The 57,671-nt window shown below is 36.3% G+C and carries 51 protein-coding genes and 1 other annotated feature (2 of these 52 cut by a window edge); of the genes, 18 read left to right on the forward strand and 33 right to left on the reverse strand.

Going from position 1 to position 57,671, the window contains the following annotated elements; genetic code table 11:
• From AWM71_RS02990 to AWM71_RS03000, 3 genes are all read right to left on the reverse strand, one after another.
• Window positions 1-471, reverse strand: the start of a protein-coding gene (locus tag AWM71_RS02990) for a flavocytochrome c (protein ID WP_060776595.1). The gene continues 879 nt to the left of window position 1, outside the view; only the first 471 of its 1,350 coding nucleotides appear in the window; its start codon is at window positions 469-471; its stop codon lies beyond the left edge, outside the window.
• Between the two features lie 31 nt (window positions 472-502).
• Complete coding sequence (locus tag AWM71_RS02995; RefSeq protein ID WP_060776596.1) at window positions 503-1,933, reverse strand: anion permease; 1,431 nt, start codon at window positions 1,931-1,933, stop codon at window positions 503-505.
• 68 nt (window positions 1,934-2,001) lie between these two features.
• Window positions 2,002-3,378 carry a class II fumarate hydratase gene (locus tag AWM71_RS03000; RefSeq protein WP_060776597.1) on the reverse strand — a complete coding sequence of 459 codons (1,377 nt, stop codon included), beginning with the start codon at window positions 3,376-3,378 and terminating at the stop codon, window positions 2,002-2,004.
• A gap of 295 nt (window positions 3,379-3,673) precedes the next feature.
• Between AWM71_RS03000 and AWM71_RS03005 the strand changes: the two genes are divergently transcribed.
• The 3 genes from AWM71_RS03005 (at window position 3,674) to nhaC (ending at window position 7,463) form a co-directional block, all read left to right on the forward strand.
• Window positions 3,674-4,186 (forward strand): TetR/AcrR family transcriptional regulator, encoded by a 513-nt coding sequence (locus AWM71_RS03005; RefSeq protein WP_060776598.1) that lies wholly within the window; start codon window positions 3,674-3,676, stop codon window positions 4,184-4,186.
• A 201-nt stretch (window positions 4,187-4,387) separates the two neighbouring features.
• Window positions 4,388-5,770: an alanine/glycine:cation symporter family protein gene (locus AWM71_RS03010; protein ID WP_060776599.1), complete on the forward strand. Its 1,383-nt coding sequence runs from the start codon at window positions 4,388-4,390 to the stop codon at window positions 5,768-5,770.
• Window positions 5,771-6,050: 280 nt separating this feature from the next.
• A complete protein-coding gene (gene nhaC / locus AWM71_RS03015; protein WP_060776600.1) occupies window positions 6,051-7,463 on the forward strand; it encodes a Na+/H+ antiporter NhaC in 1,413 nt (470 codons plus the stop codon).
• 161 nt (window positions 7,464-7,624) lie between these two features.
• Here the strand turns inward: nhaC and fsa are convergent, their stop codons facing one another.
• The 8 genes from fsa to AWM71_RS03055 form a co-directional block, all read right to left on the reverse strand.
• A complete protein-coding gene (fsa, locus tag AWM71_RS03020) occupies window positions 7,625-8,272 on the reverse strand; it encodes a fructose-6-phosphate aldolase (RefSeq protein WP_060776601.1) in 648 nt (215 codons plus the stop codon).
• Window positions 8,273-8,320: 48 nt separating this feature from the next.
• On the reverse strand, window positions 8,321-10,321 hold the full coding sequence (gene tkt, locus AWM71_RS03025) for a transketolase (RefSeq protein WP_060776602.1): 2,001 nt from the start codon (window positions 10,319-10,321) through the stop codon (window positions 8,321-8,323).
• Between the two features lie 245 nt (window positions 10,322-10,566).
• Window positions 10,567-11,481, reverse strand: coding sequence for a LysR family transcriptional regulator (locus tag AWM71_RS03030; protein WP_060776603.1), 915 nt, complete (start codon window positions 11,479-11,481; stop codon window positions 10,567-10,569).
• A 154-nt stretch (window positions 11,482-11,635) separates the two neighbouring features.
• The gene (gene serS, locus AWM71_RS03035) at window positions 11,636-12,931 is read right to left on the reverse strand and encodes a serine--tRNA ligase (RefSeq protein WP_060776604.1); all 1,296 of its coding nucleotides are present in this window, start codon (window positions 12,929-12,931) and stop codon (window positions 11,636-11,638) included.
• Window positions 12,932-12,990: 59 nt separating this feature from the next.
• Window positions 12,991-13,217: a binding site (T-box leader), on the reverse strand.
• A gap of 115 nt (window positions 13,218-13,332) precedes the next feature.
• Entirely contained in the window at window positions 13,333-13,773 is a 441-nt protein-coding gene (locus tag AWM71_RS03040; protein WP_060776605.1) for an OsmC family protein, read from the reverse strand.
• 131 nt (window positions 13,774-13,904) lie between these two features.
• Window positions 13,905-15,281, reverse strand: a complete 1,377-nt coding sequence (locus AWM71_RS03045) for a D-alanyl-D-alanine carboxypeptidase family protein (protein WP_060776606.1) — start codon at window positions 15,279-15,281, stop codon at window positions 13,905-13,907.
• Window positions 15,262-16,443, reverse strand: coding sequence for a sensor histidine kinase (locus tag AWM71_RS03050; RefSeq protein ID WP_060776607.1), 1,182 nt, complete (start codon window positions 16,441-16,443; stop codon window positions 15,262-15,264). Before AWM71_RS03050 ends, AWM71_RS03045 begins: the two co-directional genes overlap by 20 nt.
• A gap of 29 nt (window positions 16,444-16,472) precedes the next feature.
• Window positions 16,473-17,171, reverse strand: coding sequence for a response regulator transcription factor (locus AWM71_RS03055; protein WP_060776608.1), 699 nt, complete (start codon window positions 17,169-17,171; stop codon window positions 16,473-16,475).
• A 244-nt stretch (window positions 17,172-17,415) separates the two neighbouring features.
• Between AWM71_RS03055 and AWM71_RS03060 the strand changes: the two genes are divergently transcribed.
• Window positions 17,416-18,672 (forward strand): lipid II:glycine glycyltransferase FemX, encoded by a 1,257-nt coding sequence (locus tag AWM71_RS03060; RefSeq protein ID WP_060776609.1) that lies wholly within the window; start codon window positions 17,416-17,418, stop codon window positions 18,670-18,672.
• A 48-nt stretch (window positions 18,673-18,720) separates the two neighbouring features.
• Here AWM71_RS03060 and AWM71_RS03065 read toward each other — a convergent pair whose 3' ends face one another.
• The 6 genes from AWM71_RS03065 to rsmG all read right to left on the reverse strand — a co-directional run bounded on the left by AWM71_RS03065 (window position 18,721) and on the right by rsmG (window position 23,464).
• Window positions 18,721-19,422, reverse strand: coding sequence for a DUF1129 domain-containing protein (locus AWM71_RS03065; RefSeq protein WP_060776610.1), 702 nt, complete (start codon window positions 19,420-19,422; stop codon window positions 18,721-18,723).
• Between the two features lie 12 nt (window positions 19,423-19,434).
• Window positions 19,435-20,532, reverse strand: a complete 1,098-nt coding sequence (gene ychF / locus AWM71_RS03070) for a redox-regulated ATPase YchF (RefSeq protein ID WP_060776611.1) — start codon at window positions 20,530-20,532, stop codon at window positions 19,435-19,437.
• Window positions 20,533-20,579: 47 nt separating this feature from the next.
• Entirely contained in the window at window positions 20,580-20,795 is a 216-nt protein-coding gene (locus AWM71_RS03075; protein WP_060776612.1) for a DUF951 domain-containing protein, read from the reverse strand.
• A gap of 10 nt (window positions 20,796-20,805) precedes the next feature.
• A complete protein-coding gene (locus AWM71_RS03080; protein ID WP_060776613.1) occupies window positions 20,806-21,792 on the reverse strand; it encodes a ParB/RepB/Spo0J family partition protein in 987 nt (328 codons plus the stop codon).
• Window positions 21,782-22,546 carry a ParA family protein gene (locus AWM71_RS03085; protein WP_060776614.1) on the reverse strand — a complete coding sequence of 255 codons (765 nt, stop codon included), beginning with the start codon at window positions 22,544-22,546 and terminating at the stop codon, window positions 21,782-21,784. Before AWM71_RS03085 ends, AWM71_RS03080 begins: the two co-directional genes overlap by 11 nt.
• 192 nt (window positions 22,547-22,738) lie before the next feature.
• Window positions 22,739-23,464, reverse strand: a complete 726-nt coding sequence (rsmG, locus tag AWM71_RS03090) for a 16S rRNA (guanine(527)-N(7))-methyltransferase RsmG (protein WP_060776615.1) — start codon at window positions 23,462-23,464, stop codon at window positions 22,739-22,741.
• 201 nt (window positions 23,465-23,665) lie between these two features.
• Here rsmG and AWM71_RS03095 point away from each other — a divergent pair, with 201 nt between their 5' ends.
• From AWM71_RS03095 to lrgB, 4 genes are all read left to right on the forward strand, one after another.
• A complete protein-coding gene (locus AWM71_RS03095; RefSeq protein WP_060777446.1) occupies window positions 23,666-25,417 on the forward strand; it encodes a LytS/YhcK type 5TM receptor domain-containing protein in 1,752 nt (583 codons plus the stop codon).
• A complete protein-coding gene (locus AWM71_RS03100) occupies window positions 25,395-26,138 on the forward strand; it encodes a LytR/AlgR family response regulator transcription factor (protein ID WP_060776616.1) in 744 nt (247 codons plus the stop codon). The genes AWM71_RS03095 and AWM71_RS03100 overlap by 23 nt, the downstream gene beginning before the upstream one ends.
• A gap of 193 nt (window positions 26,139-26,331) precedes the next feature.
• Window positions 26,332-26,727, forward strand: coding sequence for an antiholin-like murein hydrolase modulator LrgA (lrgA, locus tag AWM71_RS03105; protein ID WP_060776617.1), 396 nt, complete (start codon window positions 26,332-26,334; stop codon window positions 26,725-26,727).
• 24 nt (window positions 26,728-26,751) lie between these two features.
• Window positions 26,752-27,435 (forward strand): antiholin-like protein LrgB, encoded by a 684-nt coding sequence (gene lrgB, locus AWM71_RS03110; protein WP_060776618.1) that lies wholly within the window; start codon window positions 26,752-26,754, stop codon window positions 27,433-27,435.
• A gap of 76 nt (window positions 27,436-27,511) precedes the next feature.
• Here the strand turns inward: lrgB and AWM71_RS03115 are convergent, their stop codons facing one another.
• From AWM71_RS03115 to AWM71_RS03135, 5 genes are all read right to left on the reverse strand, one after another.
• Window positions 27,512-28,462 carry a transglutaminase domain-containing protein gene (locus AWM71_RS03115; protein ID WP_060776619.1) on the reverse strand — a complete coding sequence of 317 codons (951 nt, stop codon included), beginning with the start codon at window positions 28,460-28,462 and terminating at the stop codon, window positions 27,512-27,514.
• Between the two features lie 135 nt (window positions 28,463-28,597).
• Entirely contained in the window at window positions 28,598-30,499 is a 1,902-nt protein-coding gene (gene mnmG, locus AWM71_RS03120; RefSeq protein ID WP_060776620.1) for a tRNA uridine-5-carboxymethylaminomethyl(34) synthesis enzyme MnmG, read from the reverse strand.
• Window positions 30,500-30,664: 165 nt separating this feature from the next.
• Window positions 30,665-32,107: a C69 family dipeptidase gene (locus tag AWM71_RS03125; RefSeq protein ID WP_060776621.1), complete on the reverse strand. Its 1,443-nt coding sequence runs from the start codon at window positions 32,105-32,107 to the stop codon at window positions 30,665-30,667.
• Between the two features lie 20 nt (window positions 32,108-32,127).
• Window positions 32,128-33,525 carry a tRNA uridine-5-carboxymethylaminomethyl(34) synthesis GTPase MnmE gene (mnmE, locus tag AWM71_RS03130; RefSeq protein WP_060776622.1) on the reverse strand — a complete coding sequence of 466 codons (1,398 nt, stop codon included), beginning with the start codon at window positions 33,523-33,525 and terminating at the stop codon, window positions 32,128-32,130.
• Between the two features lie 231 nt (window positions 33,526-33,756).
• Window positions 33,757-36,315, reverse strand: a complete 2,559-nt coding sequence (locus AWM71_RS03135; protein WP_060776623.1) for a GW dipeptide domain-containing protein — start codon at window positions 36,313-36,315, stop codon at window positions 33,757-33,759.
• Window positions 36,316-36,600: 285 nt separating this feature from the next.
• On the opposite strand from AWM71_RS03135, the gene cysK reads away from it, so the two are divergent.
• The 4 genes from cysK to nrdG all read left to right on the forward strand — a co-directional run bounded on the left by cysK (window position 36,601) and on the right by nrdG (window position 41,476).
• Window positions 36,601-37,515 carry a cysteine synthase A gene (gene cysK / locus AWM71_RS03140; protein ID WP_060776624.1) on the forward strand — a complete coding sequence of 305 codons (915 nt, stop codon included), beginning with the start codon at window positions 36,601-36,603 and terminating at the stop codon, window positions 37,513-37,515.
• On the forward strand, window positions 37,505-38,161 hold the full coding sequence (gene epsC / locus AWM71_RS03145) for a serine O-acetyltransferase EpsC (RefSeq protein ID WP_082632789.1): 657 nt from the start codon (window positions 37,505-37,507) through the stop codon (window positions 38,159-38,161). Before cysK ends, epsC begins: the two co-directional genes overlap by 11 nt.
• A 461-nt stretch (window positions 38,162-38,622) precedes the next feature.
• Window positions 38,623-40,902 carry an anaerobic ribonucleoside-triphosphate reductase gene (gene nrdD, locus AWM71_RS03150; protein ID WP_082632790.1) on the forward strand — a complete coding sequence of 760 codons (2,280 nt, stop codon included), beginning with the start codon at window positions 38,623-38,625 and terminating at the stop codon, window positions 40,900-40,902.
• Entirely contained in the window at window positions 40,883-41,476 is a 594-nt protein-coding gene (gene nrdG, locus AWM71_RS03155; protein WP_060776625.1) for an anaerobic ribonucleoside-triphosphate reductase activating protein, read from the forward strand. The genes nrdD and nrdG overlap by 20 nt, the downstream gene beginning before the upstream one ends.
• Window positions 41,477-41,583: 107 nt before the next feature.
• Here nrdG and sufB read toward each other — a convergent pair whose 3' ends face one another.
• The 11 genes from sufB to AWM71_RS03210 form a co-directional block, all read right to left on the reverse strand.
• A complete protein-coding gene (sufB, locus tag AWM71_RS03160) occupies window positions 41,584-42,984 on the reverse strand; it encodes a Fe-S cluster assembly protein SufB (protein WP_060776626.1) in 1,401 nt (466 codons plus the stop codon).
• A 23-nt stretch (window positions 42,985-43,007) separates the two neighbouring features.
• Window positions 43,008-43,460: a Fe-S cluster assembly sulfur transfer protein SufU gene (gene sufU / locus AWM71_RS03165; RefSeq protein ID WP_060776627.1), complete on the reverse strand. Its 453-nt coding sequence runs from the start codon at window positions 43,458-43,460 to the stop codon at window positions 43,008-43,010.
• Complete coding sequence (locus tag AWM71_RS03170; RefSeq protein ID WP_060776628.1) at window positions 43,457-44,671, reverse strand: aminotransferase class V-fold PLP-dependent enzyme; 1,215 nt, start codon at window positions 44,669-44,671, stop codon at window positions 43,457-43,459. Before AWM71_RS03170 ends, sufU begins: the two co-directional genes overlap by 4 nt.
• A complete protein-coding gene (sufD, locus tag AWM71_RS03175) occupies window positions 44,664-45,980 on the reverse strand; it encodes a Fe-S cluster assembly protein SufD (protein WP_060776629.1) in 1,317 nt (438 codons plus the stop codon). Before sufD ends, AWM71_RS03170 begins: the two co-directional genes overlap by 8 nt.
• A gap of 12 nt (window positions 45,981-45,992) precedes the next feature.
• Window positions 45,993-46,769 carry a Fe-S cluster assembly ATPase SufC gene (gene sufC / locus AWM71_RS03180; RefSeq protein WP_060776630.1) on the reverse strand — a complete coding sequence of 259 codons (777 nt, stop codon included), beginning with the start codon at window positions 46,767-46,769 and terminating at the stop codon, window positions 45,993-45,995.
• A gap of 158 nt (window positions 46,770-46,927) precedes the next feature.
• On the reverse strand, window positions 46,928-47,362 hold the full coding sequence (locus tag AWM71_RS03185) for a metal-sulfur cluster assembly factor (RefSeq protein WP_082632791.1): 435 nt from the start codon (window positions 47,360-47,362) through the stop codon (window positions 46,928-46,930).
• 92 nt (window positions 47,363-47,454) lie between these two features.
• On the reverse strand, window positions 47,455-48,420 hold the full coding sequence (jag, locus tag AWM71_RS03190) for an RNA-binding cell elongation regulator Jag/EloR (RefSeq protein ID WP_060776631.1): 966 nt from the start codon (window positions 48,418-48,420) through the stop codon (window positions 47,455-47,457).
• 15 nt (window positions 48,421-48,435) lie between these two features.
• Complete coding sequence (gene yidC, locus AWM71_RS03195) at window positions 48,436-49,281, reverse strand: membrane protein insertase YidC (protein ID WP_201783960.1); 846 nt, start codon at window positions 49,279-49,281, stop codon at window positions 48,436-48,438.
• Entirely contained in the window at window positions 49,271-49,648 is a 378-nt protein-coding gene (rnpA, locus tag AWM71_RS03200) for a ribonuclease P protein component (protein ID WP_060776632.1), read from the reverse strand. Before rnpA ends, yidC begins: the two co-directional genes overlap by 11 nt.
• Window positions 49,649-49,719: 71 nt before the next feature.
• Window positions 49,720-49,854, reverse strand: coding sequence for a 50S ribosomal protein L34 (gene rpmH, locus AWM71_RS03205; RefSeq protein ID WP_060776633.1), 135 nt, complete (start codon window positions 49,852-49,854; stop codon window positions 49,720-49,722).
• Window positions 49,855-50,033: 179 nt separating this feature from the next.
• Window positions 50,034-51,671: a peptide ABC transporter substrate-binding protein gene (locus tag AWM71_RS03210; RefSeq protein ID WP_060776634.1), complete on the reverse strand. Its 1,638-nt coding sequence runs from the start codon at window positions 51,669-51,671 to the stop codon at window positions 50,034-50,036.
• A 615-nt stretch (window positions 51,672-52,286) separates the two neighbouring features.
• On the opposite strand from AWM71_RS03210, the gene dnaA reads away from it, so the two are divergent.
• The 6 genes from dnaA to AWM71_RS03245 form a co-directional block, all read left to right on the forward strand.
• Window positions 52,287-53,630 carry a chromosomal replication initiator protein DnaA gene (dnaA, locus tag AWM71_RS03220; RefSeq protein WP_060776636.1) on the forward strand — a complete coding sequence of 448 codons (1,344 nt, stop codon included), beginning with the start codon at window positions 52,287-52,289 and terminating at the stop codon, window positions 53,628-53,630.
• Between the two features lie 219 nt (window positions 53,631-53,849).
• On the forward strand, window positions 53,850-55,004 hold the full coding sequence (gene dnaN, locus AWM71_RS03225) for a DNA polymerase III subunit beta (protein WP_060776637.1): 1,155 nt from the start codon (window positions 53,850-53,852) through the stop codon (window positions 55,002-55,004).
• 271 nt (window positions 55,005-55,275) lie between these two features.
• Window positions 55,276-55,815, forward strand: a complete 540-nt coding sequence (locus tag AWM71_RS03230; protein ID WP_256379443.1) for a YSIRK-type signal peptide-containing protein — start codon at window positions 55,276-55,278, stop codon at window positions 55,813-55,815.
• A 38-nt stretch (window positions 55,816-55,853) separates the two neighbouring features.
• Complete coding sequence (locus AWM71_RS03235; protein ID WP_335338718.1) at window positions 55,854-57,044, forward strand: adhesin domain containing protein; 1,191 nt, start codon at window positions 55,854-55,856, stop codon at window positions 57,042-57,044.
• Window positions 57,031-57,588: a hypothetical protein gene (locus AWM71_RS03240; protein ID WP_060776640.1), complete on the forward strand. Its 558-nt coding sequence runs from the start codon at window positions 57,031-57,033 to the stop codon at window positions 57,586-57,588. The genes AWM71_RS03235 and AWM71_RS03240 overlap by 14 nt, the downstream gene beginning before the upstream one ends.
• A gap of 43 nt (window positions 57,589-57,631) precedes the next feature.
• Window positions 57,632-57,671, forward strand: the 5' end (the start) of a protein-coding gene (locus tag AWM71_RS03245; protein WP_060776641.1) for a G5 domain-containing protein. Its footprint extends 287 nt past the window's final position; only the first 40 of its 327 coding nucleotides appear in the window; the start codon lies at window positions 57,632-57,634; the stop codon falls past the right edge of the window.

A 57,671-nucleotide genomic window follows, 5' to 3' on the forward strand; every position in this document is an offset into this window, starting at 1 on the left:
TGCCCCCATAACTATCGGAATTTCTAATGCTTCTAAATTTCGCTTTAACCCTTTCACTAAATATCCTCCTACGGCTGAACCGTCATGAGGCCGATGGGTACGTGGAAGGCTCATCCCTCCCGTAATTGTTAAATTATCTAAAACAATTCCTTTAGTATTCAGCCATTCAATAGCTGCTGCTGAATGATCTATATAATAATGCAAAAGTTCTTGATCATTACTCCCGTGTCCGCCCTTTAAACTCTCTTCAAAGAAGGCTGACTTCTGATCAGAAATCCCTGCTTCTTTTTGAAAAATAGTCTCAGAAGCATTCATTCCGCTCGACGCTTTGTTTGTATTTCCACCCACTTTATCTGTTTTTTCAAGGATAACTGGCTTTAATCCTGCTGCAGCTACTTCAAGAGCTGCACTCATACCGGCTCCTCCTGACCCTATAATAACGACATCATAATTGGTTTGTAAGATTGACATTTCTTTCTTCCTTTCCATACATTATCTCAGACTAAACCATTCCAATAAGATAAAGCCAAGCTCCCCCTACACCAAAGAAGAGGACAAAATAAACTAAAGCAATGATAGCACTGTAACTCCACCATTCTGTTTGATTAACGTATCCCGATCCGTACAAAATAGGAGAAGGTCCGTTAGAATAATGCGTTGATGAAGACATTGTGTTGCTTGCCCATAGTAACATAATCGCTGCGAACATAGGTGGAACGCCTGAAGCAATAGCTACTGTTAAGAAGGCGAGATAAACAGCACTGACATGCGCGGTAGTGGAAGCAAAGAAATAATGAATGTAGTGATTGGCTAAACATAAAATAATAATGGTCAATTGCCACGGCAAGCCCGAAACTGCTTGAGAAATTCCTTGACTTAACCAAGGAATAAAGCCCGTCTCATTTAATTGCGAAGCCATCATTACTAATATACCAAACCAAACCAGTGTATCCCAAGCTCCAGATTCACTTTTAATATCTTTCCATGTTAAAACCCCTGATAAAATTAAAGCACTGACTGCTAAAAAAGCTGTTGTCGTAGCTGCCAATTGAATACTTGATCCCACTACCCATAAAACCAAAGCAGAAATAAAAATTCCGAGCATCCATTTCTCAGATTTAGACATAGATCCAATTTTATCCAATTGTTCTTTTGCCCACTCTGGTGCATTCGGTGTTTCTTTAATCTCTGGTGGATATATCTTAAAAATCAGCCAAGGCGTTACAATAAGTGCCAATACCCCTGGAACAAAGGAAGCTAAGCAATACTGTCCCCAAGAAAGATCCACGCCTGCTGTGTGTGCTAATTCTTGAGCCAAAGGATTAGAGGCCACCGCCGTTAAGAACATAGCCGATGTAATAATATTTCCTTGCCATGTCGTATAAATCAAATAAGAACCCATCTTTCGTCGCGTCTGTTCATCTGGATAGGAGCCAAATGTTTCCGCTAAAGAACGAACAATCGGATACATAATGCCCCCAGCTCTTGCTGTATTGCTTGGGGTTGCGGGCGCCAAAACAAAATCTACTCCTAACAAAGAATACATCAGTCCTAAAGTACTCTTCCCAAACCTTTTCACAAAAAGATAAGCAATGCGGTTTCCCAATCCTGTTTTGATAAAACCACGAGATAGGAAGAAAGCCATGACAATTAACCACACTGTTCCCGACGTAAACCCTGACAAAGCTACCTTAATTTTCAAAGTGTTCGTTAGAAAGATAACCGTTAATCCTAATAAAGAAACTGCCCCAATAGGTAAAGGCTGCATAATACATCCAACAATCGTTCCCACAAAAATGGCAAACAAATGCCAAGCAACCTCTGTTACCGCTTCTGGCTTAAATGGCAAAAACCATATCATTGCTCCTATCAAAATAGGAATAATTACTTTAACATAATTTACCGAGGCTAAATTTGCACTTTCTTTTTCCATTTTATTTACCCTTTCATCAAAATATTAGGTTAAACAAGGAATCTCTCCTTGTTTAACCTAATTCTTTTTTAAATCATATCTTCTAAGCACATAGCCTGGTCAAATTCTTCATCTGATAAATAGCCCAAGTCATGATTGGCTTGACGTAGACTTTGTTTATTTTTATGAGCGTGTTTCGCAATTTCTGCCGCTTTTTCATAACCAATCACAGGAGAAAGTTTAGTAACATTCATTAAAGAAATTTCTAAATAATGATCCATCTTTTCATCATTTACTTTAATTCCTTTAACACACATTTTATCGAAAGAATCAATAGCAGATCCTAACAAGCTAACAGTTTGAGCACAGTTATTAATAATTAAAGGCATGTAAGTATTTAATTCAAAATAACCTTGAGAAGCCGCAATAGCGATTACTTGATCATTACCCATAATTTGTGTAGCAACCATAATTAAAGCTTCAGACTGAGTAGGGTTAACTTTCCCTGGCATAATAGAAGATCCAGGTTCGTTAGCAGGAATTTCAATTTCACCAATCCCACACCGTGGCCCAGAGGCTAACCAACGAACATCATTGGCAATTTTAATCATATCTTCAGCCAAAGTCCGTAAAGCAGAATGGGCAAAAGAAATTTGTCCCTTAGAAGTCATCCCATAAAACTTATTAGCAGCAGCAGTATATTCATGCCCATAAATTTTTGAAAGATATTCGCAAGCTTTGGTATCTTGATCAGGCGAACAGTTTAAACCTGTTCCTGTAGCCGTTCCTCCTAAAGGAAGATCTCTTAAATGATCGCTCGCCTCCAGAATCATACCTTTATCTTTTTCTAACATCATTCGCCATCCTGAAACTTCTTGTCCAAAAGTAACAGGAGTGGCATCCTGCAAATGCGTCCGGCCGACTTTAATCTTGTTTTTATATTTATCTTCTAACTTTTGGAAACTGTCTATTAGCCGATCAATGGCTGGTAAAATTTCAGAATGAATCCCTTCATAGAATCCAATCTGCATAGCTGAAGGGAATACATCATTAGAACTTTGTCCTTTATTAACATCATCATTCGGATGTAATAATTTTTTGCCTGCACTTTCATTCCCCATATTAGCAAGTACTTCATTGGCATTCATATTACTTTGTGTTCCTGACCCTGTTTGCCATACGCGTAAAGGAAATTCGCTATGTAAATCTTCCAAAGCTAAAGCTCGATTAGCTGCTTCAACAATGTATTTGGCTTTTTCTTCAGAAATATTTCCCAAATCACGGTTTGCTAAGGCTTCCGCTTTTTTAATATTAATCACCGGACGTAAAACAAGCTCAGGCATTAACTCTGTTCCAATTAAGAAATTTTCTTTACTTCTTTCTGTTACAGCTCCCCAATAGTGTTCTGCAGGCACTTTTATATCTCCCATTGAATCATGCTCTATTCGAAATTTTTTTTCATTCATTTGTATCCCTCTTTCTATTTATTTATATTATCAATTTATTACAATTTATTATTGGCTTTGTGAGAAAAAGCAATTCGATTCACTATTCATGTGAATAATATATCTTAGGATTAAAAACTTTTTACTACTATCTCATCCCCTTACAACACTATTTAATCACAAATTAGCTAAAATTAAAGAGACAATTCTGCTAAAATGTTTCACCCAATAAATATTTATTCACATATTAAATAGACAATCGTAACCGAATAAATTATAATAAGAATTAATAAAGCAAAATTTACTAGGTGAAAAAATGACAACTATTCAAAATCAAATTATTAACGCATATTATCAGTTAACTATCGAATCTCATGAAGCAAATATTACCGTCTCTGACATCATAAACAGAAGCCAAACAAGCCGTTCTACTTTTTATCGCTATTTTTTAGATAAATTTGATGTTATGAACCACGTTTTTCTCAACGACTTTAATCAAGAAACCTCTCTTTCTATAAAAAATCCTGCAGAATTAATCACCGCTATTCTTCTTACTCTTAGTAAAAGGCCCATCTACTATCAACGTATTCTTACTTTAAAATGTCATAACGATTTTTATAATTTCCTCTATCATTTCATTTCAAGCCAATTGACTCACTTAATAAATGAACCCTCCAACAGTGAAACAATGGATATCCTCACTACATTCGCAAGTTCCGCTATTACGTATACCTCTTGTCAGTGGATTAAAAGCGGTCAAAAAAGATCCATTCAAAAAATGACTACCGTCATCACTGAAGCGCTCCCGCTTCCTTTAAAAACGATTTAACAAACTTTGTAAATACTTCTTGCGCGATAATATTTTTTTCTCGTAGCATTTCTTCTCTTTAAATCAAAACTATCTCTAAAAATTTCTACACTATTTCTCTTTAATTTTTATAGCTATATCCCTTCATTACAGCTATAATATAAAGAAACCGCTTAGGAAACTTCCCAACCGTTTTTAATTCAATAAAAGATAGGATTTATAATGGAACACTTTAATCAACTTATTCTCTCAGTAAATGATATTTTGGCAAATCGACTACTCGTTACCGCTCTACTTGGATGCGGAATTTTTTATACCTTCTATACCAAAGGCATTCAATTTAGAAAACTTCCAGCTGCCTTTCGTCGCACTTTTAAAGATATTTTTTCAAAAAATAACACCGGCGTTTCGTCCTTCCAAGCACTCGCTGTTTCAATTGCGGCTCAAGTAGGGACCGGTAACGTGGCAGGGGTTGCAACTGCTATCTTAGCCGGGGGGCCTGGAGCTATCTTTTGGATGTGGGTAGCCGCTTTACTCGGTATGGGAACCATTTTTGCAGAAGCTTGCTTAGCTCAAAAATATAAGCATACTGAAGACGGTCATTTTATCGGAGGTCCTGCTTATTACTTAACAGATGGCGTAGGGAAAATATCGCCTCGGCTAGGTAAATTTTTAGCCACTTTCTTTGCTATTTCTATTATTTTTGCCTTAGGTTTCATCGGGAATATGGTGCAATCCAATTCCATCGCAACCGCTATGTATAAAGCTTTCCATATTCCACTATTTGTTTCAGGAATTGCTATTGCTTTAGTCGGTGGATTAATTTTTTCAGGGGGAATTAAACGAATCGCACAATTTGCGCAACTCATTGTGCCCGTCATGGCCATTATTTATATCGTTTTAGCTGGAATTATTTTGATTAAATTCCGTCAAAATATTATCCCTTCTATTTCTTTAATTTTTAAAGCCGCCTTCACTCCTCAAGCTGCTCTCGGAGGAACATTAGGTTATACTATCAAACAAGCAATCTCTAAAGGGGTTGCTCGAGGACTCTTTAGTAATGAAGCGGGGATGGGGTCTACTCCCCACGCCCACGCTACAGCTTTTGTGGACCACCCTGTCGACCAAGGGTATATCGCCATGGTAGGTGTCTTTATCGATACCTTAGTGATTTGTTCTGCAACTGCTTTAATCATACTTGTCACAGGAGCTGAACAAAGCCAATTACAAGGTGCTTTAATTACCCAGGAAGCCTTTCAAAGAGCTTTTGGAAATCTCGGATCTGCTTTACTGGCAATTGCTCTTACTTTCTTTGCTTTCTCTACCATTATCGGCTGGTATTATTTTGGAGAAACTAATGTCAAATTTTTATTAGGGAAAAAAGCATTAAAACCTTATCAAGGACTTGTTCTTCTTGGCATTGTTCTAGGGACTTTACAAGAAATTGATACTGTCTGGAATCTCTCTGACTTGTTCAATTCATTAATGGTTATCCCAAATATTATTGGAATTCTCTTATTACATAAAGAAGTCAAAGCCTTACAACAAGATAAAGAAGGTGGCAACACCAAACAAGCCAACCTTAAAAATAAGCAAAGAATTTAAAAAAATACATTGACAATATTTCAAAGACTTGCTATGATGAATGGCAATAAGTTCGACTTTAGTAATGTCTCCGTTAAGCGTTTAGAGAGCTGACAAAAGGTGAAAGTCAGTCAGGCGGAATCACATGAATTACACCGAACTATTTATACCGGCCCAATCAGTGTCGTTATTACCTGATACGAGTACAAGGTTTAGCCTTGTCATTTGGGTGGTACCGCGGTTACTAACATCGTCCCGTTGATGAATAATCAACGGGATTTTTTATTTAGGAGGTTAATAAATGAACTATAAAGTCCCTTTCCAAGAAGCGTTAAGCATCTTAGCGATGCTTCTACTTATTTTAGGCACAGCGGTTATTAAATTCGGAATGTCTCCCGAAGTTCCTGTTTTAGGAACCATTTGTTTGATCATTTTTTGGGCTAAATTACACCACGCTTCTTTTGAAGATATCCAAGACGGTATTAAAGAAGGTATTAGTGTAGCTATTATTCCTATTTTTATCTTTATCCTTATCGGTGCCTTAATCGGTCTATGGATTAAAAGCGGAATTATCCCTTCCATTATGTACCTGGGATTTAAATTAATCAGTGGAAATCTATTTATCCCTTCTGTCTTTCTTGTATGTTCCATTATCGGTCTTTCCATTGGCTCTGGCTTCACAACTATTTCCACAGTCGGAATTGCACTCTTTGGAATTGGTGTAAGTATGGGGGAAAATTCAAGCTTAGTAGCAGGCGCCATTGTTTCCGGTGCGGTTTTTGGAGATAAAATGTCTCCTCTTTCAGATTCTACAAACTTAGCCTCTGCAATCTCAGAAGGAGAACTATTCGCCCATATTAAAAATATGATGTGGTCTACACTCCCTTCTTTTGTAGTTTCTCTTTTTCTCTATACTCTCCTAGGAAATAACGGAACTATTGATACAAGCAAAATAGATCATATTACTCAGTTGTTAAAAGTTAATTTCCCCATTTCTTGGTGGGCTTCTCTTCCACTCTTAATGATGCTATTTTGCGCATGGAAAAAAATCCCAGCGATTCCAACGCTCTTTTTGAACATTGCTGTCACAGTTTTAATGATTTTTGGTCATAATCCCCATGAATCCATCGTTGGACTAACAGCTATTATCAGCAATGGCTTTATCGCACATACAGGAGACGCTGCTTTGGATGCCTTGCTTACTCGTGGAGGAATTTCCCATATGATGGGAACTGTCTCCCTCATTATCTCTACTCTGTCTTTGGGAGGCTTATTAATGAAATTTCATGTTGTTCAAAATGCCATGGAACCCCTTGTTCAAAAATTAAAAGGTCCTGCTTCACTTATTACTACAACTATCTTCTCCTGTATTGGAATTAACCTTTTAGTGGGCGAACAATACCTATCTGTTATTCTCCCTGGTCGTGCTTTAAAACCAGCCTATGATAAACTAGGTCTCTCTCCTTTAGCATTGGGACGGGTGTTAGAAGACGGAGGGAGTGTTATTAATTACCTCATCCCTTGGGGCGTTGCTGGTTCCTTCGCGGCTACCACATTAGGTGTTAGCGTACTAGAATTTTTACCTTTCACTTTCTTCAGCCTCTTATCTCCTCTATTTTCTATCTTATCTGGAATAACCGGTATTGGTTTAAAATGGGAAAAAAGGAACTTCCTCAAAAATAAAAGAGAAGTTGTCAACGACTCTCTCTCGTAAAAATTTCAGAAAAGACTTGTGGTTCTGATTATGGTATAAAAGGTAGCCAAAGAATGCTTAAAATTCTTTGACTACCTTTTTTGTAAGATCAACAAAAAAGATCGCACGACTAATAATAGGACATGCGATCTTATAAATATGTATCTTTATTTTAAAGAATACTAGCGATTTTGGAAAGCTTCCCAATCTTTTTTAAATCTTTCAATTCCTTGATCAGTGAGAACATGAGACCAAAGTTTAGGGAAAAGAGTCCCCGGAATCGTCGCAATATCTGCTCCCGCTAAAGCGGCACCTTCAAAATGGCCAATATGGCGAATAGAAGCAGCTATAATTTCTGTTTCAAAGCCATAAATATCCAAGACTTCCCGTAAATCTTCTACCAGTTGAACACCATTTTCCCCCATATCATCAATGCGCCCAAGGAAAGGAGAAACATAAGTTGCCCCTGCTTTAGCAGCTAATAAACCTTGAGCTACAGAGAAAATAAGGGTAACATTGGTTTTAATGCCTTCTTTGGATAAGGTATGTGTCGCTTTTAAGCCTTCCTCAGTCATCGGAATCTTTACGACAACATTATCTGCCCATTTTGATAATTGACGAGCTTCTTGAACCATTCCTTCATAATCATAAGCTGTTACTTCAGCAGAAACTGGCCCATCGATGGTTGCACAGATTTCTTTGATTACTTCTTCAAAATCCCTTCCTTCTTTGTTGATTAAGGAAGGATTTGTTGTGACACCGTCACATAATCCCAAATCATTGATTCGTTTAATTTCATCAATATTTGCTGTATCTAAGAAAAATTTCATGCTTATCCTCCTCTATAAAATGAAAGCCTACCTTATCAAATTTATCTTTTATTTAAAAATTTCTTTATAGGTGTTTACAATACTTTCTACTGTAAAGCCATATTGATCAATCACAGCATTCCCTTTTCCTGAAGCTCCAAATCGATCGATTCCAAAGGTAAAGCCTTTTCTACCGACATAGCGTTCCCAACCATATGTCGCTCCCATTTCAATAGACATCCGATTTGTTACTGCATCTGGTAATACAGATTCTTTATAAGCAGGATCTTGGCGATCAAAAATTTCCTGACATGGCATAGAAACAACCGCCACATCAATGCCTTCTTTTTCTAAAGCCGCTTGAACTTGTACAGCAAGATTTACTTCTGATCCTGTGGCAATGAGTATACCGTCTGCTACGTCTCCCTTTGCTGGAGAAAGAACATAGGCACCATGTTTCATACCTTGACTCGCTTTTTCATCTGTTCCTTTTAAAACAGGAAGATTTTGCCGAGTAAGAACCAATACAGTTGGCGTTTCTTTAGATTCTACAGCTACTTTCCAAGCAGCAGAAACTTCATTCCCATCTGCTGGGCGAATGGTATTGACATTAGGTAATGCTCTAAATGATACTAATTGTTCAATCGGCTCATGCGTTGGTCCATCTTCTCCCACAGCAATAGAATCATGCGTGAAGACATAAATAGAAGGAATATTGGACAAAGCCGCTACCCGAATAGCTCCACGTAAGTAATCTGAAAAAACAAAGAAAGTCCCTCCATAAGTAATGGAACCTCCATGTAACCGAATCCCGTTCATGGCTGCTCCCATCGCAAATTCACGAACACCGTACCAAATATTACGTCCTTGATAATGTTCAGGTGAAAAATCATCACCTTCTTTGATGTAAGTATTATTAGAAGCTTTCAAGTCAGCAGAGCCTCCCCAGAATTCTGGTAAACGACTTGCGATTGCTTGAATAGTTTTTTCACTTGTTTTACGTGAAGCGAGGGCATCTTCTCCTTCATGATAAACTGGTAAGCAATCTGCCCAATCTTCTGGTAATTCTCCTGCATAAGCCCGTTTAAAGCGTTCAGCAAGATCTGGATAAGCTTTTTGATAGGCATCATATTGTTCTTCCCAAGCAGCTTCTACCTTGGCTCCACGATCAGCGACTTTTTCTTTGAAGAGAGTATAAACAGTCTCTGGAATTTCAAATTTATCATATTTCCACCCATAGACCTTCGCCGCATGTGCACGATCTTCTTCACCAATTGGGCTTCCATGTGTAGCAGAAGTTCCTTCTTTTTCGGAGCCATAACCAATTGTTGTTTTCACTTCAATTAAACTTGGATGTTCCTTATCAGCTCTCGCAGTTTCAAGAGCATGAGCAATTTCTTCAAGATTATTGCCATCTTCTACACGAACATATTGCCAACCATAACTTTCAAATCGAGATTTAACATCATCAGTATATGTTTTGTTGGTTGGCCCGTCTAAACAGATGTCATTGGAATCATAGAGTAAAATTAATTTTCCCAATTTTAAATGTCCAGCCAGAGAAGCGGCTTCATGGGAGATTCCTTCCATTAAATCTCCGTCACCATTCAAGACATAGGTATAATGATCTACTAACTGATAATCTTTTGTATTGTAAACAGCTGCATCATGTGCTTCAGCCATCGCCATCCCCACAGCTGTAGCAATTCCTTGCCCTAAAGGCCCTGTCGTTGCTTCTACGCCATCTGTGTGATGGACTTCTGGATGTCCTGGCGTCTTAGATCCTAATTGACGGAATTGCTTCACGTCATCTAAAGTGACTTCATATCCAGATAAATGTAATAAACTATAAAGTAAAGCTGAGCCATGTCCTGCAGAAAGGACAAAACGGTCTCGATTTATCCAATGACTGTTCGATGGATTTTGATTCATAAATTGACTCCAAAGAACATAAGCCATTGGCGCTGCTCCCATCGGAAGTCCTGGATGTCCTGAATTTGCTTGATTTATCATATCAACACTTAACATCCGAATAGCACTAACGGCTTCTTGATCTGCTTGATTAAACATCAATTGGTCACTCCTTTTCAATACGCGTGAAAACGCTCACTCAATTATATTCATGGTATCTTGTATTAAAAAACTTGTCAATCAGATTCAAAAACAATTTTTTTACATTTGTTTAAAAGTTCATATTTACCTTCTAAGAAATGAACAAATGATCATTTTTCTACAAATTCTCCACTTTCCTTGACAAAAACATCCCTAAAACTTAAGGGATCATAAGCTTTTAGGGTTGTTTTGAATCATTTCCTTTAATGAAAAGATTTATGAGAGAAATGTTTTCGAGCCACTTCTTTAATTTCGTTACTTACAATATTTTGAAGAGAGTCTTCTTTGCTTGAAGTTCTTACCATTAAATAAATATAAAAATACGGAAGTGAAATATTTTCTAAATTCAACTTCACTAAACCTTCATTGGTATTCGTTGCCATTTCAATAAGCATAGTTGCTCCAACGTTGGCTTTCACAAAAGATTTTGCAGTGGCTACTTCATTCGTAGAAAAAATATTGGTCTGATCAATGTTATGCGTATTTGCCCAATTCAAAAACACCTGATGCTGAACATAATCTTCGCCAAGGATTACAAATGATTGCTCCCTTAAATCTTTCAAAGAAACCGTTGTTTTTTTTGCTAAAGGATGATTTTCTCCTACCCAAATTTGAAATTGATCTTTAATCAATAAAGTCGTCGTAATATCCGGATAAGCCTCTTCTTCAATAGGTTGAGAAAAACCCACAAGTGCAGTATTAATTTCTCCCTTCCTTAGCAGATTTAAAATCGCCTTGGAGCCTCCCTTCTCGATAATTTGAATTTTTTCAGAAAACTTAATCAAATTTGGCAAAAAGAGAGGAAGCAAGGTCGCTCCAATAATAGGAGGAACTCCTAATTGAATGCTGTTATTTTCTTTATCATTAATTTCTTTTTTGGTTGATTCAACTAACTGAAGTATTTTCTCCGCTTGTTTTTGAAAAATTTTACCAGTCCCCGTTAGTTTTAAAATATTATTTCCTCGTTTACGAATAAATAAGGTAGTATCTAATTCATCTTCTAAACGTTTAATCATTAAAGATACAGCAGGTTGCGAAATTCCCAATGCTTCTGCTGTCGCTGTAAAACTTTGGGTTTTAGTTAAATGGATAAAGTATTCTAAATCCTGTGTTCTCATACGAATTCCTTCCGTTTATTTCATTAACTTAGACTTATTATAACATAGCTTAAGGAACCCATTTATTTTTCATTTCTTTAAAAATTACTCTCTCCTAGAAAAGAGGCCGTTTTGATCCTTCTAATCAAAACGGCCTTTGGGTTTATACTTTCAATTAAAAACCTTTAGCGTTTTCTTTCGTAATTTTAGTAACGCCACCCATGTAAGGAACTAAAACTTCTGGTATTGTGACAGAACCATCTTCATTTTGATAGTTCTCAATAATCGCAGCCACAGTCCGCCCAACTGCTAAACCAGATCCGTTCAAAGTGTGCACCAATTGTGGTTTACCATCTTTATCACGATAACGAATCTGTGCACGTCTGGCTTGAAAATCAATACAGTTTGAACAAGAAGAAATTTCACGATAAGTATCTTGGTTAGGCATCCAAACTTCTAAATCGTAAGTCTTAGAAGCAGAGAAGCCCATATCTCCTGTACATAGAACAATACGACGATAAGGAAGGCCCAATTTTTCAAGAATGTTTTCTCCATTTTTTGTCATCGATTCTAATTCTTCAAAAGATTGATCAGGACGTGCAATTTTAACCATTTCTACCTTATTGAATTGATGCATCCGAATCAAACCTCTCGTATCACGGCCTGCTGAACCTGCTTCTGAACGGAAGCATGGAGATAAGGCAGTTACCTTAATAGGAAGATCTTCATAATTAAGAATTTCATTAGCAAAATAGTTAGTGAGAGGCACTTCTGCGGTTGGAATTAAAGTAAGGTCTTGACCTTCATTGGTAATTTGATAAACATCTTCTGTAAATTTAGGAAATTGACCTGTTCCATACATTGCTTGGTCATTTACCAAGTAAGGCGTAATCATTTCTAAATAACCTTCTGCTTGGTGTTGGTCTAACATAAAGTTATAAACCGCTCTTTCCAAACGTGCTCCTAGTCCCTTGTAATAAACAAAGCGGGCTCCAGAAACTTTTGCCCCTGCTTCAAAATCTAAAATATCAAGAGCTTCCCCGATATCCCAGTGAGCTTTAATTTCAAAAGGAAATTTTCGAGGTTCTCCATGACGGTGAATTTCAACATTTTCATTTTCATCTTCTCCTACAGGAACACCTTCTGCAGGTAAGTTTGGAATACGAGCTAGCCGATCATGTTGTTCTTGATTTACTCCTTTAAGTTCTTCATCTAGGACTTTTACTTTTTGACCTAAAGCTTGCATTTCCTTAATTTTATCATCTGCGTTTTCTTTATTCCGCTTTAATTGACCGATAGTATCAGAAACGACATTTCTTTCTTGTTTTAATTGTTCGGTCTGAGCAATTAATTCCCGCCGTTTTTCATCTAAATCCTTAATCGTTTCAAGCTCTTCTTTAACAACTCCACGATTTTGTTCTTTTTGCAAAGTTTCTTCAAATTGATCTCTTAATAAACGTACATCAATCATCCTATATCCTCCTTAATTTCGAACCTTTTAAGAAATAAAAAAAGCCATTTCATCCCTCTATAAGGGACGAAATGGCTCTTTAATCTTTTTTTCGCGGTACCACCCTGATTCAAGACAATCAATTTGTCTTGCACTCACAGATAACGGTTGTTAGCCGGCAATATTCCTTGATAAAATCAAATTTATAAGCAAATTATTGTGTGGATTCCCTACCTCCTTTTACTTACTTTCACCAACCGTAAGCTCTCTAAAAAAAGAAATAATAGGTACTTGTCACAACTTTTCTTTATAGTATGTGGTTACATTTTATAAAGAATTATAAGAAGTGTCAATAGCTCTTTCATGTAATTCTTCTTATAAAAAAACAAGCAGGAATTTTATATCTGCTTGCTCTTAAAAACTTATTCAATGATTAATTCTGTTTCAAGTTCTGGAGAATGTGCCAAAGTATCTCTTACAGGACAAGTATGATCAACAAATTCAATAAATTCTTCAATTTCTTCTTTTGTATTATCTGCTTGGATATGGTAAGTCGTCTTAATAACCCCTAATCCAATTTTAGCATTTGGATTTGTTCCTCTAAAGCCATCTACATCTAAAGTTCCTTCAATTGTTAAAGAAGCTTTTTGGATATTCATATGATGAGCTTTCGCAAAAGCTTGAATCACAATAGCTTTGCATCCACCTAAAGCAGAAAGTAAAGCTTCAATTGGGTTCATTCCTTTGTTGCTTCCTCCACTTGCAACAGGTTCATCCATTACAAATGTAAAGTCTCTAACTTGACTATGCACTTCCATACCTTTAACTACATCAACAACTGCCTTAAATGTTTTGTCTGTCATAAGAATTCCTTTCTTTCTACACGTTCCTATACTTTAAATTATAACGATTCCGTTACGCGCTGTAAAGGCTTACATGCTATTTGATATATACTCTTTGCAAAGAAATTAAAAAGATTCTTTTTAAGGACCTTTTACCCGTATGCTATTTTATATCGGAACCAACTCATAATAAATTGAATGGTTTCATGAACTTTTCGTGTGATTTGAACACCTAAACTGACAGCTTTTACTTCCTCTGTTGGCGAAAGGGGAGCTTTTAGAAATTTTTGGCCGTTAATATTTTCATAGAAAGAAAGATGCAACCGCTCATCTGCTACTTTTTTGTCCATTACTAAAGGGGCTTTAATTTCTAATTGCCCTTCTGTATTGTATTGCACAGAATTTTCAAAATCTGACCAAACATTAACATCTTCTGAATGTTTTTTAGGGAGAAAACAAGCAACGTCTCTTTGATATTGCAATCGCGTAATCACTTTATTCCCACCATACACACTAACCGGATGACCTTCATTATAAAAAGAACCTTCTTTAGCAAATCTCGTCCAAACTAGATGATTCTCTAAGCTTTTTAATAATTTCTTGGTCCCTAAAAAACGTTCCTTATCTGAAGGCGCTCCAAGTGTCACAGCAATAATAGACTGCTGATTCATTCTAAAAGTAGCTACTAAACAAGCTCCTGCCTTTTCTTCAGTTCCTGTCTTTAAGCCCGTGACTTGTTTTGTTTCATACTTCATTCCTGGCAACAACTGATTCGAATTTTGAAGTGGATAAACAATCTGATCACTCACTTTAAAATTTTTATCAGTAATTTGAGCTCGACGTTGAACATCTGGATAATCCGTTAATAAATGCTGAACCAAAACAGCGATAGATCGCGCTGATAATTGATTTTCCGCTTTAGGAGAGACCCCTTCCTTTCCTCCATCCATTCGAAGTCCTGAATGCAATCCACTCGCTGAAACCAGTTGATAATCTGAAATATGAAGCTCTTTTAATTTATTTTCCATTAATTGAATAAATTGATCCTCAGACCCAGCAATTTTTTCAGCTAAAGCTACTGTAGCAGAATTAGCAGAAGCAATAATGATAGCATCTAACAATTGATCCACCGTATAATAATCATCTCCTGCTTGCAGCGGAACATTAGATAACCCTTCTGCTCTGGAATGTGCCGCTACTTCAGGAGAAATAGAAACTTTACTATCTAACTGTAACTTATCATTAGCTAAATAATCGTAAATAACATATAAAGATAATAACTTTGTTAGTGACGCTATACCATGTAATTGATCAGCTTGTTTTTCATAAAGGATCTGACCTGTCTGTTGATTTATCACTATTCCCGTTTGAAAAGGGAATTGATAGGTTTGATCTAATTGTTCAGAAAAATTTTGAAGAGAAATCTCTTCAGCTTTTGCTTCTTGTGGAATTATCCCAAAAAAGGAAGAAAGAATTAAACAAGGAAAAATCCATTTTTTTAAAATTTCTTTATTTCGTCTCTTTTTCACTGAATTTTTCCTCCTTCTCTTCTTGTTTTTTAGGAATCTCGAAACTAAAACGTGTAACCCCCTGATCCGATTGAACCCAAATTTTACCATGGTGCAAACGAACAATACTTTCCGAAATCGCCAACCCTAATCCACTTCCTTTGGTGGTACGTGAAGGATCCACACGATAAAAGCGTTGGAAGAGATTATCTAAAGCTTCTTTAGGAATTTGCGTACCGTCATTAGCAATCGTAAATTTTACCTTCTCTTTCTGGTCTTCTAATATTAAACAAATATACTGGCCTTCCCCTCCATATTTGATAGCATTGGTAATTAAATTTGAAAACACACGGACAATTTTTTCGGGATCTACTTCTACCATTACTTCATCTACTTCAGGAAGTTTTAAAATCATTTTTCGCCCCACTTCACTCGCTTCTAACTCAAACTCAACGCTCAATTGTTCAAGCAAGCGCACAACATTCGTGTTCACTGGATGAATAGTTGAATTTACTTGACTAACTTTCGTATATTCAAACAAATCCTCTACCATTTTTTGCATTTGAAGAGCTTTTGTATAACTGATTTTGACATATTTCTTCATTTGATCAACATCTTGACATTGTTCATTCTCAATCAATCCTAAATAGCCAATGATAGAAGTGAGGGGGGTACGAATATCATGACTCATGTTTCCAATCAATTCATCTTTAGATTCTTCAGAACGCCTTTCTTCTTCCATTGCTTTTACTGTAGAGTTCACCAATCGATTAATACTAGAAACAATCGGCTCCATGGATGTCATATGATTCGTAGAAATTTTATGATTATAGTTTCCTTGAGCAATGTAGTGTAATTCTTCTAAAATAAATCCCAGCTGAATCGCCCGATTTCTTTTGTACACTCTCCACATCACCAAAAGACAGCCAGCAATCAAATATAAAATAGTAAAGATAATAATAAAGTACTGCCGATATCTAGGGAAAGCTATCAACCACGCTGGATTATTTAAAAGTAATTGAGGATAAATATATTCTGTTATGGAAATAAACACAAATATAAATCCAAAATAACCAATCACCAAAAAGGCCAATACGGCGATTGTTTCAAAAAATAGCTCCGTAAAAATTCGCAATTGACGATTAGAGAGCACATTCTTTTTTATTTTTTTCAATACGCCCATTTCCCTAGCTTATCCTCCTTCATTATTCGCTAGTCCTGAGAATGGTCAGAAATTTTATAGCCTACTCCCCACACCGTAGAAATAACCTTATCTCCGCCTGTAGCACTCTCAATTTTATCTCTTAGATGGCTAACGTGAACCATAACTGTCTTGGCAGAAACCACTGATTCTTGTTGCCAAACTCTTTCAAAAATTTCATCAGCTGAAAAGACTTTATTCGGATGACAAGCTAATAAATATAAAATACCAAACTCAAGAGCTGTTAACTGAATAGTTTGTCCGTCTATCGTTTTCACTTCATGTGAATTCTTGTAAATCACCAAAGGTCCTATTTCAATAATATCGCCGTTATTGGGATCATTGGCTTTTGAACGTCGCAATAAGGATTTTACACGCGCCATCACTTCCAAAGGATTAAAAGGTTTGGTGACATAATCATCTGCTCCTGTCGTTAATCCTGAAATTTTATCCATATCCTCTGATTTGGCACTTAATAAAAGAATGGGTGTCTCTACTTCTCGACTTCTTAATTCTTTGACAACCGTTAAGCCGTCTTTGTCCGGCATCATAATATCTAAAATGATCACGGCAATATCTGGATTTTCGCTAATTTTCTTCAAAGCTTCCTCTCCATCGAAAGCCTGAACTACTTCATAATTTTCATTCATAGAATAAATCGTTAATAATTCAACAATTTCTTTATCGTCATCTACAATAAGTATCTTCACAAGGATACCCCCTTTTCTTACTTATAAATTACTGTCATACTCGTTTCTATTCTACCAAATCTTATCAAAAAGGCGGACTTGTTCGCTCTAAAATCTCTTTAAGAATTGCTTAAAATCAATATTCTCCATTTAAAATAGTCTGTGAGATGTTTAAACTTTGCTAAAATTGAAAGGAAACTTTTTAAAAACTCACCAAGCGTGGTAGTATTAAAACAGCATCTTAAGACACAAGAGGAGTAATCGTATGACTACAGCATATCATTCAGTATCTCTCACTGACGAAGAACACAATCATTTTGTAGAAAATCATCCAAACGGAGACTTATTACAACTTACCGACTGGGCACAAGCTAAAGCTTTTACAGGCTGGCATTACAAAAAAATTGCTATAGCAGATTGCAAAGAACAAGTGCAAGGTGTCTCTCTTCTTTTGTTTAAAGCAATTAAAGGAACTCCTTGGACTTTCGCCTACGCTTCTAAGGGCTTTGTTGTCGATTATAACAACCATGAAGCAGTCATTGCCTTGAGGAATGCAGCGATTGAAGTAGCTAAGGAAGAAAAAGCAATCTATCTCAAAATCGATCCTGACCTCCAAAGAGAAGGAAGCGAAAATATTCTCAAATTTTTAACTTCTATTGGTTTTCATCATACAGGATTTAAAGATGGAATGAACGAGCAATACATCCAGCCTCGTCAAACCATGTATACCCCTATTGACAAAAATGATGATGATTTATTAGCTTCTTATGATACAAAAGCGCGTAATCTTGTAAGAAAGGCACTGAAATCAGGATTAGAAACACAAAAAGCTAGTGGGGAATCTCTGGATGTTTTTGCTCAACTGATGCAAACCACAGGGGAAAGAGACGGATTCGCAACAAGAAATATCACTTACTTCCAATCTATTTATGAAAAGCTCCATCCTAATGGGCATATGGATTATTTTTTAATCCGTTTAATGCCTAATCAAATGGCCCAAAAAGCAGAAGAAGAACTTGCTTCTATTCAAAAAGATTTAGAAAAAGTAAGTCAAAAAAAAGACAGTAAAAAGAAAGAAAATCAACTCAAAGAACTCTCTACTCGTCAAAACAAAACAAAGCAATTAATTGCGGATGCACATGACTTACAAGAAAAATATCCAGAAGGACTCCCTCTATCCGGAGCCTTACTCGGTTTCTGTGGTCAAAAATGTTACTATTTATACGCAGCATCAAGCAATGCTTATCGTACTTTAAATCCTAATTATCAATTACAATATGATATGATGCGCTATGCACGAAACAAAGGGGCCAAAACATATGACTTTGGTGGAGTAAGTGTTAACCCTTCACCTGATTCTCCCTATTTGGGCTTATGGCTCTTTAAAAAAATGTGGGGAACTAAGGTTTCAGATAAAATAGGGGAATTCGACTATGTACTGAATAAACCTCTTTACTTCCTTATGACGTTTGCGTTTCCTCGTATTCGTCACTTTAAACAACATCTTTACAGTAAAAAATAAATTAAAAAGGAGAGTTAACTTTAGGAAGCTAACTCTCCTTTTCTATTATTAAAATTTCGGCTTACTCCATTTCTTCTGAAGGAAATACCGAACCAAAAAGGCAAGAGCAGCGATGAAGAAATACAGAGACGGTGTTAACATCGGATTAAAAATTGGCGGAAGAAAAGTAACTACCAAACTCAGTAAAAAAATCCATCCTCCAATCACAGCCATCGAAACAAAAACATAACGAATAAATCCTGCTTTTGTACATTCTGAATTCATTTTTTTACTGTACCGTGCCATAAGAGTCATCGCTAATCCTCCCATAAAGAAGTTGATGATTAAAGCCCCTAGTCCTAATGTCAATCCATTAGAAGCTTGTCCATTTGCTAAAAGTTCCATTAAACCTGCAATAGCGCTAAATAATCCTCCAACAAATAAAGCATTGTCTCCCCACATTTGAAGAAATCTTGGTGGAGCCATTTCTTCCTTCGTCGGTGATTTTTCTAGAACTTCAGCATAATAATAAGGCGTTCCAAATAGTTGTTGGGATGTTTTTCCTAAAGGTTGCCCTTCAATAAGTTGACCAATGACTTCATGAAGAACGATCTCTTTATTACGTCCTCTTAAGTTTTTATCTGCGATCGCTTTTTCAAATTGAAACACAAATTCTTCATTTCGTTTCGTTAATTGCGGACGCCATTCTTCTATTTCCTGTTGAATTTTTTCTAATTGTACTTCTTCTTGTTCTTGATTTTTATTAGCCACCTTGACGCCTCCTTAAACATTGAAACGGAACAGCATAATATCGCCATCTTTAACTTCATAATCTTTACCTTCTGAACGATATTTTCCTGCTTCCTTGCAAGCTTGCATACTTCCATATTCCATTAAGTCTGTATAGTGAACCGTTTCTGCACGGATAAATCCCCGTTCGAAATCTGAGTGAATCACACCTGCTGCTTGAGGAGCTCGCATTCCTTTTTTGAAAGTCCAAGCCCGTACTTCTTTTTCGCCAGCTGTAAAGTAAGTTGCCAGTCCAAGTAAAGTATAAGCTTTTTGAATCAGAACATCTAACCCAGACTGACTCATTCCCAAATCATCTAAGAACATCTGGCGTTCTTCATCTTCCATCGTTGCTAAATCTTCTTCTAATTTCGCACAAACAACGACAACTTCTGCGCCTTCTTTATCTGCAATTTCTTGCACTTGACGAACATAATCATTGTCTCCGTTTGCTGCATCTTCTTCTGAAACATTCGCTACATAAAGTACTGGTTTCATTGTTAATAGAAAAAGTTGTTTAACAACTACCATTTCTTCATCCGTTAATTCCACACTACGCGAAGGCTGACCAGCTTCTAAGGCTTCTTTTAATTTGGAAAGAGCATCAGCTTCTACAACAGCTTCATGTGCTTTAGATTTCGCTACTTTAACCGCTTTTTCGTAGCGTTTATTGACACTTTCTAAATCAGCTAAGATTAATTCCAAATTAATTGTTTCAATATCATCTTGTGGATTAACATCACCTGAAACATGAGTAATATTCCCATCTTTAAAACATCTTACCACATGACAAATAGCATCCACTTGGCGAATGTTGGCTAAAAATTTATTGCCTAGTCCTTCTCCCTTACTAGCACCTTTAACAATCCCCGCAATGTCTGTAAACTCAAAAGTCGTTGGAACTGTCTTTTTAGGATGAACTAATTCCGTAATTTTTATCAAGCGTTCATCAGGGACTTCTACTACCCCTACATTAGGATCAATTGTTGCAAAAGGATAATTAGCAGCTTCTACTTGAGATTTGGTAATAGCGTTAAAAAGCGTAGACTTTCCTACATTTGGGAGCCCAACAATTCCAGCGGTTAATGACATAATTTCTTCACACTTTCTCTCTTATTCTTACTCAGGGAATTTCCCTCTTACTTTATTATTTGATTAGGTTCCAATCTTTCTTCTAAAACACGTTTCATTTTCTTTTCAAATTCACGTCTCGGCATCATAACCGATTGGGCGCACCCTTGACATTTCATACGAATGTCAGCCCCCATTCGAATAATTTGCCAGGCATTTGTTTTGCAAGGATGTGGCTTTTTCATTTCTACAATATCATAAAGAGTATAATTCTTATTAACCATTTTATCCCTCTCAATCTTCAAATCGAATATCAAGAAGATCCAAAATTCGGGTTAAATCTTCTTGCGATAAATACTCAATTTCAATTCTTCCCGCCTGACCCTTAGGTTTGATTTGAACATTCGTTCCAAATTTATCCATTAAGTGTTCTTCACCGATTAAGAGATATTTTGGCTTTTCTTCTTTTATCATTTTAACTTTAGGTGCTGCTTGAACAGGTTCATTAAGATTTTGAACAAGTTTTTCTAATTGCCGAACGGTTATCCCTTCATTAACAACCTTATGCGCTAATTTAACTTGCTCTTTCGCGTTTTTAACACCTAAAAGCGTACGTGCTTGACCCATAGACAATTGCCCTTTTTGTAAATAATTTTTTACTTCTTCACTAAGATCTAATAAGCGCACATAATTTGCAACATGAGCTCGACTTTTTCCTAATCGCTGAGCAGCCTCTGCTTGAGTAAGATGCAAGGCACTCATTAAATTTTTATAGGCATGTGCTTCTTCTAAAGGGGTTAAATCTTCCCGTTGTAAATTTTCGATAATAGCGGTTTCAATCATTTGCTCATCGGTCATATCACAAATAATCGATGGAATAGTCTCCAAACCTGCTAACTTGCTTGCCCGATACCGTCTTTCTCCGGCAATTATTTCATATCCTTTAATCGCAGAGCGTCGGACAATAATTGGCTGTAAGACCCCTTGTTGAGTAATAGAATCTGCTAATTCTTTTAAACTTTCCTGATCAAAATGCGTCCGTGGTTGATATGGGTTTGGGCGAATTTCTGCCAATAAAAGAGAACTCACTTTTTGATCATTTGAGGCAACTTCTTTTTTTTCTTCAAAACTATTTTTAATTTCTGTTTCAATAGATTGATTTGAAGAATTACTTAAGTTAGATGCTTCTTCACTGACAGAATCTTTCTGTAGTAAGGGCGAATCACTAGGGAAAAGTGCTCCAATGCCTTTTCCTAACCCTCGCATTTTTTTATTGGTCATTCTCTAGCACTTCCTTTGCTAACTGGAGATAAACTTTTGCTCCCCGTGAACTCATATCGTAATCAATAATAGATAATCCATAAGAAGGTGCCTCTGACAATCGAACATTTCTTGGAATTAAAGTTTCATAAACTTTATCGCCAAAATATTTTTTGACTTCTCCAACTACTTCATTACTCAAATTTGTCCTCGCATCAAACATAGTCATGAGGACACCTTCAATTTTTAACGAAGAATTAAAATGTTTTTGAACCAATTGAATCGTATTCAACAATTGACTTAACCCTTCCAAAGCATAATATTCACTTTGTACAGGAATTAAAATCGAATCAGCTGCTGTAAAAGCATTAATCGTTAGGTGCCCTAATGAAGGAGGACAATCGATAATCAAGTAATCATAATCCTCTTTTATTTCATCAATAGCTTTTTTCATTCGTCGTTCACGTTGAGGAAGATTAGTTAATTCAACTTCTGCCCCTGCGAGTTGAATAGTGGCTGGAACTAGGTCAAGATTTTCCCGTGTTGTTTTTTGAATGGTGGTTCGAATAGGCACCTCATTCACCAAAACATCATAAATATCCACTTCTACACTTGCTTTAGAAATGCCTAGCCCACTCGTCGCATTTCCTTGAGCGTCACTATCTACTAATAAGACATGTTTTCCTTCATATGCTAATGCAGCCGCCAAATTTACAGCCGTGGTCGTCTTCCCAACACCACCTTTTTGATTCGCAATGGCAATTACATTCCCCATGCTTCTTCCTCCTCTGTCAATCTTTCTCATGAAAAAAGGGCGAAATGCGATTCGCCCTTTACGCATTTCTTCCAAACTCACTCTGTGAACTCTTCGCTTCTTATTTTTATGTCCTTCTTATTGTATCAAAAAAGCATCCTTCGTGCTTAAAATTTCGCAAGAATTCTGTTTGATTAGAACCTTCTTTTTTATTTAGAAGGATTGAATAGGTTTCTTTTGAGGTAAGCTGGCCTTACGTGGATATTTTTTAGGAGTTACTTTACGTTTTTGAATACATAAAAGATGCCTTTCTCCTACTTCCTCTGGCAATTCAAAAGCAATATCTTCGGCAAATTTTCCACCTAAAGTCGCAATAGCTGGTTTAGCGGATTGAATTTCTTCATCAGCTTTAGCAGCCTTCATTGCCACAAACTGCCCCCCAACTTTTGCGAAAGGTAGGCAATATTCTGCCAATACTTCCAAACGAGCCACAGCCCTAGCAGTTACAAAATCATAACATTCGCGATGATTGACATCTTGTCCAAAATCTTCTGCACGCCCATGGAAAACTTGCACATGTTGAAGGCCTAAATTTTCTTTAACTGTCTCCAAGAAGTGAATACGTTTCTTCAAACTATCGACTATTGTTACTTCAAGATGAGGAAAGGCAATTTTTAGTGGAATACTTGGAAAACCTGCTCCCGCTCCAACATCCATAAGCTTTAGACTTTCTTTTGTTATATCTACATAAAATGCCAAACTCAGAGAATCATAAAAATGTTTAAGATAAACTTCCTCTTCTTCTGTAATGGCCGTTAAATTCATTTTCTGATTCCATTCAACCAACAAGTGATAATATTGATCAAATTGAGTCACTTGCTCTTGAGATAAATGAATCTCGTGAAGCGCTAAAGCTTGTATAAATTCCTTTTGATTCATTCTTTCTCCTTCCTATTTACACAACTTTTTCGATTTGATTATAGCATATAAAATCTAAGCAGAGAATATCTGCACTTTTCGTAAGTAGACAAACCTCTCTTTGGCGCTTAAAATAAAAAAGGAAAATCATATTCGCTATAAAATATATAGAAAGGAACGTGGCTTGTGTCTTGGACTTACTTCGGAGATTTGTTTATCTTTATGATGGAAAGAGTTGGATTGATCGTGTTACTCGCTGTCCTATTAGTTCAAACTCCTTATTTTAAAAATCTTCTGTCTCAACAAAATAATCGAAGAAAAATTATTCCTCTAGTGATTGTATTTGGATTATTCGCTATCTTATCCAATCTTACCGGTATCAAAATTACCCCCAATAACATTGAAACTTCAGGTTTGCTCACTCACATTAAACCGACAACATCTATTGCGAATACGCGTTCATTAGCTATCTCAGTTTCTGGATTTGTAGGAGGGCCAATCGTTGGAGGATTTGTGGGGATTATCGCCGGCCTCCATAGAGTTTTTCAAGGAAATGGTGGGGGATTATTTTACTGTTTTTCTTCCCCAATTATCGGCTGTTTAGCAGGACTTTCAAGCAAATATTTAAAACATCCCGGATCATTGATTAACCCAAATCGTGGTTTTATCGCAGCTGCTATTTTGGAAGGCATTCAACTTCTGTTTATTGCTATTTTTACACCAGATGGACTGAACCTTATTCGAATTATTGCCCTTCCTATGTTAATTTTAAACAGCGTAGGGACTTTTATCTTTATTTCGACCATTCATAATACCCTTACCCAAGAAGAACAGGCCCGCGCTATACAAACTCATGATGTACTCTCCCTAGCAACTAAAACTCTACCACTTCTAAGAACAGGTTTAACCCCTCAACACGCTCAAGAATTAGCGACAATAATTAAACGCTATACTAAAGTCTCTGCTGTCTCTATTACCGACAAAAAGAAAATTTTGGCTCATGTGGGTGCAGGTATTGATCACCATTTTCCAACACATGACGTAATTACAGAACTCTCGCTGCATGTCATAGAAACTGGAAAAATGGCAGTCGCACATAATCGTCAACAAATTGGCTGTACACATGCCGATTGTCCACTTCAAGCAGCTATTGTCATTCCGCTTCTCTGTAAGGGACAGATTTTAGGGACTTTAAAGCTCTACTTTATAGACTCTAGTCAGCTCTCCTATGTTACAGAACAACTCGCTAAAGGCTTAGCTGCTATTTTTTCTATGCAAATTGAACTTGGCGAAGCGCAATTACATACGAAATTATTACAAGATGCTGAAATTAAAAGTTTACAAGCTCAAATTAATCCACATTTTTTCTTTAATATAATCAACACTATCCTCGCTATCATGCGTTTTGATCATCAAAGAGCACGTGATCTCCTACTCCAATTAACTGTCTATTTTAGACATAACTTACAAAGTACACGAGAAACCACCATCCCCATTAGCGATGAACTTGAACATCTTCACGCCTATTTAAGTTTAACTGAAGCGCGTTTTCCAGGTCGTTATACCATTCACTTAAATGTAGACGACATTTTAAACCAAGCTTTAGTTCCTCCACTCTGTGTTCAAATTTTAGTTGAAAATGCGATTCGGCATGCTTTTGGTCAACGAAAAACTGACAATCATATTTACATAGACATCCATACTCAAGAAAACACGCTCACTATTTCTGTTAATGATAATGGAAATGGAATAAGTCCTGAAAGATTAAAACAATTAGGTCACGAAGCTGTTTATTCAGAAAAAGGAACAGGAACGGCATTAGATAATCTTTCAAAACGTCTTCATATTCTTTATGGTGAAAAAGGTCAATTTAAAGCAGAAAGTATACAAAATGTTGGTACTCGATTTACTTTAAATTTCCCTTTACAATTTGCTGAAGGGAGCGAAATTAATGCTACACATTCTAATAGTTGATGACGAAGCTTTTGCACGTCAAGAATTAGCTTATTTAGTGAATTTACATCCTCAAGTTTCTCGAATAGATCAAGCTGAATCTGTCACAGAAGCTCTAACCATCATGCTCGATAATAAACCTGACATCGTTTTTCTAGACATTCAGTTAGACGGCGAAACTGGTTTTGATTTAGCCTATAAATTTTTGCAAATGCGAAAACCGCCTTATTTAATTTTCGCAACTGCCTATGATAACTACGCGTTAGACGCTTTTAAAGTCAATGCAAATGACTACATTTTAAAACCTTTTGAAGAAAATAAAATTCAAGCTGCACTTAATAAATATTTACAGTACTCTGAATTATCTGTATCTGATTCTACAGATACTACTTCTAAAGAGTCTTCATCCAATTATGATACAATTGCTATTCAAAGTGATGATAGGGTCTACCTTCTTCATCCAGAAGATATTTTCCTTGTTTCTGTTCAGGGACATACAGTCACAGTTGATACTCTTAATAAATCCTTTGTGACTACTGGCACATTAAGTGCTATTGAGAAAAAACTTCCTGATGACTTATTCTTGCGTTGTCATCGCTCTTTCATTTTGAATATCACACATATTGTTGAAATTCAGCCTTGGTTTAACCAAACTTATCAGGTTACACTTTCTAATCATATCAAAGTTCCTGTTAGTCGATCTTACTTAAAAAGCTTTAAAACACGCCTAAATATAAACTAGCAGAAAGCGTTATCCTTTCTTTAGTGCCAATTTTCATAAGGAGTTGGCACTTTTTCTATGTATTCTAGGTAGCCCTTCTTGCAATTCGTGTTAAAATTCATGCAGCTTGAGAGAAATATCACAGATTATTTTCAATCTAAGATAAACTAATAATCAGTAAAACGATGCACAAGTTATTAAGGAGCGATTTTAAATGAAAAAAACAAGTTTTATTACCCAAGCTGGTATTTTTGCCATCATTTTATTAATTTCTCATTTTCTTGCTAAATTATCTCCTATTCCTATGCCTGCTTCAGTGATTGGATTAATTCTTCTTTTCGCTGGATTATGTTTAGGAATTATTAAACTTGAACAAGTGGAAGACCTTGCACAAAGTTTAATTGGTGTGTTAGCTTTTCTTTTTGTTCCTTCTGGAGTATCTTTGATGACTTCTTTGGACATTATGAAAGCTTCAGGTGTTCAAATTATTTTCCTTATTGCCTTTTGGACAGTGATTGCTATGTTAATTATCGGCTATGTTGGCCAAGCTATCGAATGGTTAAAATCCAAAGCAAAAGCTAAAAATGCAAGTACTCAAGAAAATCATTAATTTACAGAAAGTGAGTGTTAAACAATGATTCCTTATATCGGTATTGTTCTTTCTTTAGTTACCTTTATGTTTGGTACCTTCCTTTACAATCGTTACCATCATTTCTTCCTCTTCTCTCCACTATTTGTGGCTATGGTTTTAAGCATTGGTTTCCTTTTAATTACAGGAATTCCTTATGAAACCTACCAACCAGGTGGAAAAGTTATTATGTTCTTCCTAGATCCAGCAACCATTGCTTTTGCAGTTCCGCTTTACAAGCAAAGAGCTTTATTATTTAAATACTGGAAACAAATTGTTGCCATGTTAATTGCTGGTTTAGTATTATCTGTGATTTGTGTCACCATTGCTGCCCAAATCCTTCATATGGATAAAGGTATCATCGGTGCTATGATGCCACAAGCTGCAACGACAGCGATCGCACTTCCTATTGCAGAATCCATTGGTGGTATTAAAGCTATTACAGCTCTCGCAGTTATCTTAAATGCGGTTCTTGTTTCTGCATTAGGTAAAACAGTTCTTGATAAACTTCACATAACTGATCCTATCGCTAGAGGATTAGCTTTAGGAACAGCTGGACACACTGTTGGTGCAGCAGTTGCTTTACAAAACGGAGAAACAGAAGGCGCTATGGCTTCCCTAGCTATGGTGGTGGTTAGTGTCCTTACAGTCTTCGTTGTCCCAATCCTAGCTCCAATTTTCGGCCTCTAATTATTACTTCACAAAAAGAAGCTTTCCTTTTCTGAATTTCAGAAGGAAAGCTTCTTTTTTTATAATCTTTTATAGATTAGTGAATAGTATCATCTGGAAAATGTGTAGCACTTAAATCTACTAAAAAATAATCATACCGCAAAGTCTGATGCTTAGGATTCTTTAAGTCAACAGGGTCATCCCAGGTCGTATCAATACCTAGCCATTCCCCATTGACATACACCAAATTCCAAGCGTGAGCAATAGGGCTATTTGTTTGTTCTGGTTGGTATGCAGTTCCTGTTCTCGATAGACACGGTATCCCTGCTTGATCACATAAAATTTGAAATAGAGCCGCATACGCCTGACAAACTCCTGTGCCTTTTTTTAAAATGGCATAAGGCGAATAAATAGAAATGCCATCAACTTCTCGACTACTTCCCTGATAATAAGTACTCATCTGTATAATTTGATCATGAATACGCCGAACTTTCATGTAAGGAGGCAGTCCGGCAAGCTTACTCGAAAAATCTTTGGCCCATTGTTTCACTGCTTGATCTTGTTGATAATTATGATGCAATTGAAAAGCAAATAAAACTTTCGTTTCCCCTAATTTTTTAGAAGAAACATACATTTTTACCTGCTTCAAAGTAATCCCATAATAATGTCCGTAAAGATTTTTACACAAATGATCAAACAGTTTATTCTTATCCAATCGGTCATTCTTAATTTTCAAAATAAAATGATAATTTCCATTTTCTAACTGATTCAAAACAGTAGCTAATAATTTAGGATCCTCTTCATTTTCAAGAACGCCAACAGGTTTTAGAGTTTGTAGTTCTTTGAAAAGATTCTTCTTTTCCTTAACTGTTTCCTCCTCTGATGCTAGATATGGGAACTGATAGATTTTAGCATCTAGCGCTTGAAATTTTTCCAATAACGTATTAAAAAAAGGAAGCTCTACAATTTTTTCCTCCCACTGATTCTGACAACCGGCTAAACTCACAACTATTGACAAACATAAACAATACCGACGAAATAAGGACACAAAATTTGCCCCTTCCTATCAAAAAAATCTTCTCCAATAGCATAAAAAATTCTCTAAAAACTTTCAAGCTTTCTGATCATAATTCTTCTTCCTACAAAAAAGAGCTGATCTTTTTTCAGCTCTTTTTTCTCGATTTTAGTTATTTTTATTTTGAAAATGGCTTGTTAAATAAATAGCCAAAATGGAAATATCTGCTGGATTAACTCCAGATACCCGACTCGCTTGCGCAAGTGTTCGAGGCTGAATCTTCTTTAAACGATCTTTCGCTTCAGTCGCTAAACCTTCAACTTTATCGTAATCGATAGTTTCTGGTATTAACTTTCCTTCCATCTTTCTCAAACGCATCACTTGTTTTTCAGCTTTTTCAATATATCCAGCGTACTTAATTTGAATGGTAACTTCTTCTTTTATTCTCCGGTCATAATCCCCATCTGGTTGGCTAAATTGCCAAATATCTTCAATAGATAACTCAGGGCGCCGTAATAAATCAGCCGCCAAGATACCGTCTTGAAGTAAGGCAGAGCCTTTCTCTTTTAAGAAAGCTTGTAAATCTTTACTTGGACGTAATCGCGTGGTCTCTAAACGTTCAACTTCTTTTTGAACAGATTCTTTATAAGCTAAAAAATGTTGATACTGTTCATCCTTAACTAAACCTATTTTGCGACCTAGCTCAGTTAGTCTTAGTTCTGCATTATCATGCCGCAATAACAAACGATATTCTGCTCGAGAAGTCAATAATCGATAAGGTTCTGTGGTTCCTTTAGTCACTAAATCATCCACTAAAACCCCAATATAAGCTTGATCTCTTCCTAAAATCATGGGTTCTTCACCACGGATTTTTAGTACCGCATTAATCCCAGCATAGAGTCCCTGCCCAGCAGCTTCTTCATAACCACTTGTTCCGTTGGTTTGTCCCGCTGTATAAAGATTTTCAATTAATTTGGTTTCAAAAGTTGGCTTCAATTGACTCGGAACCACCATATCATATTCAATAGCATAAGCATCTCGAATAATTCTTGCTTTTTCTAAGCCTGGAATAGTTTGAACCATTTCCATTTGAACATCTTCTGGTAAGGAAGTAGAAAGTCCCTGAAGATAGATCTCTTCGTTATCTTTTCCTTCCGGTTCTAAAAATAATTGATGCTTGGGTTTATCTGCAAAACGAACAATCTTATCTTCAATAGATGGACAATACCTAGCGCCCACTCCTTCTACAATACCTGTAAACATTGGCGCACGATGTAGATTATCTCGAATTAATTGATGCGTTTCTGCTGAAGTATACGTTAAATAACAAGGAATTTGATCTTCAACTGGGAGATAATCCTCATCTTTAGACAAAGAAGAAAAATGATGGGGTTCTTTATTTCCAGGTTGAATAGTAGTTTTTGAAAAATTAATAGTTTTTTTATCAACACGTGGTGGGGTTCCTGTCTTAAAACGTTTCACTTCAAATCCATATTTATCTGCTAAATTTTTGGTTAATTGATCTGCAGATTGAGAATTATTAGGTCCAGCTGAATACTTTAATTCTCCAATAATAATCTGGCCTCTAGCCGCTGTTCCAACTGTTAATATCGTGGCTTGGCTCCGATAAATCGCTCCCGTTTGTGTAATAACCCCTTTACAGATGCCATCTTCTACCACGAGATCATCTACAACCGCCTGTCGAAGGGTTAAATGTGGCGTATTTTCAATCGTTCGGCGCATTTCGCGTGCATACGCCTCTTTATCAGCTTGTGCCCGTAAAGCGCGGACAGCTGGTCCCTTCCCTGTATTTAACATTCTCATTTGAATGTAAGTTTTGTCGATATTTTTCCCCATCTCTCCGCCCAAGGCATCAATTTCACGAACGACCACTCCTTTGGCTGGCCCTCCGATAGATGGATTACAAGGCATAAAAGCAACCATATTAACGTTCAAGGTGATAAGTAAGGTTTCCATTCCCACTCTTGCGCTCGCCAAAGCGGCCTCACACCCAGCATGACCTGCTCCAACGACAACAACATCATATCTCCCTGCTTCAAAAGTTTGCATGACTTAGATTTCCTTTCTTCCTTCAATTTTTCCACTAAAAAAGTGCCTACTCCACCCCTTCATTGGTTTGGAAAGACACTTTGACTGTCTAAATATGATATTTCGTCAACGATTATAACAAGCTTTTGCTCATTTGTAAATGAAAGGTAGACTTTACTGAAAGAATTAATCTTTTAAATTAAAACGTAAATCCATCTTTGTAGAAGCCACTTCAACCAATTGGCCTAATTGTTTTTGGCTAGCTTGCAATAAGAAATCAGCCATAGTTTGGTTAGCAACAGTCAGTTTTTCTTTGATAGCTTCTTGATCAGTCATAGATTTGACTTCTTGATCTATTTCTACCTGCATCCGACGTAATTTAGCCATTACGCTCTTTTCAAATTCATTCTGTAAAGTTCCATACAAACTATAATCCCTGTCTCCAATCACCGCCATGGTTTGAACCAGCCAATACATATAATTAGGATTATAAGAAATCGGGGTATCGCGCCAACTTGCAGGCGTATCTTTAACATAGCTATAAAAGGGAAGTAAACAATTATAAGCATTAGAAGCAAATGCTAACCAATGAACGCCTTGTAATCCAGTGGGAAGTTGAGGACGAATTTCTAAGCAATGAACTTCCATATTTCGATTCAATCCTATCGCCCGATAACGATGTTTTTCTTCTTCCGTTCCCATTTTTCCATAAATATCGTACACCGTTCCTTCGTAATGCGAAGAAAGTGCCCATTTAATATCTTCAACTGATAATTTACGCTTTGGATAGCACAAGAAAGGCTGATCAGGATAAGCTGGATCATCCACAAATGGGCAATCCTCTGTATAAGGTCGTGATAAATCTGAAAAATGTTTTTGAACGTACCAAGTTCTCGGATTATTATATTGAACATCCTTATAGTCATCACTTCCCAAAGTGTGGCGTAAATTAAGTCCTTCAGAATCAGGATTTAACTGATTTTCTTCAATAAAAGCTTGTAAATCTGTACAATATAAAACTTGATCACTCTCAAAATCAAATTGATCAATATTGAGACGATTAGGCGCAACCACATAACACTCGTCTGGTATCCGAATAGCAGCCCAATGGTGGCCGCCGTAAGTTTCCATATACCAAATTTCTTCACTATCTGAGAAAGCCATGCCGTTGGCTTCGTAAGTCCCATATTCTTCTAGTAACTCACCCATTCTCAAAACGCCTTCTTTAGCCGAATGAATATAAGGTAAGACTAAAGTAACCATATCCGCTTCAACAATAGATCCTGGTACATAAGGATCTGCTGCTAATACTCGAGGATTAGTCGTAATAGTTTCAGTTGCAGACATAGCAACATTCCATTGATTAATACCAGATCCCGCAAAAAGACCATTATGTTCTACATCTGCTTCAGGCGTTGAAGTATAACTCCCTGGACACTCAGGAAGTTCAATGGTTATATTGCCTTTAAACGTTTTATAAGAAGAAGGTTGATCTTCTGGAGAAACAACAACAAAACGTTGTGGATCTGGGCGATCTCCCCCATCCTCATTTCGCGCAATTAAAGTGGAGCCATTCAAAGAGGCCTTTTTCCCTACTAATATGGTCGTACATGAAGATTCTTTTATCATGATAATGTTCCTTTCTTGTCTTATTTTCCTAAACAAAACCGACTAAATAATTTAGTAATCAATTCATCAGGTGCACTTTCTCCTGTAATTTCTCCTAAATAATCGAATGTCCGCGTAAAATCAATCTGAACCAAATCAACAGGCATTCCTGCTCGAATTCCTGCTTTCACTTCATCTAAAGCCTGACAAGCTTTTTCTAACAAGTCAATATGCCGCACATTTGTCACATAAGTCGCTTCATCGCTTTCAATGGCTCCATTTAAGAAAAGATCACTAATACTTTGTGCCAATTCATCCATTCCTTTATCCTGTGTAATAGATGTTTGAATCACTCGATCTCCTTTAATATAACTGACTAGTTCCTCTTGATTTATTTGGGCAGGGAGATCCGTCTTATTGAGAAGGATAAGGCGAGTAGAGTTGTCTGTCATCTCTAAAAGTTTTTTATCCATGGCTTGCAGTGGCTCGCTTTGATTAATAAGTAGCAAGATGAGATCTGCTTCTTGCATAGCTTTTCGACTACGTTCTACCCCAATTTTTTCTACTAAATCATCTGTTTTTCGAATGCCCGCTGTATCAATAAGTTTAAGAGGAATTCCTTTAACATTCACATATTCTTCAATCGTATCACGCGTTGTACCTTCAATATCTGTTACAATGGCCTTTTCTTCATTCAGCAAATGATTTAATAATGAAGACTTTCCTACATTTGGGCGCCCTACAATAGCGGTTTGAATGCCTTCACGTAAAATTTTTCCTTGTTTAGAGGTCGATAAAATCGCTTCAATTTCTTCTCTAATTTCATCTGCCGCTTGATCTAGCTTCTTCAAAGTCATTTCTTCTTCATTGTATTCAGGATAATCAATGTTTACTTCTACTTGAACAAGGACATCAGAAATTTTATCGCGTAAGTTTTTAATTTTATGAGAAAGTCTTCCTTCTAGTTGTTTCATCGCCTGATTCATTGCCCGTTCAGTTTTAGAAGCAATCATATCTTGTACAGCTTCTGCCTGAGCCAAATCAATCCGGCCATTAAGGAAAGCACGTTTGGTAAATTCACCAGGTTCTGCTAAACGAGCGCCTTGTCTTAACACCAATTGTAAAATTCTTTGCGTAGCAACAATCCCACCATGACAATTAATTTCTACAATGTTTTCTTTGGTATAAGTTTTTGGAGCCCAAAAAACAGTTACCATAACTTCATCTACGATTTCTTCTGTTTTTGGATCAACAATATGTCCATAGTGGATAGTATGAGAAGCACACTGATGGAGGTCTTTACTCCCACTCTGATAAATTTTATCTGCAATATCTAGAGCTTCTTCTCCTGATAAACGAACAATCCCAATAGCTCCTTCCCCCAGTGCTGTTGATATTGCCGCAATGGTCTCCATACCGTCTGTAAACAAAATGCTCATCCTCTCTTTGCTTATAATAAAAAGTGCCTATCCCAGCTTCATTCAGCTACGAAATGACACTTTGCCTGTTTTCATATCTCTTAGCTAAGATAGATAGCCTTTTTCAATAAAAATTTATCGCTTTTCATTTATTATACGGAGATTCCAAACACTTGTAAAATAAAATCGCATAAAACTCTTTATGCAAAGAGAATCATGCGATTTTATTTTCAATTCATAAGGTTATATTATCTAAAATGCAGGATAATTTGGACGAGCAAATCCTCGAATATTGCCATGTCCAATAGGATAAGTTACTCTCATCACTTTACTTTCAGGGCCAGCATTTCCTTCAATAGTTGTAAACGTGTTAGCATATGGATCTACAGATTCCACAATTCCAATATGATCCGCAAAATTATCGTTTGGTTGACTATTTTGCCTCCAAGAAAAAGCCACCAAATCTCCTACTTGTGGCGTAATTGTACCATCTTCATACCAAATACCTTTTTCTTTAAAGATATCAATATGTCTTTGAACACCACATTCACATCCTATTAAAGAACTTAAATTAGCCTTCATTGCCATAACTGTAACGAAAGCATCACACCAAGCGTCGTTATATTTTAACTGATAGTTCAAAGGAAGAGGTGTAATCGTATTATAAAGATCCACTAATTCATGATGACGTTCAGATCCCATCTTAACGCCTATCCAATCTCTCGCTTCATTCACTAACCATTCCGCTACAGTTCCATTCATAGCAGCAACTTGATTCTCAGAACCTTGTTTAACATTTGTATCATAACGAGTTAAATTAAATTGCTCAATAATAGCATTTAATTTTTCTCCGTAATGCGTATCTGTAGCATAAGTCCCTGTCAAATAACGTGTAGCATCTCGATAAGAATTCGTATTTTCCTTCCATGTTGGAGCATAAAATCTAGGATTAGAAGTTAATCCGTTCTTCAACAGATTCACATAATCACTCAAAGATTCTCTATAAGAAGGGTAAGCTCTGAATCGAGCTTCTATTTGATAATATTCCCCTGATCCGTTGTCTTCTAAAGTAGGTTTAGAAACATAATTCCCTTGATATTCGCCCTTAACCCCAAACAAATTATAGTAAGGAGGTATTGAGAGACTACTTCTTCCCCAACCACTTTCTAAGGCCGCTTGAGCTAACATAACAGAAGCATAGAGGCCATTTTGGTTAGCCAATTCATAGGCTGGTACTAAAATAGAATCCAAAAAGACATTGCCTGTTGGTTGCAAGACTGCGTCTACTGATTGACCAGTTTCTTGTTCCCGTTTATCAATAATTTGTTGGAGTTCTTCAGCTCTAAAGGCACGCGTATCTAGCCAACCTAATCCTTTTCCTGAGGAATCAACAACAAAGACATAGGCGCCATTATCACTTGCATCAATGATACGAACTTGTGACCCAAGGTAATCTGCACTCGTTCCATTTTCCATAGAATGGAAACCTTCTTCTCCCCAAGGACGTGTATCTAAACTATAGCCAGGAGACTTAATCATTGCACTTTGCGCGCCTTCTATAGAACGTAAAGCCCGTTTATCTAACCAGCCTAATCCTTGATTTTGAGAGGCCACAAAAACATAAGCGCCATTGTCACTTTCATCAATAATACGAACCTGCGTCCCAATATAGTCTGCGCTTGTTCCATTTCCAGCGGATTTAAAACCTTCTTCTCCCCATGGTTTAGTATCCAAACTATACCCATATCGGGTCACATAAGCTTTTTGGTTTCTAGGATTTTGAACCAAAGCTCTGCGATCAATCCATCCCATGCCATTATTATTACTATCCGTAATAAAGACATAAGCGCCACTTTGATCTACTCTTCGAATAATTACAGGTGTCCCTAGTAAACCTTCAGACCAACCATATTGAGATAAAGTAAAGCCAGCAGTTCCCCATGGTTTAGTATCTACACTATAGCCTGCTCGAACAATTGCTGTTGGCGTAGGTTGAATATAAGTAGTTAGACTTCTCTTATCGATCCATCCTAATTCTTGGCCATTTTTAACCACCAAAGCGTAATCACGCGTCTCGTTTTCCATAACCACCTTCACATCACTGTCAAGATAATCATTAGTAAAGCCTTTTGTTTGATAGCCAGTTGTTCCCCATGGTTTAGTATCAATAGAATATCCAGCAAATTCTAATCTTGCTTCATATGTAGACTCAGTAAAGCCCTTAAATGCTCGCTTATCGATCCATCCAAGCTCCCTGTATTTCGTCCAAACGTTAGCATAGTTCCCATCTTTATCTTCTTTTTGAATGTACACAATTTGATGAAGATAATCGTCTGAGGATCCAACATTCGCAGAGTGAAAACCTTCTTCTCCCCATGGTTTGGTATCGATCGTATATCCTTCATTTTCAATTTCTGCTTGATAATGAAGTTCTACTTCTCCTTGAGAGGATTCAACCATAGGATTTGCTTGCGCTGTTTCTTCTTTTACAGATTTAATACTTTGTTTTGAAGAAGAACTCTCTGTTTGTTTAGCTTTTTCATTCACCGAACGATCTTGAAACTCAGAAGAAGACACGCTTTGTGTTTTTTCCTCTTTCTTTTGTTTTGGATCAGTTACTGTGGATTTTTTAGTTTCTTTGACCTCTCTTTTCTCTAAATTTTCTTTAGAAACTGAAAGAGAATCAGAAGTTGTTTCTCTACTTAAAGCTGTTTTATCAACCTGTGCAGCATTTACTTGTTCTTGCTGATTAACAACAGCAAAAGCTACAACCGCTTGAGAGGCAAGCAGTATTTTTTGATATGGTTTCATAATCTTCTCCTTTGCTTTATTAATCAATAGGCCTCATGTTATTTCTTCACTGAGGAAAAAATTACCTATTCTTATTTATTTTACCATTTTATAGGCTAAAAAGAATACTTTCATGAAAATGAAATCATTCTGTAATTTTTACATTATTTTCAGAGATTTATTTTGAACTTATTTTGTAAAGCAGTTATAATATTTCAAAAAGTTATGAATGACCGATTTATTAATCCTTCTTCCTTTAAAGAAAAATGGATTGATACTGGCTATTCATTATAAGGAGGCCTTTTTATGATTTATAAAAATGTTGCAGAAGTTATTGGACACACTCCAATGATTCAGCTTCCAAACACTGACCCTAAAAGTGCTCAGATTTATGTAAAGTTAGAATCCAAAAATCCTGGAGGTTCCATTAAGGATCGTCCTGTTAAGGCTATTTTAAACAGCTTATTAAGCCAAGGAATCCTAAAAAAAGGAAGCACAATTGTCGAAGCTACTAGTGGAAATACAGGTATTGCACTTTCTATGTTAGGTGCCGCTATGGGCTTAAATGTTATTATCGTTATGCCTGAAACCATGTCTATTGAAAGAAGGAATTTGATGCAAGCTTATGGCGCGCAACTAGTGCTTACTCCAGGTTCAGAAGGTATGCAAGGCGCTGTTAAACAAGCGAATCTTATTGCTGAAGAAAAAAATGCTCCTATTTTTGGTCAATTCATCCGTCAAGAAAACGTTAACGCTCATCAAACAACCACTGCTCCTGAAATTTTAGAAGATCTTCCTCAAGTAGACGGTTTTGTGGCTGGAATTGGAACCGGTGGGACCGTTACAGGAATAGGTAGTCTTCTTAAAGCTGCGAATTCCAAAACTATCATTTGGGGCGTAGAACCCGCTTCCTCCCCTTTGCTTACTGAAGGAAAAGCCGGTTCTCATAAAATTCAAGGCATTGGCGCTAATTTTATTCCAGAAATTCTTGATCAAAAACTACTCGATCATGTTGAACAAGTTTCAAACGAAGACGCTATTCAAACCTCTGTAGAACTTGCTAAAAATTACGGTATTCTTGCTGGATTTTCTTCAGGAGCAAACTTAGTAGCTGCTCGCAGACTAGCAAAAGAGCTCGGGCCTTCTAAACACGTGGTAACCGTTCTTCCTGATACAGGTGAACGTTACCTTTCGGCAGGAGTTTTTACACATGATGAATAATCCTTCCTCTGATAACTTAAAAAAAGAAGAAAAACAAACTATGCTTATTCAATCTAAGACTGTTCCTGGAATGGCTATACCTCCTCAAAGTCATCCAGTCAATGAAAATGATAAGTGGGTCAAATTAGCCAAATTAGTTTTCGCTAACGATCCTGCTGCTAAAAGCTGGCAAGAAGTCTATGATCTCTATCCTTCCATTAAAGCTTTACGTGCTCATGAACAGGCGCATCATTATTATAATAATGGGGAAATCTATCTTGCTAGGCAACTTTCTGAAGAAGCTCGTAGAGAGACAGGAATTGAAATTCATCCCGGCGCTCAACTCTCAGATACTATTTTTATTGACCATGGAATGGGCGTAGTCATTGGCGAAACTGCTATTGTCGGAGAAAATGTAAAACTTTATCACGGCGTCACATTAGGTGGTGTAGGCAATGAAAAAACAGCCAAACGTCATCCCACAATCCAAGATCATGTTGAAATCGGTGCAGGAGCTAAAATACTAGGAAACATCACCATTGGCCATCACTCTAAGATCGGGGCGAATGCTGTCGTTTTACAAGATGTCCCCCCCTATGCTACGGCAGTTGGAATGCCCGCTCATATTATTCTTCACGATGAAAGTTGGAATCGCTTGGAAGACTAGGTTAGTTTTCCTTTTATTACAACAAACGCTAAATAAACCACCTACTATCAACACAATTACATGTGATAGGTGGTTCTTTATGACTTAAGTTCTTAATTCTCTCCATCAAACAGCTACAGCTGATGTTCCTTTAAGCAAAATAATTGATAAAGCTAAAAAACTCATTAACAAGTAAGTGCTAAGAAACTCTTGTAACAATTTTGTTAACTAGTAACTAATTTATAGCCAAGATTCATCAAAAATTTTTTATTCTTTTTTGTGCTGACCCTTCAAAACTCTTTTTTCTTTCTGTTAGTCAAAATAATCTTAGCTATTTTTGACTGCTGACTTTTATCTAATTTGAGCAAAAACACTATATATTGTGTTTATTTTGGTATTGCCATTCTGTATATTGTGGTTTATTATAAATGTACTAACTCTTTTTGAGTCTACCAGATCATCTTGTAAGGAAGGGAAGCATCATGAATAGTCGTACAATTACCCAAAAAGCAACCATCACCAATCACAATCTTTCTCTATCTACGCATATTCCAGTAAAAAAACGTGATGGCCACATTTCGACTTTTTATGCTTCAAATTTAAAATATTCCATCAAACAAGCACTTAATCCTGAACAAAAAGCTCTTGTAGCTCCTTTATGTGAAGCGGTTATTGAAGAATTAGATCTCTCTTCTAAAACAGAAATCAATAGTCAGGCAATTTCCTTTGCCGTCTGCAAATTATTCAAAGATCATCATTTAAAAGAAGCTCTTCATCGTTATCAAAACTTCCAAGAAGAAAAAATTAAAACACGGAATTTACAATTCAACGTCCAGCAAAAACTCAAAGAATTCGCTGAAGGCGATAAATTAGTTTTAAATGAAAATGCCAACAAAGATAGTCGAGTTTTCAATACCAAACGAGACCTGACAGCGGGGGTAAGTGCTAAAGCACTTGGATTATCTATGATGCCTCCTCATGTAGCAAATGCTCATTTAAAAGGGGACATCCATTTTCACGATTTAGATTATTCCCCTTATGCGCCTATGACCAATTGTTGCTTAATTGACTTCAATGAAATGTTAAGCAATGGTTTCCACATCGGAAATGCTGAAGTTGAATCTCCTAAGTCTATCAATACAGCTTGCGCGCAAATTGCTCAAATTATCGCTAACGTCGCGTCTTCTCAATATGGAGGATGTTCAGCGGACCGTATTGACGAAACTTTATCGCCTTACGCTCAATTAAATTTCCAAAAACACCTCAAAGTAGCAAAAGAATGGATTCCTGATGTAAAAGCTCAAGAAGCTTTTGCCTATGATAGAACACGTAAAGATATCTATGATGCCATGCAAAGTCTTGAATACGAAATTAACACTCTATATTCTTCAAATGGTCAAACTCCTTTTACAACTTTAGGTTTTGGTTTAGGTGAAGACTGGTTCGCTCGAGAAATCCAAAAAGCGATTTTAGAAGTTCGAATTAAAGGATTAGGGAAAGAAAAAAGAACAGCAATTTTTCCTAAATTAGTTTTCACTTTACGTCGAGGCGTTAACTTAGATCCTTCTGATCCTAACTATGATATCAAACAAAAAGCGATTGAATGCGCAACAAAGAGAATGTATCCAGACGTTCTAAGTTATGATAAGATCGTTGAAATTACAGGATCTTTTAAAGCCCCTATGGGATGTCGTTCCTTCTTACAAGGTTGGAAAGATGAAAATGGAAAAGAAGTTAATAGTGGAAGAATGAATTTAGGAGTTGTGACCTTAAATTTACCAAGAATCGCTATGGAATCTGATCATAATAAAGATCAGTTCTGGCAAATTTTTAAAGAAAGACTACAAGTCATGAAAGATGCTTTAGTTTTTCGTGTAAACAGAACTAAACAAGCTCTTCCAGAAAATGCACCTATTTTGTACCAATACGGGGCTTTTGGTAAACGACTCAATCCAGATGACTCTGTAGATGAATTATTCAAAAATGAACGGGCTACTGTTTCTATGGGCTACATCGGACTTTATGAAGTTGCTAGCCATTTCTATGGACCAACTTGGGAACACAATAAAGAAGCTAAAGATTTTACCATCGATATTGTTAAGCATCTACATGATGCTGCTGAAGAATGGAGCAAAGAATACGGCTACCACTTTAGTATTTACAGTACACCAAGTGAAAGTTTAACCGACAGATTCTGCCGATTAGATACGAAAAAATTTGGGATCGTAGACAACATTACGGATAAAGGTTACTACACAAATAGTTTCCATTACGATGTTAGAAAGAATCCTACACCATTTGAAAAACTTGACTTCGAAAAAGACTATCCTAAATATGCTTCAGGTGGATTCATTCATTATTGTGAGTATCCTAACCTTAGACAGAATCCAAAAGCCTTAGAAGCGGTTTGGAACTTTGCTTATGATAGAGTAGGCTATCTAGGAACAAACACCCCTATTGACCAGTGTTATTTATGTGATTTCAAGGGGGATTTTACCCCAACCGCTAACGGTTTTGAATGCCCTCAATGTGGAAACAACGATCCTGAAACTTGCGATGTGGTCAAAAGAACATGTGGTTATTTAGGCAACCCTAATATCCGTCCAATGGCTAAGGGCCGTCATAAAGAAATTAGCGCACGTGTTAAACATATGAACGCTAAAGATGTTGTAGTCGCTGATAACAAAGAACAAATCATTGAACTCTTCAATAAAGACATCAAACGGAAAAAGGAGAGTAAAAATGTTCGATCCGAAAACTAAGACATGGGGTCCCCGCTATCCTAAAGAATGGAAAGCTGCAGATTATAGTCAACAAAAAATTGCTGACTATAAACCCTTTAATTTTGTCGATGGGGATGGCGTAAGATGTAGTATTTATGTTAGTGGTTGCTTATTCAATTGTAAAGGATGCTATAACAAAAAAGTTCAAGACTTTAGTTATGGCGTTCCTTATACAGATGAATTAGAAGAAAAAATCTTAAATGATCTCTCTCAACCTTACGTCCAAGGATTAACACTCTTAGGCGGAGAACCTTTTATGAATACTCAAGTGTTAAACCGTCTCGTTAGAAAGGTGCGTGAACGCTTCGGACATACCAAAGATATATGGAGTTGGAGCGGCTATTACTATGAAGAGCTCCTTCAAGAAACAGATGACAAACTTTGGCTCCTTCACCATATTGATGTCTTAGTCGATGGGCGTTTTATTCTCGACAAATTAAACCTCAATCTTCGTTTTCGTGGGTCTTCTAATCAAAGAATTATTGATGTTCCTAAATCTTTAGAAACAGGGAAACTCGTTCTTTGGATGGATGGCAAATACGATGATTTTTAGATAATTAGACTATGTAAAAAAGATCTGAACCTTTGTTCAATCGTCAAAACATGGAGTGTCATACTCAAACTTTTGACAACGAACCTATAAGTTTCAGATCTTTTTTATTAGCCAACTGATCCAGCCATATCAAACACAATAAGACGATTCAGTTCTACTGCGTATTCTAAAGGAAGTTGCTTGGATACAGGCTGTACAAACCCCATAATAATCATTTCTGTAGCTTCCTTTTCTGATAGTCCTTTCGACATCAAGTAATACAACTGTTCTTCTGAAATCTTCGAAACCTTTGCTTCATGCTCCAATTCTACATGCGCATTCTTAATTTCATTCATCGGGAAAGTATCTGATTTCGATTCTGGATCCATTAAAATCGTATCGCATTCCACATGAGACTTGGAATACTGAGAATTTCTTCCAAATCGAACATCTCCTCGGTAATCACACCTTCCGTCTTCTCGAACAATAGATTTGGAAATAATGCGACTAGAGGTGTGAGGCGCAAGGTGAATCATTTTAGCCCCTGTGTCTTGTTTTTGATTAGCTTTTGCTAAAGCAATAGACATCATCGTTCCCTTAGCGCCCTCTCCCACTAAATAGGTGGCTGGATATTTCATAGTAATTTGTGAACCTAAGTTACCATCTAACCATTCCATTGTCCCGTTTTTTTCGACACGAGCACGTTCTGTCACTAAATTAAAAACATTATCTGACCAGTTTTGAATAGTCGAATAAGAAAAATAGGCGCCTTCTTCAACAAAAATTTCAACGACCGCTCCATGTAAAGAGCTTTCTGCATAAGTCGGAGCCGTGCATCCTTCTATATACTCACAATAAGCTCCCTTATCGACAATAATCAAGGTTCTCTCAAACTGTCCGGTTTTTTTATCATTCATTCTAAAATACGTTTGCAGAGGAATCTTAACATGAACGCCCTCCGGCACATAAATAAAAGTGCCGCCTGACCACACCGCTGAATTCAAAGCCGCCTGAAAAGAATCGGTAGGTGGAACCAACTTCCCAAAATATTTTTTAAATAGATCTGGATATTCTTTTAGCCCGGTGTCACAATCTATAAAGACCACTCCTTGATCCCCATAAAGATTTTTGATATTGTGATAGACCGCTTCTGATTCGTACTGGGCAACAACTCCTGCTAATACCTTTTGCTCCGCTTGAGGCACGCCTAATCTTTTAAAGGTCTCTTTGATTTGATCAGGGACATCCTCCCACGTACGTGCTTTGTTTTTCGTTTTTTTGCGGTAATAGGTTAAGTCATTAAAATCAATAACAGAAATATCTGGTCCCCAAGTGGGATGTTTTTTTTCTTTATATGTTTTTAAAGCGGATAAACGAAAATTCAACATCCACTCTGGCTCTTGTTTTTCATGAGAAATTTGACACACAACACTTTCATCTAATTGATTGTGTCCAAATTCTGCGACCGATTGCACCTTATCATGAAACCCAAATTCATAATGATTAGAAGTAATTGGCACTTCTGTCATTTTACTCTCCCCTTTTTATTTTTTCACTTATCTTTATTTTGAAGATTAATTTTTTGAACGGCTTGCCAAGCGATCGTTGCACATTTCACTCGAGCTGGGAATTGACGAACGCCACTTAAAATAACCGCTTCTTTTAATTCATCCTTTAGCGCCTCTATATCTATCTGAGGCTCTGTAATCATCTTTGAAAAACTATGACTTAAATGCTTGGCTTCCTGTAAAGTTTTGCCTTCTAACAGATCCGTCATCACACTCGCACTCGCTATTGAAATAGCACATCCTGATCCGTGAAAGCCCAATTGAATGAGTTTTTCATTCGCATCTACTTTTGCTTCTAACATTAGCATGTCCCCACATGAAGGGTTAATCATCTCAATTTGATAATCCGGATGATCCAAAGATCCATAATGATGCGGATGACGATAGTGATCTAAAATAATCTCTTGATATAAGTCTTCTAATTGAGATAATCTCATTGAAAAAATTTCCTCAGTTCCTTTATTGCTTGTAAAAATATTTGAACATCTTCTTCTGTATTATAGACGGCAAAACTTATGCGAGCACTCGCTGTAATACCTAATTCTTTCATCAAAGGTTGCGCACAATGATGCCCTGCCCGAATTGCGATCCCATATTGATCTAATCCCGTGGCTAAATCGTGAGGATGGACTCCCTCTAAATTAAAAGAAATCACCCCACATCGATTCTTCGCTGTTTTGGGTCCATAGACAGTCACTGAAGGTATCTCTTGTAAACCCTTTAAAGCAGAAGAGATTAATTGTTGTTCTTTAGAGTGTATACATGAGAGATCTTGTTCTTTGATCCAATCAATCGCTCGTCCTAAGCCAATTGCACCAGCTATATTTTGCGTACCTGCTTCCCATTTTAGAGGCAACTCTGCCCACTTCGCATCATACTTGCTGACACTGGTAATCATTTCACCGCCATACTCAGCCGGTTCCATCTCTTCAAGGAGTTCCCTCTTCCCATAGAGAACACCAATCCCTGTCGGTCCATACATTTTATGCCCTGAAAAGCAATAAAAATCGCACTCCATCTGTTTCACATCAATGGGAAGATGAGCCACTGCTTGTGCACCATCTACCACTAAATAACCAGAATTCGAATGAATAACATCTGCCAATTCTTTCAAATCTTGTATAGACCCTAAGACATTAGAAACATGTGCAATCGCAAGAATCTTCGTCTTTTTGCTTAAAGCCGCTTGAACATCTTCCTTTGACCACTTTCCATCAGCTTTCATCGGCAAATATTTTAAAAGATATCCTCTTTTTTTAGCCATTTGTTGCCAAGGAAGCAGATTAGAGTGATGTTCTAAAGGCGAAATCAAAATTTCATCTCCAGCTTTCAACACTTTTTCTAAGAATCGATCTGCTACCCAATTCAGACCTTGAGTGGTACCTTTAGTAAAAACAACTTCTCCGTTTTCTGCATGGATAAAGTCTTGAATCTTGTTTCTAGCCTCTTCATAAGCTTCGGTGGCTATAGCAGCTAATGTGTAGACTCCTCGGTAGGTATTCGCATTATCCTGCTTATAATAGGATAATATGGCCTCTAAAACCTCTTTTGGTTTTTGAGTAGTCGCTGCATTATCTAAATAAACCAGACGCTGTCCATTAATAGGGTTTTGAAATATAGGGAAAGATGCTTTTAATTGCTTATTCAAATTGAATCAACCGCCTATCGATAATATTTAAAATTTCTTCTTGAATAGTTTTATCTAATCCTTCTATAATCACTTCTCCCAAAAAGCCTCGAATAACTAACAAGCGCGCTTGATTAACATCAATTCCACGGCTCATTAAATAATACATTTGTTCTGGATTCACGCGCCCCACCGAAGCTGCATGACCAGCCGTTACATCGTTATCATCAATTAAGAGAATAGGATTTGCATCCCCTCTTGCTCGGTCCGAAAACATAAGAACTCGATCTTCTTGTTGGGCATCTGATCCCTTAGCGCCCTTTAAGATATGGCCAACCCCATTCAAAATTAAGGTAGATTGATTTAAAATAACCCCTTTTTGAATAATATTTCCACGTGTGGATTTTCCATAATTTTTAACGACACTATTCAATCCTTGAACTTTATCTTCACCTGTAACAGCTACTGCTCGATATTCACCTAAAGCGCCTGAACCTTTCAGTTTAATCTCTGAATCATACAAGACATTACCTTCATTCAAACAAGCCACTGTAAAATCAACCTCAGCGTCTTTAGCTACTTCTCCTCTTCGCCCAATATAAGCGGTCGTTTCTTTTCCTAGCCGATCAATTCCGGTATAATGCACGAACGCCCCAGATTTCGCAATAATTTCAACCACAATATTTGCGGTACTTTTACAACTCCCATACGTTCTATAACGCTCAATATAATTTAAACGAGCATTATCTTCCACAACAATGAGAACATGATGAATGAATGCTTGATTGGGCACTTGGGCTTCTTGATAAATCAAAGATTCTAAAGGCTTATCTATCACTACTTGACGAGGGACATAAATAAAAATACCATTCATCATCGCTAAAGCATTATAGGCCATACCATAATTGTCATCAGTTTGAGCTGCCGTTTGAAAATAATATTTCTCTATCAACTCTGGATAGTGCTGAATCGCTGAAAAAATATCTGTACAGATAACTCCTTGTTCTTGATATTTTTCTAATAAAGATCGATAAATTGTCTGGTTTCCTACCTGAACAAGGGAAGATGACTTGTCAAAAGATACTTCTAAATCCTTTCCTTCTTCCTCTTCATACACAAAACGCTCAGGTAACAAGGGCCAGTTTTCATATGAAATTTTAGGGATTTCTGGCCCTCTTAATTGTGGAATTTCTTTTAAAGCCTGTTGCCTTTTTTTATGAATAAAGGAAGACTCCTGTAGATGATCAATTTTTTGTTGCCACGCTTCCAAAGGCAATTCTTGACTAGGCAATAAGCCTACATTCAGTCTACTCTTACTTTCACTAGTCATTTCAGACCTCTCCTATTTTTCATTCTTTAGTTCAAATCCTAATTCATCAGCTAAAGTTCGGTAGCCTTCCTTTTCTAATCGAAGAGCTAATTCAGGGCCGCCATCTATAGCTACTCTGCCATCCATCATCACATGAACCACATCAGGCACAATATAATCCAAAAGGCGTTGATAGTGTGTAATAATCATGCAGCCAAAATCTTTTCCACGCATGTTATTTACACCATTAGCCACAATACGTAAGGCATCAATATCCAGTCCAGAATCAATTTCATCTAAAATAGCAATTTGAGGTTTTATCATCATCATTTGTAAAATTTCATTTCTCTTTTTTTCGCCGCCAGAGAATCCTTCGTTCAAATATCTCTCTGCCATATCATCTGGCATCTCTAAAATTTTCATCTTTTCGTTTAATTGATCAATAAACTCCATGATTTCTAACTGATTGTCTTCTGAACGTCGTGCATTCATAGCCGCTCGAATAAATTTTGCATTAGTGATTCCTGGAATTTCTGCTGGATATTGCATCGCTAAAAATAAGCCTGCCCGAGCTCTTTCATCTGTCGCTAACGATAGAATACTTTTTCCATCTAAGAGGATATCTCCTTGTGTGATTTCATAATCTGGATGTCCCATAATGGTTGCAGACAAAGTCGATTTTCCTGTTCCATTTGGTCCCATAATAGCGTGAACTTCGTTGGTATTAATAGTCAAATTGACACCTTTTAAAATCTCAATATTCTCATTTTTAATATTGACGTGCAGGTCTTTAATTTCTAAGCTTGTCATTCGTCTCTTCCCCTTTTATTTTCATTACCTAAGCTTTCTGTCAATCAACGAAAGTTACAGAGAGGTATTTTTCTATTCCCTTTGTTTATTGTACACTGCTCTTTTATGACTTGAATACTATTTTATTACAAAGACAAGGTATTGTATAAAAAATTGCCTTAGGCAAACCCTAAGGCAATTTTAGCATATAAAGACATCCTGTCCGGAGTCCAAGAAGGCTCAAATGTTATAACAACTTTTGTTTCACTTACCCACTCTAATGAATTAAGCGCCCTCATCATTTGATCAATTAACTCATCGATTTGAGGACAAGCAGGGGTGGTTAAAGTCATCCTCACTTTCACAAACGTTGCATCTTCTTTTTTGATAAAGACTCCATAAATGAGGCCTAAATTAATCAAATCTACCCCAAGTTCTGGATCCAAAATATGACCGAGCGCCTCTATAACAGATTGATACTTTTCTTCGCTCTTATTTTGAAGATCTTCGTAGAAATCTTTTTCTTCTTTATCTTCTAGATAACTATTTAAATCAGGCAAACCACCCCTGCGTATAAAATCACGAAAAGATTGGGGAGGAGTTTCTCGATTCATCACGTTACTTTCCTTTCTTTCACTAATGACAAAAGGAGTAAAAATGACATCTTTTCTTAAAAAAGTCAGTCATTTTTACTCTTTTCATCAAATTATTCTTTATAAGAAACCACTAAATGTCGATGTGGTTCTCGTCCTTGAGAATGCGTTTCAATATGACTATACTGAGCAAGACAGCGATGAATAATTTTTCTTTCTCTTGCTGGTAAAGCATTTAAACTCACTGATTTATGATCCATCGTCACTTGATCTGCTGTTCTTTCCGCTAATTTTTCAAGAATTTTTTGACGACGAACTCTATAATCGCCTACATCCACTACAACATCTACATGTTTTTTTACATAACGATGCATTAAAGATTGAGCAAGCGCTTCTAATGCATTAATAATTTTCCCATGTTTACCTATTACTAGTCCTGGCTTATCTGCTACTATATGATAAATTATTGTATCTTCTAAATCTTCAACTTCAATAGTCGACTCAACAAGGTAAGCTGATAGGACTCCCTTTATATAATAAGCAATTGTTTCAATATTCCATTTTTTAAATCTTTTAGAGTTTATTTCTTCAAACTCGTCAAAGTCAAACCCATTTTCTAGCAAATCATCATAAGGGACCTCTACAGTAACTTCTCTTCTAACGCCTCTTCTTCTAATTGGCTTAGGATCAAATATACTTGCAGCATCTTCATCAAAATGAGAGAATTGGGGACGTGATGGCTCTGAATTGATCGCTTTTTCTTCAGAATGAGAGAGCTCTTCTTGAGTTACTTTAGTTGGTTCTTCCTCTTCCTTAATTGCCTTTTCAAAAGACTCAGGTTCTTTTTCAGTTGAGGGAGAAACTTTTTCGGTAGGTTCAGATTTTTCTTCTGTAAATTTCTCACTTTCTGGGATATCAACTTTAATAATAGCAGGTTGCCCTCCCAAACCTAAGAAACCTTTTTTAGCCTCTTGCACGACCGTTATCTGGTTTGGAAGAAGCTCTAAATTAGCTAAGCTTGCCTTAGCTTGTTCAATAGCTTGTTCAACTGTTTTCCCTTGAAAAGTTTTTTGTTTCATAATCAACGCTCCTTATTATTTACGTTTTTTACCTCTAGGATTACGACGCGCTTTTTCTAAACGATGTTCAAGTTCTTTCTCTTTTAATTCTTTTTCTTTTCGATCTTGTTGTTTTTGATAAGGATTATTGAGCAATAACATTTGTCCAATAGTGAATACATTGGCTGTAGCCATATAGAGTGAAACGGCACTTGGCAATCCCATCATAATTAAGAACATCATACCTGCCATTGCATATTGCATAACCGTTGTGGCAACACTCTTGTTTCCGCTTGAAACTTGCATTAAATAAGTCGAATACCACATAGCTACCGCTGCTAAAATCGGTAAAATAAAGAACGGATCACTTTTTCCTAATTCCATCCATAAAAAATTACCTGTCGTTAAAGCTTTAGTTCTTAGAATGGCTTGATAAAGAGCAGTTAAAATAGGTAATTGAATCAATAACGGAAGAATTCCTGCCCACTTATTCATATCGTATTTTTGATTCAATTTTTCTAATTCTTTTCCTAATTTTTCTTGAGTTTCTGGATCCCTCGAAGCATACTTCTCTCTTAATGCCTTCACTTCTGGCTGCATCATTTGCATTTTTTCTGAGTTCTTCATTTGGAAATGATACAGTGGAACTAAGATTAGACGCATAATAATAGTAAAACAAAGGATTCCTAAACCATAATTATTTTTAAACAAATGGGATAGTCCCACAATCACTTGCGATAACATATAGACTAGCTTGTTCCACAAACCCGGTGAATCTGCAGTAATCGGTTCTATTGCCCCTACATTTCCGCATCCTCCTAATAAAATAATAATACCCAAAAGAAGCAGCAGTTGGTAAAAATATTTAGATTTATTTTTCACTGTTTTGTCCTTTCTTTTGTTTAAGAGGATCTCGAGTAAACAACGGGCTTAAATTTATCACATGAATCAAACTCTTCTTAATCTCTGATTGATTCATTTCTGCTGTTGGTTTTCTCGCAATCAAAATAAAATCATATTCGGCTTGAATTTGATCTTTTAATTCTGTTAGAGCTTGTCGAATCATTCGCTTCACCCGATTGCGCGTTACAGCGTTGCCTACCTTTTTCCCTACAGATAGTCCTACTCGAAAATGAGGTTGCTCTTTTTCAATAAAGTACAAGACAAATTGGCGATTTGCTTTTGATTGTCCTTGGTGAAAGACACGACTAAAGTCTTTTTCTGTTTTAACCCGATAACTTTTGCGCATGTCTTGCCCCTCTCTCCTCTTATTAACATAATCTAGTTCTTGAAAAAAAAAAGACCACATTTGTTGTGGTCTTATGCTGAAATACGTTTTCTGCCTTTTTGGCGACGACGTGCTAAAACGTGACGACCATTTTTTGTACTCATACGATTGCGGAAGCCATGTTTCTTTTGACGACGACGTTTATTTGGTTGATAAGTTCTCTTCATGAATAACACCTCCTATGATAATGGGAATGGTATTTGTTTAATAACAATCCTTCATAGTATATAGGACATTTTTAAGAATTTCAAGAACTTCATCAAAAAAAATTGATTAAATTCCACTTTTCTTATTTTTTCGAACAAAAACGAGGCCCCTCTAACAGGAAGAGTCTCGTTTTAAATGACTATTTAGCTTTTTCTTCTAATTCAATATTTCTAAACACAAATCTCGTCCCAATTCGATGAGTTTCTAGTCCTTTTACTCGTGGTGAGAGACGAACAGGATAAGCTCTCATATAGAGAGGCATAGTCACAGCATGTCGACCTAAATGATTTTGAGCTTCAACTAAAGTATCAAATCGAGCTTGTTCATCATTGCCGTAATCATCTTTAGCTTTTCTAATTAATTCATCATATTCAGAGGATTTGTAAAGTGTGTGGTTACGTGCAGAATCCGAAGTGAAGATATCGTAATATTCAATAGGATCTCCTAGAGAACCGGCCCAACCACAAATTCCCATGTCAAACTTAGTACTCGTGATTTTCGCAAACATTGGTGGAGTAGGCATTACTTTCATGTTGACTTTCAAATCTGGTAAAGTTGTTTGAATTTGAGATTGAACAAATTCTCCCACTTGCTTAGACATTTCATCATCAGTTACCAACATTTCAAATTCAATAGTATCTTTTCCTAATTCCTGTTTAGCTTTTTGCCATTCTTCCTTAGCTTTTTCTGGATCATAAATTACATGATTTTCAACAATTTCTGTAAAATCTTTTCCCGTTTTAGGATCCTTTGCATAATCTACAGGTAATTGGTTGACAGGGACTGTAGACCCATTCATCAATACTTTATTAATTAAAACGTCACGATCCACACATAAGCTCATTGCTCGACGTAAATGTTCATTTTGTAATTCTTTTTTATAGCCAGTACCATACTCTAAATACACACTCGAAGCCGTTGGAATAGCTTTAAAATCAGGAGAATCTTTATATTGTTTTGCTAAATCCCCTGACAAAAAGGCAACATCTGTTCTTCCACCTTCAAAGAGATTATTACTTGTAGAAGGATCTTTAATAACTTGTACTTTCACTTGATCTAATTTGACATTATCTTTATCCCAATATTTATCGTTCTTATCATAAGACCACTCACTATTAGTACCATCCCAACCTTTAATAACAAAAGGTCCATTAGATAGAAGATTATCAGCGTTCATACCATAAGAATCTCCTTTTTCTTTCACAAATTTTTCGTTAAGTGGGAAGAAAATAGTCGCAACTAAATTCTTTTTAAAATAAGGAGTGGCTTTTTCTAACTGAACATCTAAAGTATAATCATCAACCGCTTTTACGCCTAAAGAGTCCAATGGCGCTTTTTTCATATTAATGTCTTTAGCATTCTTAATGTTATACATTACATAAGCATTTTGAGCTGCTGTTGCTGGATCTACGGCCCGTTTCCAAGCAAAAACATAATCTTTAGCCGTCACAGGATCGCCATTTGACCATTTAGCGTCCTTACGTAGGTGGAAACGATAATGCTTTCCTTCATCGGTAACTTCCGGTTCACCATCACAACCAGCAGGTACTGTCTTATTATCTTTATCATAGACGTATAAGCCTTCTTGAAATTGCCCAATAACGTCATAGTTAAAAATATCGTACGCCTTTGTAGAATCTCCAGTAGATAATTCAGAAGACTGTACCCAGTTTAGGACTTTTTTATGCCCACCTGTTTGAGATTGTTTTTGACAAGCGCCTAATAAGAATAAAACACTCATTAAGCAAAGTAATACGGCAAAATTTTTTCTTTTCATGGTGCTTTACCATTCCTTTCTCTTGTAATTGCCGTTAATTATTTTACGATCATTTATTTTATATATCTACAACTGTCTACATTTTTATTCATTAAAAAACAATATTTTTTTTTTTATTTTCTCACTAAGAGTCCCAATTAAAATACCTGTAAGTTTTCTTATTTTCATTCTCATTTTTCCCTTTTTTCTCAAAGATGCAAACTCTGTTTTTATTTTATAAGGTGTACATCTTAAATACTTCCATTTTTGTAGTTTTTCCTTCAATAAAGTTGTACACAAAAAGAGGATAAACTTTCCAAAAGGATGTGATCTTCTTTTTTTCATATTCGTTTTTCAACTGAATATAAACAAGTTTGTTAACAATCCACAGGAAATGCAATACTTTCCCACATAATGTGGAAAAGACAGCTTTTTCCTATTAAAACGCCTCCGCCTTAACGGAATTTGTCCACACCTTATAAAAATACCACCTCTTTTTTCACAGTTATTCACACAATGTGGAAAAACATGTCCTATGTTTTGGATATCTTTGTTCACAGATTTATTTTTTTGTGGATAAGTTAAAATGTTCATGTTAAACTAAATCTAACACCTATAAAAAGAAAGGAGTACATCATGGATCCTTTACAAGATCTTTGGCAAGTGGTTACAGAATATTTTCGTAATCAATTAACTAAAGGAAGTTTCGATACTTGGATTTTGGGACTAAAACCTCTTCAATTAACTCAGGATACTCTCACCATTGAAGCCGTCTCTCAACTCCATAAAAAACATATTGAATCTCATTATTTACTACAACTAAAACAAGTGATTTATGAATATCTTGGCCGAGAAATTCAAATTAATTTAGTACTTGATCAAAGTAATAATTTTAATTCTCAAATTCAATTCGGAGACAATCCTTCTTCAACAGAAGTTTCTCGCCATACTTCTAACAAAAGTGATCTTAATCCAAAATATACTTTTGAAAATTTTGTTGTTGGTGAAGGAAATAAAATGGCCCACGCCGCAGCTTTAGCTGTAGCGGAAGGCCCAGGACGCGATTATAATCCACTCTTTTTTTATGGAGGAGTAGGTTTAGGAAAAACTCATTTGATGCAAGCGATCGGACACGAAGTCTTAAGAACTTTTCCAGATGCCCGCGTAAAATACGTTACCAGTGAAAAATTTACAAATGATTTTATTGAAGCAATTCGAAAAAATACAACTTCTCAATTTCATGAAGAATATCGAAATGTTGATATGCTTTTAGTAGATGATATTCAATTCATCGGAAATAAGCAATCGACTCAAGAAGAGTTTTTCCATACTTTTAACGCTTTATATAATAACAACAAACATATCGTTCTTACTTCTGATCGGGACGCTAGTCAAATTCCAGAACTAGAGGATCGTTTAGTTTCTCGCTTTAAACAAGGGCTCTCTACCGATATTACTCCACCAGATCTAGAAACTCGAATCGCTATTCTTAGAAATAAAGCGCAAGTCAATGGTATCAATATCCCTGACGATACCCTTTCCTATATTGCTGGTCAAATTGATACAAATATTCGAGAACTAGAAGGTGCCTTAACAAGCGTTCAAGCATATGCTGTTATGAATCAAGCAGATCTTACTCCAGATGTTGCCGCTAGAGCTCTATCGAACTATAAAGACCTTAATGCAAATAAAGTCCCAACGATTTCAGAAATTCAAGAAATTGTTGCAAACTTTTTCCATTTAACAGTTGAAGATTTAAAAGGGAAAAAACGAAAACGAGAAATTGTGGTTCCACGGCAGATAGCGATGTATCTTTCGAGAGAAATTACAGATGCCTCTCTTCCTAAAATCGGTCAAGAATTTGGAGGAAAAGATCATACCACTGTCCTTCATGCTCACGAAAAAATATCAGAAGCCATGCGACATCCTTCAGATATTCGCGATAACATTCAAAGTATTGAGCGTTTATTAAATCATTAGCGCGCTCAGATGTCTTCTTTATGTTAAAATAAGGCGTAAAAAGTATTGTGGAAAACTAAATAGAAAAAGAACAAGTCTATAAACATTTTATCCACAAGTGGATAAGTGAAATCTTCTTGTTTCTCTTATTTATTCACAACTTCCACATAGCTTACTACTAATACTACAAACTACTTAATATGAAAAAAGAGTATTAACTCTCAATGAAAGGAGCTCTCAATGAAATTTACAATCAAAAAATCTATTTTTGCTGATTGCTTAGCAAACGTTCAACGCGCAATCTCATTTCGAACCACCATTCCGATTTTGACAGGAATCAAACTTCAAACCAATGAAAAGGGACTCATTTTAACAGGAAGTGATTCTACTTTATCTATAGAAAATCTAATTGAAGAAAAAGAAGAAAGCAACCATCTTTCAATCAGCGAACCAGGATCTGTTATTCTACCTTCACGTTTTTTAGGAGATATTATTCGAAAATTACCAGAAGATAAAATAACAGTAGCCGTACAAGATAATTTTCAAACAATTATTACCTCTGGCGAATCTGTTTTTACTCTTAATGGTACTTCCGGCAAAAATTACCCGCAACTTCCAGAAATTAATTCAGCAGCTACGTTTAATTTACCAGGGCATTTAATGCGCCAAGCCATTAACTACACAATTATTTCTGTCTCCTCTCAAGAAACTCGTCCTATTTTTACAGGGATTCATTTCGAATTAGGAGATAATCAACTAAAAGCTATTTCAACCGATTCCCATCGTTTGAGTCAACGCATTATCCCTATCACAATTCCTGAAAGCTTAAAAGATAAAGAAAAAGTAGAATTAAATATCCCTGGACGCGCCCTTTCTGAACTTTCTCGATTAGTCAATGACAATGAGAATATTTCTATGATGGTAACTAATAATCAGGTCCTCTTTAAGATGAATAATACCTCTCTTTATTCGCGCTTATTAGAAGGTACTTATCCAGATACTACTCGTTTATTAACAAAAGACCAAAAAACATCTATTAAAGTAAATGCTGCTGAATTAGGTGCAGCTGTTGAAAGGGCTCTTATTTTAAGTCACCAAGGAAAAAATAATATGGTGAAATTATCCATGGATAATAGTGGCGTTATTCTATCTGGTCATTCTTCCGAAATTGGTTATGTTAAGGAAAAAATTAATGCCTTAGGTTTTGAGGGAGAAAATATGTCCATTTCTTTTAATCCAGATTATTTGAGAGAAGCATTGAAAACGTTTGGTGGACAAGATGTCATCATTCGATTTACCTCTCCTTCCCATCCTTTCATCCTTTTACCAAGTGAAGATAGTGATAACTTTAATATGATTCAATTAATTACGCCTATTCGAACGCCTGGAAATTAAAATAAACGAAAAACTGTAAGCCGAGAAAATCAGGCTTACAGTTTTTTTTAATAAAAGGTACACGTAAAAATAAGTTTGAAAAATATTGAAATTCTTATTAAAAAATGGAATTTAATTGTTAAAAAATAGGGAATATGCCATACTTCACGTGAAAAATAAACAACTTTTTATATAAAAGTTATAAATCAAAGAGCGATAGAAATGGTAAAAGGACTAGAAATAGTCTCTTTTATTATAATAAACACAACATTGCTTTTGTTATAGAATATATATTTTTTTTGTTGCTCATAAGGAGAATCGGTATGAAAAAAATTATAAATATGCTTTACGCAAAACAAGTCTAGGTTTGTGTAGCGTGGTAATTGCTGTTGTTCTAGCTGGGCATACGTCTGTAGTATTAGCAGCAGAAGATGCTAATTCACAAATTTCAATTGGAGAAAAACAGGCTCATTTATCTAAGGATAAAAAAGAATCTAATCTTTCAAAAGATAAGATTAAACTCAATAATCAAGCAGCTTACATAGCTGCAGACAACGGTCCCGTTATTCCAGGCGCTGATAGAGCAGCAGCGGGAGATAGCAATGAAAAACCAGCAGCAACACCAGCTCCAACTGATGACCAAAAATATTCTGCTACACAAACAGATTTACAAAATAAAAATGACTTTAACTACGGTAACAACGAAAAGAAAATAAAAGACTTTAGTGATGATGAACGTTACCGTAAGTCTGACCTAGAGCCTGGCGAAAAGAGCAAACTCACCATGATTCCGGCACAGAAAATAAAGACGGTTTTTCTTTTTGAATTTTAAATCCAACGACTGGTGCAAAAGATAAAAAGACATACGGTATTGGGGTAAAATTCGATCCTAAAAAAGAACGTACCTATGCAGGGGTTACTGTCAATTCTTCAGGAAGTAATTTAAATATTAAACAAAAGTTTGGCGATCCTGAGTCTATTGAATCAGCTAAACCTGGCACAGAATTAGGTGTTGATAATCCACCTGTTTCTGATCAAGCAGAAGCAACGATGGATATCGATGTTAAAAGGAGTAAGATTGCATCTTTAGCGATTGCCGGAACAGAAAATGACCTTAAGCTTATCAATAGTATCAACCATGTTTATATAGAAAAAGATAAAGAAGATGCTGAAAAAAGAGGGGAAACCGTCGAAGTAGGCAAGCGTAAGCCTATAGTCTTTGCATGGAAAGATGAGTATAAGAAAGATACTATCGCTAAGAAAAAACAATTCTTTAACGCAACTGATTCTATAACAACGACCTTCAACCCTTATCCAAATGAAAATGACGAACTTTATACTATGACTGTTGTTGGTGACACAACAGTCAATAAAGCATTTGTTAAGGGACAATTGATTCATACCGGGACAAAGATTGAAAACATCGACGTAAACGGGGCAAAGCGTATCGTCGGTCAAGTCTACTTCCCAACTGGTGAAATTGTTGAAGGTGCATCTACCTTTGTTGTAACTGAAGACAATAAGGATGAAATTGCAAAGAAATTCCCAAATGAAACTATTAATGTCGGTGACGTTATGGTACAAATGCCACAAGGTGCTTTGCAAAACAAAAATGGTCAATTTAATGACCCAAAATTTGCGGGAGTTCAAAATCTTGAAGCTAAATTCTATGCTCGTCCTCGTACAGAGAAAGAATTTAAAGAGATTGTAAATAAGTTGAATAATGGCGACGAAGACGGCGATTATAAGTTTGTAGAAACTGGGGCAGACAATCAAACCATTAAATTTAAAGGTGCAGATGTTGTCGTTCCAAAGCAAGGCTTTGACCGCTACGACCACTACAACCTTCTTGGAAATATCAAGATTAAACTTGATGATACTCGTCACTATGATCAATCTTTTGGGCATAAAGACGATGCAACAGGAAAAGTGACAGATTCTAATGACCGTACTTACTTTGATATAGCTCCAGACGTTGAATTTGATGTCAACATGTATGAGCCTGGTGAAAAAGGAGAAAAAGCCTCATCAAAAATCAGATACAGAAATGAAGAAGGCTGATCAAAGAGAAGAAGTTCATGGCGATATTAATTTTGAATTTGTCGAAAAAGCTAATAAGCAAATTGAAAAAGCTAATAAGCAAATTGAAAAAGATTTAGGCAAAGATGTAAAAGACCTTGAGGATGACGAAAAGTGGAAGGTTGAGCTTAAAGATGGTGATATTACCAAATTCAAAATCACCGCTCCAAAAAGAGCAAAAGCCGGAGACTTTATTGCTGTACCTGTAACATACACCTATGCTAACGGATCAAAAGATAGACATTGGTTCCACTTTGTAGTCCAAGAAAATCCAAAGAATGTTCCAGACTACAATGTTCAAAAAGGTAGTGCTGGCGACACATTGGAAAATACAGGAAAACTTCATGAAGATCCTGACGATAAGAAAATGAAACCAACATCTTATGAGTTTGACAAAAAAGCTGTCGTTGAAAAAACTGAAGATGGCAAACTAAAGGCAACTTATAATGATGATAAGGGAAATACTTGGAATGTTATCTTAGATCCAACAACAGGTAAAGTAACTGCTAAAGTTCCAAAAGGGTGAACCTGATGAAAAAGAAACAACGGTTATTGTTGAAAATTCACAAGTGAAGGGCGATCCTACTGTTAAGACAATCAAAGGACCTA

It is taken from the genome of Aerococcus christensenii (assembly GCF_001543105.1).
Lineage (GTDB): Bacteria > Bacillota > Bacilli > Lactobacillales > Aerococcaceae > Aerococcus > Aerococcus christensenii.

Coding starts and splice junctions, on each gene's coding strand:
- lrgB (WP_060776618.1), top strand. CDS start 26,752: ATGATTCCTTATATCGGTATTGTTCTTTCTTTAGTTACCTTTATGTTT.
- AWM71_RS03030 (WP_060776603.1), bottom strand. CDS start 11,481: ATGAGAACACAGGATTTAGAATACTTTATCCATTTAACTAAAACCCAA.
- AWM71_RS03000 (WP_060776597.1), bottom strand. CDS start 3,378: ATGAATGAAAAAAAATTTCGAATAGAGCATGATTCAATGGGAGATATA.
- jag (WP_060776631.1), bottom strand. CDS start 48,420: ATGAAACAAAAAACTTTTCAAGGGAAAACAGTTGAACAAGCTATTGAA.
- AWM71_RS03060 (WP_060776609.1), top strand. CDS start 17,416: ATGACTACAGCATATCATTCAGTATCTCTCACTGACGAAGAACACAAT.
- ychF (WP_060776611.1), bottom strand. CDS start 20,532: ATGTCATTAACCGCTGGAATTGTTGGGCTCCCAAATGTAGGAAAGTCT.
- rsmG (WP_060776615.1), bottom strand. CDS start 23,464: ATGAATCAAAAGGAATTTATACAAGCTTTAGCGCTTCACGAGATTCAT.
- mnmG (WP_060776620.1), bottom strand. CDS start 30,499: ATGCAAACTTTTGAAGCAGGGAGATATGATGTTGTTGTCGTTGGAGCA.
- AWM71_RS03080 (WP_060776613.1), bottom strand. CDS start 21,792: ATGACCAATAAAAAAATGCGAGGGTTAGGAAAAGGCATTGGAGCACTT.
- AWM71_RS03135 (WP_060776623.1), bottom strand. CDS start 36,315: ATGAAACCATATCAAAAAATACTGCTTGCCTCTCAAGCGGTTGTAGCT.
- AWM71_RS03240 (WP_060776640.1), top strand. CDS start 57,031: ATGAAGAAGGCTGATCAAAGAGAAGAAGTTCATGGCGATATTAATTTT.
- AWM71_RS03085 (WP_060776614.1), bottom strand. CDS start 22,546: ATGGGGAATGTAATTGCCATTGCGAATCAAAAAGGTGGTGTTGGGAAG.
- rnpA (WP_060776632.1), bottom strand. CDS start 49,648: ATGCGCAAAAGTTATCGGGTTAAAACAGAAAAAGACTTTAGTCGTGTC.
- rpmH (WP_060776633.1), bottom strand. CDS start 49,854: ATGAAGAGAACTTATCAACCAAATAAACGTCGTCGTCAAAAGAAACAT.
- nrdG (WP_060776625.1), top strand. CDS start 40,883: ATGTTCGATCCGAAAACTAAGACATGGGGTCCCCGCTATCCTAAAGAA.
- sufB (WP_060776626.1), bottom strand. CDS start 42,984: ATGACAGAAGTGCCAATTACTTCTAATCATTATGAATTTGGGTTTCAT.
- mnmE (WP_060776622.1), bottom strand. CDS start 33,525: ATGAGCATTTTGTTTACAGACGGTATGGAGACCATTGCGGCAATATCA.
- AWM71_RS03075 (WP_060776612.1), bottom strand. CDS start 20,795: ATGGTTAATAAGAATTATACTCTTTATGATATTGTAGAAATGAAAAAG.
- AWM71_RS03210 (WP_060776634.1), bottom strand. CDS start 51,671: ATGAAAAGAAAAAATTTTGCCGTATTACTTTGCTTAATGAGTGTTTTA.
- serS (WP_060776604.1), bottom strand. CDS start 12,931: ATGATTGATGTACGTTTATTAAGAGATCAATTTGAAGAAACTTTGCAA.
- AWM71_RS03010 (WP_060776599.1), top strand. CDS start 4,388: ATGGAACACTTTAATCAACTTATTCTCTCAGTAAATGATATTTTGGCA.
- AWM71_RS02995 (WP_060776596.1), bottom strand. CDS start 1,933: ATGGAAAAAGAAAGTGCAAATTTAGCCTCGGTAAATTATGTTAAAGTA.
- AWM71_RS03095 (WP_060777446.1), top strand. CDS start 23,666: ATGATGGAAAGAGTTGGATTGATCGTGTTACTCGCTGTCCTATTAGTT.
- AWM71_RS03040 (WP_060776605.1), bottom strand. CDS start 13,773: ATGACAGACAAAACATTTAAGGCAGTTGTTGATGTAGTTAAAGGTATG.
- AWM71_RS03125 (WP_060776621.1), bottom strand. CDS start 32,107: ATGATAAAAGAATCTTCATGTACGACCATATTAGTAGGGAAAAAGGCC.
- dnaA (WP_060776636.1), top strand. CDS start 52,287: ATGGATCCTTTACAAGATCTTTGGCAAGTGGTTACAGAATATTTTCGT.
- nrdD (WP_082632790.1), top strand. CDS start 38,623: ATGAATAGTCGTACAATTACCCAAAAAGCAACCATCACCAATCACAAT.
- fsa (WP_060776601.1), bottom strand. CDS start 8,272: ATGAAATTTTTCTTAGATACAGCAAATATTGATGAAATTAAACGAATC.
- tkt (WP_060776602.1), bottom strand. CDS start 10,321: ATGTTTAATCAAGCAGATCAAGAAGCCGTTAGTGCTATTCGGATGTTA.
- AWM71_RS03005 (WP_060776598.1), top strand. CDS start 3,674: ATGACAACTATTCAAAATCAAATTATTAACGCATATTATCAGTTAACT.
- cysK (WP_060776624.1), top strand. CDS start 36,601: ATGATTTATAAAAATGTTGCAGAAGTTATTGGACACACTCCAATGATT.
- lrgA (WP_060776617.1), top strand. CDS start 26,332: ATGAAAAAAACAAGTTTTATTACCCAAGCTGGTATTTTTGCCATCATT.
- dnaN (WP_060776637.1), top strand. CDS start 53,850: ATGAAATTTACAATCAAAAAATCTATTTTTGCTGATTGCTTAGCAAAC.
- AWM71_RS03100 (WP_060776616.1), top strand. CDS start 25,395: ATGCTACACATTCTAATAGTTGATGACGAAGCTTTTGCACGTCAAGAA.
- AWM71_RS03185 (WP_082632791.1), bottom strand. CDS start 47,362: ATGAATCGAGAAACTCCTCCCCAATCTTTTCGTGATTTTATACGCAGG.
- sufC (WP_060776630.1), bottom strand. CDS start 46,769: ATGACAAGCTTAGAAATTAAAGACCTGCACGTCAATATTAAAAATGAG.
- sufU (WP_060776627.1), bottom strand. CDS start 43,460: ATGAGATTATCTCAATTAGAAGACTTATATCAAGAGATTATTTTAGAT.
- epsC (WP_082632789.1), top strand. CDS start 37,505: ATGATGAATAATCCTTCCTCTGATAACTTAAAAAAAGAAGAAAAACAA.
- AWM71_RS03050 (WP_060776607.1), bottom strand. CDS start 16,443: ATGGGCGTATTGAAAAAAATAAAAAAGAATGTGCTCTCTAATCGTCAA.
- sufD (WP_060776629.1), bottom strand. CDS start 45,980: ATGACTAGTGAAAGTAAGAGTAGACTGAATGTAGGCTTATTGCCTAGT.
- nhaC (WP_060776600.1), top strand. CDS start 6,051: ATGAACTATAAAGTCCCTTTCCAAGAAGCGTTAAGCATCTTAGCGATG.